Annotated in this window: 50 protein-coding genes (2 of these 50 running past the window's edge); 13 read left to right on the forward strand and 37 right to left on the reverse strand. The window is 72.3% G+C overall.

Annotated elements, in window-relative coordinates; all coding sequences use genetic code 11:
• Positions 1-1,450: the 5' portion of an MDR family MFS transporter gene (locus ACQPZA_RS21480; RefSeq protein WP_433273124.1), read on the reverse strand. It extends 119 nt beyond the left edge of the window; 1,450 of the gene's 1,569 nt are visible here — the first part of the coding sequence; its start codon is at positions 1,448-1,450; its stop codon lies off the left edge, out of view.
• Between the two features lie 356 nt (positions 1,451-1,806).
• On the opposite strand from ACQPZA_RS21480, the gene ACQPZA_RS21485 reads away from it, so the two are divergent.
• Positions 1,807-2,598 (forward strand): transporter substrate-binding domain-containing protein, encoded by a 792-nt coding sequence (locus ACQPZA_RS21485; protein WP_433273126.1) that lies wholly within the window; start codon positions 1,807-1,809, stop codon positions 2,596-2,598.
• On the opposite strand, the gene ACQPZA_RS21490 is transcribed toward ACQPZA_RS21485, so the two are convergent.
• From ACQPZA_RS21490 to ACQPZA_RS21525, 8 genes are all read right to left on the reverse strand, one after another.
• Positions 2,585-3,598: an alpha-ketoacid dehydrogenase subunit beta gene (locus tag ACQPZA_RS21490; protein ID WP_433273128.1), complete on the reverse strand. Its 1,014-nt coding sequence runs from the start codon at positions 3,596-3,598 to the stop codon at positions 2,585-2,587. The genes ACQPZA_RS21485 and ACQPZA_RS21490 overlap by 14 nt on opposite strands.
• Positions 3,595-4,587, reverse strand: a complete 993-nt coding sequence (locus ACQPZA_RS21495; protein ID WP_433273131.1) for a thiamine pyrophosphate-dependent dehydrogenase E1 component subunit alpha — start codon at positions 4,585-4,587, stop codon at positions 3,595-3,597. The genes ACQPZA_RS21490 and ACQPZA_RS21495 overlap by 4 nt, the downstream gene beginning before the upstream one ends.
• Position 4,588: 1 nt before the next feature.
• Positions 4,589-5,578, reverse strand: coding sequence for an alpha-ketoacid dehydrogenase subunit beta (locus ACQPZA_RS21500; RefSeq protein WP_169397248.1), 990 nt, complete (start codon positions 5,576-5,578; stop codon positions 4,589-4,591).
• An 11-nt stretch (positions 5,579-5,589) separates the two neighbouring features.
• Positions 5,590-6,621 carry a thiamine pyrophosphate-dependent dehydrogenase E1 component subunit alpha gene (locus tag ACQPZA_RS21505; protein ID WP_433273133.1) on the reverse strand — a complete coding sequence of 344 codons (1,032 nt, stop codon included), beginning with the start codon at positions 6,619-6,621 and terminating at the stop codon, positions 5,590-5,592.
• Positions 6,618-7,487 carry a sugar phosphate isomerase/epimerase family protein gene (locus ACQPZA_RS21510; protein ID WP_433273135.1) on the reverse strand — a complete coding sequence of 290 codons (870 nt, stop codon included), beginning with the start codon at positions 7,485-7,487 and terminating at the stop codon, positions 6,618-6,620. Before ACQPZA_RS21510 ends, ACQPZA_RS21505 begins: the two co-directional genes overlap by 4 nt.
• A complete protein-coding gene (locus tag ACQPZA_RS21515; protein WP_433273137.1) occupies positions 7,484-8,788 on the reverse strand; it encodes a dihydrolipoamide acetyltransferase family protein in 1,305 nt (434 codons plus the stop codon). Before ACQPZA_RS21515 ends, ACQPZA_RS21510 begins: the two co-directional genes overlap by 4 nt.
• A 47-nt stretch (positions 8,789-8,835) precedes the next feature.
• Positions 8,836-10,458 carry an ABC transporter substrate-binding protein gene (locus ACQPZA_RS21520; RefSeq protein WP_433273139.1) on the reverse strand — a complete coding sequence of 541 codons (1,623 nt, stop codon included), beginning with the start codon at positions 10,456-10,458 and terminating at the stop codon, positions 8,836-8,838.
• A gap of 102 nt (positions 10,459-10,560) precedes the next feature.
• A complete protein-coding gene (locus tag ACQPZA_RS21525; protein WP_433273141.1) occupies positions 10,561-11,604 on the reverse strand; it encodes a helix-turn-helix domain-containing protein in 1,044 nt (347 codons plus the stop codon).
• Positions 11,605-11,746: 142 nt separating this feature from the next.
• On the opposite strand from ACQPZA_RS21525, the gene ACQPZA_RS21530 reads away from it, so the two are divergent.
• From ACQPZA_RS21530 to ACQPZA_RS21550, 5 genes are all read left to right on the forward strand, one after another.
• Entirely contained in the window at positions 11,747-12,109 is a 363-nt protein-coding gene (locus ACQPZA_RS21530) for a VOC family protein (protein ID WP_433273143.1), read from the forward strand.
• Positions 12,110-12,164: 55 nt separating this feature from the next.
• Entirely contained in the window at positions 12,165-12,539 is a 375-nt protein-coding gene (locus ACQPZA_RS21535) for a nuclear transport factor 2 family protein (protein ID WP_433273145.1), read from the forward strand.
• Between the two features lie 133 nt (positions 12,540-12,672).
• Entirely contained in the window at positions 12,673-13,698 is a 1,026-nt protein-coding gene (locus tag ACQPZA_RS21540; RefSeq protein ID WP_433273147.1) for a zinc-dependent alcohol dehydrogenase, read from the forward strand.
• Positions 13,699-13,851: 153 nt separating this feature from the next.
• A complete protein-coding gene (locus ACQPZA_RS21545; protein WP_433282918.1) occupies positions 13,852-14,151 on the forward strand; it encodes an SDR family oxidoreductase in 300 nt (99 codons plus the stop codon).
• Positions 14,090-14,338 carry a hypothetical protein gene (locus ACQPZA_RS21550; protein WP_433283166.1) on the forward strand — a complete coding sequence of 83 codons (249 nt, stop codon included), beginning with the start codon at positions 14,090-14,092 and terminating at the stop codon, positions 14,336-14,338. Before ACQPZA_RS21545 ends, ACQPZA_RS21550 begins: the two co-directional genes overlap by 62 nt.
• Positions 14,339-14,397: 59 nt before the next feature.
• On the opposite strand, the gene ACQPZA_RS21555 is transcribed toward ACQPZA_RS21550, so the two are convergent.
• Entirely contained in the window at positions 14,398-15,747 is a 1,350-nt protein-coding gene (locus tag ACQPZA_RS21555; RefSeq protein WP_433273149.1) for a carotenoid oxygenase family protein, read from the reverse strand.
• Between the two features lie 98 nt (positions 15,748-15,845).
• Here ACQPZA_RS21555 and ACQPZA_RS21560 point away from each other — a divergent pair, with 98 nt between their 5' ends.
• On the forward strand, positions 15,846-16,379 hold the full coding sequence (locus ACQPZA_RS21560; protein WP_433273151.1) for a PadR family transcriptional regulator: 534 nt from the start codon (positions 15,846-15,848) through the stop codon (positions 16,377-16,379).
• A gap of 16 nt (positions 16,380-16,395) precedes the next feature.
• Here the strand turns inward: ACQPZA_RS21560 and ACQPZA_RS21565 are convergent, their stop codons facing one another.
• From ACQPZA_RS21565 to ACQPZA_RS21590, 6 genes are all read right to left on the reverse strand, one after another.
• Positions 16,396-16,809, reverse strand: coding sequence for a hypothetical protein (locus ACQPZA_RS21565; RefSeq protein ID WP_211174496.1), 414 nt, complete (start codon positions 16,807-16,809; stop codon positions 16,396-16,398).
• Between the two features lie 75 nt (positions 16,810-16,884).
• On the reverse strand, positions 16,885-17,262 hold the full coding sequence (locus ACQPZA_RS21570; protein ID WP_433273153.1) for a hypothetical protein: 378 nt from the start codon (positions 17,260-17,262) through the stop codon (positions 16,885-16,887).
• A gap of 67 nt (positions 17,263-17,329) precedes the next feature.
• Positions 17,330-20,587 (reverse strand): sensor histidine kinase, encoded by a 3,258-nt coding sequence (locus ACQPZA_RS21575; protein WP_433273155.1) that lies wholly within the window; start codon positions 20,585-20,587, stop codon positions 17,330-17,332.
• Positions 20,584-21,936 carry a hypothetical protein gene (locus ACQPZA_RS21580; protein ID WP_433273157.1) on the reverse strand — a complete coding sequence of 451 codons (1,353 nt, stop codon included), beginning with the start codon at positions 21,934-21,936 and terminating at the stop codon, positions 20,584-20,586. Before ACQPZA_RS21580 ends, ACQPZA_RS21575 begins: the two co-directional genes overlap by 4 nt.
• Before the next feature lie 79 nt (positions 21,937-22,015).
• Entirely contained in the window at positions 22,016-22,681 is a 666-nt protein-coding gene (locus ACQPZA_RS21585) for a response regulator transcription factor (RefSeq protein WP_169397236.1), read from the reverse strand.
• Complete coding sequence (locus ACQPZA_RS21590) at positions 22,672-23,418, reverse strand: sensor histidine kinase (RefSeq protein WP_433273159.1); 747 nt, start codon at positions 23,416-23,418, stop codon at positions 22,672-22,674. The genes ACQPZA_RS21585 and ACQPZA_RS21590 overlap by 10 nt, the downstream gene beginning before the upstream one ends.
• A gap of 214 nt (positions 23,419-23,632) precedes the next feature.
• Between ACQPZA_RS21590 and ACQPZA_RS21595 the strand changes: the two genes are divergently transcribed.
• From ACQPZA_RS21595 to ACQPZA_RS21615, 5 genes are all read left to right on the forward strand, one after another.
• A complete protein-coding gene (locus ACQPZA_RS21595) occupies positions 23,633-26,134 on the forward strand; it encodes an Hsp70 family protein (RefSeq protein ID WP_433273161.1) in 2,502 nt (833 codons plus the stop codon).
• A gap of 217 nt (positions 26,135-26,351) precedes the next feature.
• Positions 26,352-26,585, forward strand: a complete 234-nt coding sequence (locus ACQPZA_RS21600; protein ID WP_433273163.1) for a hypothetical protein — start codon at positions 26,352-26,354, stop codon at positions 26,583-26,585.
• 4 nt (positions 26,586-26,589) lie between these two features.
• Positions 26,590-26,763 carry a DUF7455 domain-containing protein gene (locus ACQPZA_RS21605; protein ID WP_169400639.1) on the forward strand — a complete coding sequence of 58 codons (174 nt, stop codon included), beginning with the start codon at positions 26,590-26,592 and terminating at the stop codon, positions 26,761-26,763.
• Positions 26,764-26,995: 232 nt separating this feature from the next.
• Positions 26,996-27,139: a hypothetical protein gene (locus ACQPZA_RS21610; RefSeq protein ID WP_433273166.1), complete on the forward strand. Its 144-nt coding sequence runs from the start codon at positions 26,996-26,998 to the stop codon at positions 27,137-27,139.
• A 33-nt stretch (positions 27,140-27,172) separates the two neighbouring features.
• Positions 27,173-28,681 (forward strand): hypothetical protein, encoded by a 1,509-nt coding sequence (locus tag ACQPZA_RS21615; protein ID WP_433273168.1) that lies wholly within the window; start codon positions 27,173-27,175, stop codon positions 28,679-28,681.
• 6 nt (positions 28,682-28,687) lie between these two features.
• Here ACQPZA_RS21615 and ACQPZA_RS21620 read toward each other — a convergent pair whose 3' ends face one another.
• The 10 genes from ACQPZA_RS21620 to ACQPZA_RS21665 all read right to left on the reverse strand — a co-directional run bounded on the left by ACQPZA_RS21620 (position 28,688) and on the right by ACQPZA_RS21665 (position 45,918).
• Positions 28,688-29,860 carry a macrolide family glycosyltransferase gene (locus ACQPZA_RS21620; protein ID WP_433273170.1) on the reverse strand — a complete coding sequence of 391 codons (1,173 nt, stop codon included), beginning with the start codon at positions 29,858-29,860 and terminating at the stop codon, positions 28,688-28,690.
• A 284-nt stretch (positions 29,861-30,144) separates the two neighbouring features.
• Entirely contained in the window at positions 30,145-35,871 is a 5,727-nt protein-coding gene (locus ACQPZA_RS21625; protein WP_433273172.1) for a Pls/PosA family non-ribosomal peptide synthetase, read from the reverse strand.
• 146 nt (positions 35,872-36,017) lie between these two features.
• A complete protein-coding gene (locus ACQPZA_RS21630; RefSeq protein WP_433273174.1) occupies positions 36,018-38,813 on the reverse strand; it encodes a helix-turn-helix transcriptional regulator in 2,796 nt (931 codons plus the stop codon).
• 461 nt (positions 38,814-39,274) lie between these two features.
• Complete coding sequence (locus tag ACQPZA_RS21635) at positions 39,275-40,555, reverse strand: aspartate kinase (RefSeq protein WP_433273176.1); 1,281 nt, start codon at positions 40,553-40,555, stop codon at positions 39,275-39,277.
• Between the two features lie 157 nt (positions 40,556-40,712).
• Positions 40,713-40,889, reverse strand: coding sequence for a hypothetical protein (locus ACQPZA_RS21640; RefSeq protein ID WP_433273178.1), 177 nt, complete (start codon positions 40,887-40,889; stop codon positions 40,713-40,715).
• Between the two features lie 179 nt (positions 40,890-41,068).
• On the reverse strand, positions 41,069-42,136 hold the full coding sequence (locus tag ACQPZA_RS21645; protein ID WP_433273179.1) for a PRC-barrel domain-containing protein: 1,068 nt from the start codon (positions 42,134-42,136) through the stop codon (positions 41,069-41,071).
• A gap of 126 nt (positions 42,137-42,262) precedes the next feature.
• Complete coding sequence (locus ACQPZA_RS21650) at positions 42,263-42,919, reverse strand: YoaK family protein (protein WP_433273181.1); 657 nt, start codon at positions 42,917-42,919, stop codon at positions 42,263-42,265.
• Positions 42,920-42,935: 16 nt separating this feature from the next.
• Complete coding sequence (locus ACQPZA_RS21655) at positions 42,936-43,712, reverse strand: DUF427 domain-containing protein (RefSeq protein WP_433273183.1); 777 nt, start codon at positions 43,710-43,712, stop codon at positions 42,936-42,938.
• 2 nt (positions 43,713-43,714) lie between these two features.
• The gene (locus ACQPZA_RS21660) at positions 43,715-45,520 is read right to left on the reverse strand and encodes a potassium channel family protein (protein ID WP_433273185.1); all 1,806 of its coding nucleotides are present in this window, start codon (positions 45,518-45,520) and stop codon (positions 43,715-43,717) included.
• Between the two features lie 11 nt (positions 45,521-45,531).
• Positions 45,532-45,918, reverse strand: a complete 387-nt coding sequence (locus tag ACQPZA_RS21665) for a DUF6394 family protein (RefSeq protein ID WP_433273187.1) — start codon at positions 45,916-45,918, stop codon at positions 45,532-45,534.
• A gap of 125 nt (positions 45,919-46,043) precedes the next feature.
• Here ACQPZA_RS21665 and ACQPZA_RS21670 point away from each other — a divergent pair, with 125 nt between their 5' ends.
• On the forward strand, positions 46,044-46,466 hold the full coding sequence (locus tag ACQPZA_RS21670) for a nitroreductase family deazaflavin-dependent oxidoreductase (RefSeq protein WP_433273189.1): 423 nt from the start codon (positions 46,044-46,046) through the stop codon (positions 46,464-46,466).
• A gap of 3 nt (positions 46,467-46,469) precedes the next feature.
• Here ACQPZA_RS21670 and ACQPZA_RS21675 read toward each other — a convergent pair whose 3' ends face one another.
• The 11 genes from ACQPZA_RS21675 to ACQPZA_RS21725 all read right to left on the reverse strand — a co-directional run.
• Positions 46,470-47,648 (reverse strand): cytochrome P450, encoded by a 1,179-nt coding sequence (locus ACQPZA_RS21675; RefSeq protein ID WP_433273191.1) that lies wholly within the window; start codon positions 47,646-47,648, stop codon positions 46,470-46,472.
• A gap of 134 nt (positions 47,649-47,782) precedes the next feature.
• The gene (locus tag ACQPZA_RS21680) at positions 47,783-49,336 is read right to left on the reverse strand and encodes an ABC transporter substrate-binding protein (protein WP_433273193.1); all 1,554 of its coding nucleotides are present in this window, start codon (positions 49,334-49,336) and stop codon (positions 47,783-47,785) included.
• A 296-nt stretch (positions 49,337-49,632) separates the two neighbouring features.
• On the reverse strand, positions 49,633-50,163 hold the full coding sequence (locus ACQPZA_RS21685) for a 3-isopropylmalate dehydratase small subunit (protein ID WP_169394141.1): 531 nt from the start codon (positions 50,161-50,163) through the stop codon (positions 49,633-49,635).
• The gene (locus ACQPZA_RS21690; protein WP_433273196.1) at positions 50,160-51,413 is read right to left on the reverse strand and encodes a 3-isopropylmalate dehydratase large subunit; all 1,254 of its coding nucleotides are present in this window, start codon (positions 51,411-51,413) and stop codon (positions 50,160-50,162) included. The genes ACQPZA_RS21685 and ACQPZA_RS21690 overlap by 4 nt, the downstream gene beginning before the upstream one ends.
• Positions 51,410-52,672 carry an aconitase/3-isopropylmalate dehydratase large subunit family protein gene (locus ACQPZA_RS21695; RefSeq protein ID WP_169394139.1) on the reverse strand — a complete coding sequence of 421 codons (1,263 nt, stop codon included), beginning with the start codon at positions 52,670-52,672 and terminating at the stop codon, positions 51,410-51,412. Before ACQPZA_RS21695 ends, ACQPZA_RS21690 begins: the two co-directional genes overlap by 4 nt.
• Positions 52,665-53,213, reverse strand: a complete 549-nt coding sequence (locus ACQPZA_RS21700) for a 3-isopropylmalate dehydratase (protein WP_433273198.1) — start codon at positions 53,211-53,213, stop codon at positions 52,665-52,667. The genes ACQPZA_RS21695 and ACQPZA_RS21700 overlap by 8 nt, the downstream gene beginning before the upstream one ends.
• Complete coding sequence (locus tag ACQPZA_RS21705; RefSeq protein ID WP_169394138.1) at positions 53,210-54,289, reverse strand: ornithine cyclodeaminase family protein; 1,080 nt, start codon at positions 54,287-54,289, stop codon at positions 53,210-53,212. Before ACQPZA_RS21705 ends, ACQPZA_RS21700 begins: the two co-directional genes overlap by 4 nt.
• Positions 54,286-55,350, reverse strand: coding sequence for an aminopeptidase P family N-terminal domain-containing protein (locus ACQPZA_RS21710; RefSeq protein WP_433273201.1), 1,065 nt, complete (start codon positions 55,348-55,350; stop codon positions 54,286-54,288). The genes ACQPZA_RS21705 and ACQPZA_RS21710 overlap by 4 nt, the downstream gene beginning before the upstream one ends.
• Positions 55,347-56,486: a M24 family metallopeptidase gene (locus tag ACQPZA_RS21715; RefSeq protein ID WP_433273203.1), complete on the reverse strand. Its 1,140-nt coding sequence runs from the start codon at positions 56,484-56,486 to the stop codon at positions 55,347-55,349. Before ACQPZA_RS21715 ends, ACQPZA_RS21710 begins: the two co-directional genes overlap by 4 nt.
• A 17-nt stretch (positions 56,487-56,503) precedes the next feature.
• Positions 56,504-57,313, reverse strand: a complete 810-nt coding sequence (locus ACQPZA_RS21720) for an ABC transporter ATP-binding protein (protein ID WP_433273205.1) — start codon at positions 57,311-57,313, stop codon at positions 56,504-56,506.
• 13 nt (positions 57,314-57,326) lie between these two features.
• Positions 57,327-57,671, reverse strand: partial view of an ABC transporter permease gene (locus ACQPZA_RS21725; RefSeq protein WP_169394134.1) — the final stretch only. Its footprint extends 519 nt past the window's final position; the window shows 345 of its 864 coding nt (coding positions 520-864); its start codon lies off the right edge, out of view; its stop codon occupies positions 57,327-57,329.

The following is a 57,671-nucleotide window of genomic DNA, read 5'->3' on the forward strand; positions in this document are numbered from 1 at the left end:
ACATCACCAGGAACACGTTGTGCGTGGCGTCGTAGAGGGCGCTGCGGACGAACGCGTCGACCGGCGAGGCCGGGTCGAGGTGGCCGCCCAGCACGAGGCTGGTGGCGTCGGCGCTCGGTGGCAGGTGCCCGGCCACCGCGGCCGGCGGATGCGCGAAGCGGTCCGCGAGCGTGGCGTTCGCGATCGCCCCGAGGACAGCCACGCCGATGGCGCTGCCCATCGAGCGGTTGAACATGTTGGTGCCGGTCACCACTCCGCGCCGGTTCCAGCCGACCGTCGACTGCACGGCGACCAGGGTGGGGACCGACGCGAGGCCCAGACCGACCCCGAGCACGAAGGCCGCACCCGCGGTCTCCCACACCGTCGCGCCGATCGGCAGCAGGGCGATCAGCAGCGCCCCGATGACGACGAAGACGCTTCCGATGAGCGCGGTGTCCCGGAAGCCGAGCCGCATGTAGATGCGCCCGGCCTGGGACGCCGAGAGGGGCCACCCGACGGTCATCGCCCCCAGCGTCAGGCCGGCGACGAGCGCACCGGTTCCCAGTACGCCTTCGGCGAAGGTGGGGAGGTAGGAGCTCATACCGATCAGCAGAGCCCCGATGATGAGCGACGCCAGGTTCCCGCCCACCAGCGTGCGCTTGCTGAACACCCACAGCGGCACCACGGGCTCGACGGCCCGCCGCTCGACGAACACGAAGGCGATCAGCATCGCCGCGCTGATGGCGAAGATCAGGACGCCCTGCACCGAGCCCCAACCCCAGGCCACACCACCTTCGAGCAGTCCGAGGATCAGCAGCGAGCAGCCGAGGGTGAGCAACGCGGCGCCCAGGTAGTCGATGCGGCGCTTGCGCCGCTCGACCGTCTCGGTGAACTTGAGGACCAGCACCACCACGGCGATCGCACCGACGGGGACGTTGACGTAGAAGATCCACCGCCACGACAGGTACTCGGCGAAGACCCCGCCGAGGGTCGGCCCGATCACCGACGCCATGGCCCACACGGTGGCGAGGTAGCCCTGGACCTTGCCGCGTTCCTCCACCGTGTACTGGTCGCCGACGATCGTCATGCTGATCGGCTGGACGGCTCCCGCCCCGATCCCCTGGATGGCCCGGGAGATGATCAGGACGGGCATGCTCCACGCCGCGCCACAGAGCACCGAGCCGAGCAGGAACACCGCGATGCCCCAGAGCATCACCGGCTTGCGGCCCAGGACGTCCGCGAACTTGCCGTAGAGCGGGACGGTCACCGCCTGGGTGAGGAGGTAGATCGAGAACAGCCAGGGGAACTGTTCGAAGCCCCCGAGGTCGGTCACGATGGACGGGACGGCCGTGGCGATGATCGTGCTGTCCAGCGCCACGAGACCGGTGCCGAGCATCACCGCGAGGAGGACCGGCCCGCGCTCCGAGCGGAAGCCGATCCCCTTCGTGCCGGAGGGGACCACACTGGTCACTGCTGGAACTCCTTGGAGGACGTCGGAGAGCAGGAAGCTGAGAACGCCCGCTTCTAGTTCGCAATGCTAGTTATTTTACGGTCCGGTCGCGTTCCCTCCGGTCCGGAGTGGCGCGACACACCCCGACGGCGCTCCACGGCACATCCAGGGCGTTCCGGTCCGCAGCACGGCACCGAGCACCTCGTTGGGCCACTGAGTGGAACAGTGAGCGGCGTCATAGCCGGGCCGATCCCGCAGTTGAGGGCGTCGATGCCGCCGGGCGGCCCGAATTGCGCAGTTGTTTGTTCCAGCCACCGGCGCACGGACTGCTAGGTATCGATCTCATGAAAAGTCCGTGGCGTAGGTGCGCCTTTGCCGTGACGGCCGCAGTCGTTACGACGCTGGCCGCTGCGTGTGGTTCGACGGCGTCGGCCGTGGGGCCCGCACAGGCACCGAACCTCAATGACATCGTCAAGCAGGGCACCGTCCGGGTCTGCAGCACCGGGGACTACCGCCCGTTCACCTATCGCGATCCGCAAGGGCAGTGGAGCGGAATCGACATCGAGATGGCCCAGAACATGGCCCAGCGCCTGGGCGTCAAGCTGGAGCTCGTCCAGACGACGTGGGGCACCATGCTGAGCGACCTCGGCACGAAGTGCGACATGGCGATGGGGGGCATCAGCGTCACCCTCGATCGCGCGCAGCACGCGCTCTACAGCGCCCCCTACCTGCGCGACGGCAAGGCGGCCATCGTCCGCTGCGCCGACCGCTCGAAGTATCCGACATTGGCCAGGATCGATCAGCCCGGAGTGCGCGTCGTCGTGAACCCGGATGGCACCAACGCCGATTTCGACAAGGCGAACATCCATCACGCCACGGTCGTGAACTTCCCGGACAACAACACCATCTTCGGCCAGCTCCTCGACAACAAGGCAGACGTGATGATCACGGACGCCAGTGAGGTGCGGTGGCAGACGAAGGCGAACCCACAGCTCTGCGGGGAGAGCCTTGACCATCCCTTCACGTTCGAGCAGAAGGCCTATCTGATCCCGCAGAGCGATCCGGTCATGCAGCAATGGGTCGACGAGTGGCTGAACATCGCGCAGAACGACGGCACGTACGCGGCGATCAGCAAGAAATGGACGGGTCAGGTGATCAGCGCGACGTGAGGTCCACACCGGGGTCACTACGGCCGAGCGTCGCGAGCACGGCGGCTCGCACCTCGGCCGCACCCGGCAGGTACGCGTCCTCCAGGGGCGGGCTGACCGGGATCGGCTGGAACGGCGCCCCGACGCGCTCGATCGGCGCGTCGAGGTCGTCGAAGCCCGCATGCTGGACGGCCGCGGCGATCTCGGCACCGAAGCCCCCGTGCTGCACCGCCTCGTGCGCCACGACCAGCCGGTTGGTGCGCCGGACCGACTCCAGGATCGTCTCCAGGTCGAGCGGGACGAGCGTGCGCGGGTCGATCACCTCCACCTCGATGCCCTCGGCGGCGAGGGCCTCGGCCGCCGCGAGTGCCTCGTGCACCAGCCGCGACAGCGCGACGACGGTGACGTCGCGGCCGGGACGCAGGACCGCCGCCTTGCCGATCGGGACCGGTTCGATGCGGACGGGCACGGTCTCCTTGCGGAAGTACAGCGTCTTGTTCTCGACCACCACGACGGGCCCGGGGTCGGCGATCGCGCTGGCCAGGAGCCCGGCCGCGTCGACGGCCCGGCTGGGCATCACGACCGTCAGGCCCGGCACGTGGGTCAGCCAGCTCTCCATGCTCTGCGAGTGCTGCGCCCCCGACCGGTGCCCCGCGCCGCCCTGCGTGCGCAGCACCATCGGGACGGTCAGCTGGCCGCCCGACATGAAGTGCGCCTTCGCCGCCTGGTTGACCAGTTGGTCCAGCGCGAGGGTGATGAAGTCGATGTACATGATCTCCAGCACCGGCCGCAGGCCCGACTGCGCCGCCCCGACGGCGATCCCGCAGATCGCGGCCTCGCTGATGGGGGTGTCGAGCACGCGCTCGGTGCCGAACTCGTCGACGAGCCCGGCCGTCGTCGTGAACGGCCCGCCCGCCGTGACGTCCTCCCCGATCACGAACACGGTGGGGTCGACGCGCATGGCGTCGCCGATCGCGCCGGCGACGGCCGCCGCGTAGGTCGTCTCGTGCGTCTCACTCATGACTTTCCTCCGGCCCGCACCAGCGACGCCGCCAGCACCTCGTCGGGGAACGGGCTGCGCCGCGCCGCCTCCACGGCCTCGTCCACCTCGGCCCGCGCCGCCGCTTCGAACTCCGCAGGGTCGCCATCGGCCAGCCAGCCGTCCGCGGCGCCCTGGCGCTGCAGCCGCAGGATCGGGTCCTTCTCCTGCCACTCCGCCTTCGAGACGGCCTCGCGGTAGCGGTCGGGGTCGCCCTCGTAGTGCCCGCGCAGCCGGTGGGTGAGGCACTCCAGCAGCGCCGGCCCCTCCCCCGCCCGGACGCCGGCGAGCATCCGCCCGAACACCGACCGGACGGCGGCGAACTCGTTGCCGTCCACGGTCTCGCGCGGCAGGTCGTACGGGGCGACGACGTCGCTCACCCGCTCGACGTTCGTGTGTGCCGAGCGCGGGCTGAACTCGGCGAATCCGTTGTTCTCGCACACGAACACCACCGGCAGCTTCCACAGCGTCGCGATGTTGATCGACTCGTTGAACTGGCCTGCCTGCACCGCACCGTCGCCGAAGAACACCACGGCGACGGCGTCGCCGCCCCGCATCCGGGCGGCGAGCGCGCTGCCCAGCGCCATCGGGATGTTGCCCCCGACCACGCCGGTGGCCCCGAGCATCCCGTGCTCGACGTCCACGAGGTGCATCGAGCCGCCGAGCCCCTTGCACAGTCCGCCGACCCGTCCCATCAGCTCCGCGAGCAGGGCCGGCAGCGGGGCACCCTTGGCGAGGGTGTGCCCGTGGGCGCGGTGCCCGCTGTAGACGGCGTCGTCGTCGCGCAGCTGCCCACAGACGGCGGCGGCCACGCCCTCCTGCCCGACGGACAGGTGGATCAGGCCGTGCACCTCCCCGGCCCGCTTGAGCTGCCCGACGCGTTCCTCCATGGCCCGGATCCGCCACATGAGGCGCAGGGCGTCCCTGAGCTGATCCGGGCTGGGCTGATCGGGACCGGTCGTTCCACTCACGTCAGGCCACGACTCCCGCGCCGAGCACCTGCCGGACGGCGGCGACGATCTTGCCGGTGTCCGGCAGGATGAAGTCCTCCATCGGCTTCGAGTACGGGATCGACGCGTCCAGTGCCGTGACCTGCACGATCGGCGCCCGCAGCGACGAGAACCCGTGCTCGGCCACCTCGGCGGCGATCACTGCCGACACCGACGAGTGCCGGGTGGCCTGGTCGACGAGCACGAGCCGGCCGGTCTTCGCCACCGACGTCAGCACCGTGGCGGTGTCCAGCGGAGCGATCGTGCGAGGGTCGATGACCTCGGCGCTCACCCCCTCGGCGGCAAGCTGCTCGGCCGCACCCAGGGCGTGGCCGACGGTCCACCCGGTGGCCACGAGCGTGACGTCGGCGCCCTCGCGACGGACGACCGCCTGCCCGAACGGCACCAGGTGCTCGCCCTCTGGCACCGGGCCCTTCTCCAGGGTCAGCAGGTAGTGGTGCAGGAACAGCACGGGGTTGTCGTCGCGGATCGCCGTGGCCATCAGCCCCTTGGCGTCGGCAGGCGTGGACGGCAGGGCCACCTTGAGACCGGGGATGCCCATGAACATCCCGTAGATGGAGCCGGTGTGCTGCCCGGCCCACCCGGCGGTGAAGCCGTAGCCCGCCTTCAGCACCAGCGGCGCCTTCACCTGACCCCCGGACATGTAGTGGAACCGGTTCGCCTCGTTGACGACCTGGTCCATGGCCACGAGCAGGAACTCGGCCATCGTGCAGTCGACGACCGGCCGCTTGCCGGCGAGCGCGGCGCCCGCCGCCATGCCGATCTCGGCGGTCTCGGAGATCGGGGTGACGCGCACGCGGCCGTCCCCGAAGGCCTTCACGAACGGGTCCTCGGGGTTGTTGCCGACGCTCTGGCCGAAGAACACGACGTCCTCGTCGCGGGCCATCTCCTGGTGGATCGCCTCGTTGATCGCGGCGATGTAGGGAATCTCGCGGGTCGTCTCGTTCGTCATGTCGGGCTCCCTCAGGCGTAGACGTAGGTGAGCGCCTCGTGGGGCTCGGGGAACGGGCTCTCCAGCCCGAAGTCGACGGCGTGCTGCATCTCCGCCTGAGCCGCCTGGGCGATCTCGGCCGCCCGCTCGGCGGTGATCGCACCGGTCTCGACGAGGTGCGCCCGGAACCGCGGGATCGGGTCGCCGCGCTTGGCGGCCTCGTACTCCTCCACCGCGCCGTACTTGGAGATGGCCTCGTGCTCCGGGTAGTGCAGCGGCACCCCGGGCGGAGCGATCGAGTTGCCGTGCGCGGACAGGCGGTAGACGAGCGACTCGATCAGCGTGGGGCCCTCCCCGGCGCGGGCCCGGTCCACCGCGGTCGCGACGGCCTCGTGCACAGCCAGCGGGTCGGAGCCGTCCACCGTCACGCCGGGGATGCTGTAGGCCTTCGCCTTCATCGACAGCGGTTCGCCCGCCGCGGCGTTGGCGTCCTCCTGCTCGGTGCGCACCGTCGCGGAGAAGCTGTTGTTCTCCATGATGAAGACCACCGGCAGCTTCCACACCGCGGCGATGTTCAGCGACTCGTGGAACGCCCCCTGCTTGGACGCCCCGTCGCCGAAGAACGTGAGCACCACCTCGCCGCGGCCGCGCAGCTGGGCCGCGTAGGCGGCGCCGGTGCCCTGGGGGATGTTCTGGCCGACGATCCCGGACGTGCCCAGGAAGCCGCGCGCGGGGTCGGCGAGGTGCATCGACCCCCCGTAGCCCTTGCAGATGCCACCCGCGCGCCCGTAGATCTCGGCCATCATCGCGGCGGTGTCGCTGCCCAGGGCGATCGGGTAGCCGTGGCAGCGGTAGGTGGCGAACACCTGGTCACCGTCGCGGATCGCGCCCACGGAACCCACGATGGACGCCTCGGCGCCGTCGGCGAGGTGCGTGTGCCCGCGGATCACCCCGGGGTGCTCGGCGAACGTCCGCTTCACCCGCTCCTCGAACTCCCGAATGCGCACCATCTGCGAGTACAGCTCGACGAGCCGTTCCGCCGGGATGCCGTTCGCACCGCTCATGCCTTCAGTCCCTTCTCGATCTGGGCAGTGGAGGTCTCGACCGTCCGCCGGAACATCTCCGGCAGCGGCAGGGCGCGCAGTGCGTCGGACAGCACCTCGACACCCCATGGGCCGGCGTAGCCGAGGTCGGCCAGCGCCCGGACGTAGCCGGGGATGTCGAACTCGCCCTCGCCGGGCAGCCGGCGGAAACGCGTGGTCTCGTGCGTGTGGTCGGGCATGTTCTCCTGCATGCCGTCGCTGAGCTCCACGTAGGTGAGCAGGTGGCGCGGGATCGCCCGCAGGTCGTCCGGGGAGATCGCCATCTTGCCCAGGTGCCACGTGTCGATCGCGATGCCGCCGTTGGGCGCCTCGGCCCCACCCACGATCTGCAGCACCGCCTCCAGCGAGGCCGCGTTGACGTCGAAGGGCATCAGCTCGTAGGTCAGCGGAGCGGCGTGGCGGTCCGCCGCGTCGGCGCACAGCTCGCCGAACGCCTCGGTGAGCCGGTCGATCGTCGCCGGCGTCCGCTGCAGGTTGCCGATCTTGATGTGATGGGCGTCGAGCGCGGCGGCGGCGTCGAACAGCAGGTCGCGCTGGCCGTCGGACGCCGCGCGCTTCTCGTCGCCCCGCGGGACGAACCAGTCGTTGAGGAACTCCAGCTCCAGATGCACCAACCCGTTGTCGTCGAAGATCTGCTTGATCTCGGCCAGGGTGTAGCGCTCCAGCAGGTGCTCGAGGTCGGTGTGCCAGAGGCCGAGACCGCTCATGCCGACGCGCTTCGCCTCGGCGCACCGGTCCGGCCAGTCGAACAGGCTCCACTCGCGGCCGGTCCGGATCTCGACCGGTCCTGCCGTGGTCCAGTAGGCGCCCAGGATGTCGACGCTCATGCACGCTCCTCACTCGTCGTCGGGTGGTCGAGCAGCAGGGCGAGCGGCCGTTCCAGCAGCTCGACGAGGCGGCGCAGGAACCGCGCCGACTCCGCCCCGTCGAGCACGCGGTGGTCGCTGGTCAGGGTGAGGGTGAGGACCGGACGGACCTGCACCTCGCCGTCGATCTCGCGGGGCAGCCTGCGCAGCGCCCCGACGGCGAGGATCGCCGCCTGCGGCGGGTTGATCACGGCCTCGAAGACGGTGACCCCGAACATGCCGAGGTTGGACACCGTGAACGTGGCGCCCTCCAGGTCGGCGGGGCCGATCCGGCCGCTGCGAGCCAGCTCGGCCAGCTCGCGCGTGCGGACCGCGATCGAGGTGAGCGACCGGCGGTCGGCGTCGGTGACCGTGGGCACCAGCAGCGCCTCGGGCGTGTCCACGGCGACGCCGATGTTCACGCGCTCGAACATCGCGACAGTGCCCTCGCGGTAGGACGCGTTGACCCGCGGGTGCTCCCACAGCGCCCGGCCGCTGGCCGCCACCACGAGGTCGGTGACGGTCGGGACGGCGGTGACGTCCCCGAGGTCGGCGATCCCGGAGCGCAGCTCCAGCGCCCGGGTCATGTCCACCTCTGCGGTGAGCGGGAACGAGGGCACCGTGGCGGCCGACTCGGCCATCCGGTCGGCCGTCAGCCGCCGGGCCCGCGACAGCTCGACGAGCGTGACCCTTCCGCGCAGGTCGGGGACGCTCCCGCCGGCAGGCGCGGAACCGTTGAGTGCGGACGCCGGGGCCGCGGTGGCCGCGGCCGCCGCCTCGATGTCCGCGCGCACGATCCGGCCGCCGGGACCGGTCCCCCGCACCCCGGCGAGGTCGACGCCGAGCTCCTTCGCCCGGCGACGCGCCAGCGGCGAGGTCGGCACCCGGTTCGCCCGGCGCGCCGGGGCGGTGGCCGCAGCGGGCGGGTCCACGGAGACCGGAGACGCGGGGGCCGAAGGCGCGGCCGTCGAGGCCGCGGGAGGCGGATCGGCAACCGGGCCAGCGGCGACCGGGGGCCCGGCATCCGCTGCGGGCGACCCACCGACCCGGGCGATGACCGCACCGACCGGAAGGGTCGCGCCCTCCTCGGCCAGGATCTCGAGCACCCCACCGGCATCGGCCTCGAAGCTCACCGTCGCCTTGTCGGTCTCGATCTCCGCGAGCTCGTCGCCGCGCTCGACCGCCGCACCCGAGGCGTGCAGCCAGCGGACGATCGTGCCCTCGGACATCGACTCCGACAGCCTCGGCATGCGCACGTCGAGCACGCCGTCGGAGTCACCCACGCGTGTTCACCATCCGGTCCTCTCCCCTGCGGGCCCGCGGCCGGGCGTCACCGGTCCAGCCACAGCGACCCGTAGAACAGGTCGCGCGACAGGTACCGGTCGATGCCCTTGACGTCGGGTTTCGTGATCGTCGAGAGGTAGCTGCGGCTGAGCCACGCCACCGCGATGTCCTGGTTGGAGAGCAGCTCCACCTGCTGGTAGTCCTTCGCCCGCTGCGCGGCGTCGGTGGTGGCGCCAGCTTCGTCGAGCAAGCGGTCGACCTCGGGGTTCGCGTACTTCCCGTAGTTGACGTTGCCGTCCGAGCGGAGCAGGCGGGCGGCACCGGGGTACGGGTAGTCGAACGTGTTGACCCAGCTGATCAGGTTGAAGTCACCGCTCTGGATCACCCGCGAGGTGAACTCGGCCAGGTCGTAGAACTTCAGGTCCACGGTGATGCCGACCGCGGCCATCTGGGCCTGTACGAACTCGCCGAGCGAGACCTCGCTGCGGCTGGTGCTGAAGGAGAAGGACGCCGTGCCGCCGGAGGCGACGTACTCCTGCACGAGCTGCTTGGCCTTCTCCGGGTCGTACTTCGGCCAGGCGGCCGAGGACTCCGGGTTGTGGTACGGGCTGTCGTCCTGGAAGAGCCCGTCGGCGCCGATCAGCTGGCCCATGTACTGGCTCGCGCCGAGCGCGTTCAGGTCGATCGCCCGGACCACGGCCTCCCGCATGCGGCGGTCGTCGAACGGCTTCTGCTGGAAGTTGAAGTAGAAGAAGAACCCGCCGTTGCCGGGGCCGTAGTAGACCTTCAGGTTCGGGTTGCCGAACGCGCGCACCAGCTCGTTGTTGTACCCGCCGTAGATCATGTCGACGTCGCCGTTCTGCATCGTCGAGTAGCGGGTCTCGGTGTCGGGCAGCGGCCGGAACTCGATCGAGTCCAGGTAGGGCTGCCCGGCCTTCCAGTAGTTCGGGTTCTTCTTCAGGATCATCTTGTTGTCGCGGACCCAGCTGTCCATCACGAACGGTCCGGCGCCGACCGGGTGGTTCGCGATGTCGTCGCCGTACTGCGCCAGCGCGGCAGGCGAGACGATCATGCCGAGTGAGCCCGCGTTGAACGCCTGCGCGAAGAACACGGGGAAGTCGCCGAGCGGCTGCTTGAGCGTGAACTCGACGGTCAGCGGGTCGACGGCCCGCATCGAGGCGATCGTGTCGGCGTACGCGTGGGCCGGCGACGTCGGCTTGTCGATGTGCCGCTGGGTGTTGACGATCACCGCGTTCGCATCGAGCGGCGTCCCGTCGGAGAACGTGACGCCGTCGCGGAGGCCGAGCCGCCAGGTCAGGCCGTTGTCGGCGCTGTTGATCGACGACGCCATCCACGGCTGCACCGTGCCGTCCGGACCGATCCGGAACAGCAGGTCGTAGATCGCCTGGGCGACGACGTTGCCGTTCTGCCGGGCCGGGTCGAAGCTGACGATCTCCCGGTCGTTGCCGATGATCAGGTTTCCGCCGGTCTTGGGTGTGCCCTCCGCCGCCAGGTCACCGCCGTAGGGGTCCAGCACGCGGACGCTCGTGGCCGCGTCGGTCGCTCCCCGCGTGTTCGCCCCCACCGCCCCACACGCCGCCAGCAGTACCGCGCAGAGAACGGCGCACACCGCTGTGCCGCCCCGGGACGGCCGTGATCGCCAACGCATCGCGCACACTCCTCGTCGAGTTCCGGCGGTTCCCGACTCCGCGGTTACGAGGAGGAAGCCTGGGTCCCGGGCACCGGGTCAGGCCATCGGCTGCGCGCCGGATTACTTGCCGATGCGCGCAGGGGGGCGGGTCGCGCCGGTCGCCGCCCGCCGGACGTCACGCGGCGCCATCCCGTACTCGCGCTTGAACGCGTGCGAGAAGTGGGTGGCGTCGGAAAAGCCCCAGCGGAACGCGATCTCGGTGACGGAGCCCGCGGACGGTTCGGCGAGGTCCTCGCGGCAGCGGGCCAGGCGGGCGCGCCGCACCAGCGCCGCCACCGACTCCTCGGTGTCCTCGAACACGGCGTGCAGGGTGCGCAGCGACACCGACAGGGCCCTGGCGATCGTCTCGGGGCCGAGCGCGGGGTCGGTGAGGTGCGCCCGCACGTACCGGCGGGCCCGGGCGCGCAGCGCCTCGCGGCGGGCCGCGCGGGCCTGCGGGAGCTCCGGCTCCACCACCGCGCGCAGCAGTTCCAGCACCACGTCCCCGGCCGCGGCGGCGGTACGCTCGTCGAGCTCGGGCAGCTCGTCGGCCAGCGCGTTGACGTAGCGCACGAGCAGCCGGGTGCCCGGCCGGTCGGCGAGCCACGGCAGCGCCTCGACGTCGGCGAAGCGCGGGCTGACCGCGTGCACCAACTCCCGTGGGAAGATCAGCGTGCGCTTCGTGAGCGGTTCGACGACCTCCACCCCCACGGCGCGCGCCCCATCCCACATGCCGACGGCGCCGGCGGCCAGCACGTGCTGCTGCGTCCGCGACCTCGTCACCCGCTCCGCGCCGCGCAGCACCAGCTGCAGCCCGATCCATCCCTCGGCCGGGTCACCCATCACCGCTGTGCTGCGCCGCCCGGCGAAGGGCGTGCACACGCAGTCGACCAGGTGCAGCTGCCCCAGCCGGTGCCGCTCGACGCTGCCGGCGAACCCCGCGCCGTCCCTGTCGTCGGGGAACCGCACGTCGAACGCGACGTGCGTGGCCGCGAGGACGTCCTCCCACTCGGCCTGCCACTGCGCGCTGCTCCGGTGTCCGCCACCCACCCGCCAGCGCTCGGTCCCGAGCGGCCCGGCCGGCCCGGACCCGTCCGGCATCGACTCGTCCGACAAGGCAGCCATAACCCGGCCCCTCTCCTCGCATCGTTGCGTGGGCCGGCGATGCGCCCGATCACCGGCTCCCGCCAGACTGACCCACCACAGGGGCGTGTTCAACACCCCCAGGGCAACGATGATGTCCGCCATGCCCGGTACACCGCCACGGATGACCCTGACCGCCACCGTGCTCGACGCCCCCGACGCCCGGGCGCTCGCCGCGTTCTACCAGCGACTACTCGGGTGGGAGGTGGGGACCGACGAGCAGCACTGGGTGACGCTGCACGCACCCGGCGCAGGCGCGGGCCTCTCGTTCCAGACCGAGTCCGCCTACGTGCGGCCGGTGTGGCCGGCCCGCCCGGGCGAGCAGCTGATGCTGGCGCACCTCGACATCGCGGTCGACGACCTGGACGCGGCGTGTGCCCACGCCGTGGCGGCAGGGGCCGTGGTCGCCGAGCACCAGCCCCAGGACGACGTGCGGGTGTGCCTCGATCCCGCCGGGCACCCGTTCTGCCTGTACGTCCCCTCGTGAGGGCAGCCCTCGGAGGGTGATCGTCACGGCGGAGCGCGCGCGCTTAGGGTTCGGTGTGACCACACCGCCCGTCACCGCACTCGACCGCTACATCGGACTCGCCGACAAGGCGGTCGCCGACCCCCGCGAGCTGGACGAGCTCGCCCGCATCTTCGCGCCTGACGCCGTGGTGCAGATCGACGGGACCCCGGTTCGGGGTGGCGACGCGATCCTGGAGTTCTACCGCGGGTTCGTCGCGACCTTCGTCGAGTCCCGGCACTTCTGGAACACCACGGTGCTCCCCGACGGCACGCAGCGCGCGACCTGGGTGGTCGCGGCGCGGATGGCCGACGGTGCCGTCATCACGGCAGCGGGGGTGGAGCACGCCCAGGTCGACGAGAACGGGTTGATCGTCGACCTGCGCAACGAGTTCACCCGCCGCCCCGGCTGATCCCGAACACGCCTCTCCCCTGGCTCTGCGTGCACCGCTTCCTGCCGATTCGCGCACGGGGCGCCCGGCGTCCGGCCCGCGGCCTAGCATCCCGGGCGGAAGCGACCACAAGGGGGCCGACATGCTCGCCGGGGTGTTCAGGGGTGCTGGGCGGATGCCGGTCGAGGAGGTGCCCGACCCGGTCGCCGGCCCCCGTGACGTCGTGCTCGACGTGCGCGCGTGCGGGGTCTGCGGGTCGGACCTGCACAGCTTCCGGTCCGGCGCGCACGCCCGCGACGGGCAGATCATGGGCCACGAGTTCGCCGGAGCCGTGCTCGATGTCGGGCGTGAGGTCGACGGCATCGCGGTGGGCGACCGGCTCACCAGCCTGCCCATCCAGCCGTGCCGACGCTGCCGGCGCTGCCTCGGCGGCGCCCCGCACCTGTGCGAGGTGTGGACCACCCGCAGCATCGCCTTCGGCCTGCCCGGCGCGTTCGCGGAGCGGCTGCGCATCCCCGACGCCGTGCTCGGCGGGAACGTGCACCGGCTCCCGGACGACGCCGAGTTCACCGACGGCGCGCTGATCGAGCCGACTGCGGTGGCGGCGCACGCGGTCCGCCAGGCTCAGGCCCGGCCCGGCGAGCCCGCGGTGGTGCTGGGGCTCGGCACGATCGGGCTCCAGGTCGCGCAGATCCTGCTGGCGGCAGGAGCCGCCCCCGTCATCGGGGTGGACCTCTCCCCGCTGCGCCGCGAGATCGGCGCCCGGCTCGGCATCACCACGGTGGACGGGGCCGGCGGCACCGATGCGCTCCGCGCCGCACTGCACCACCACCTCGGTGAGCGCGAGGTGCCGCTCGTGGTGGAGGCGAGCGGGGCGGCACCGCTGGTGGCCACCGCGGTGGAGCTCGTCCGGCCCCGCGGCACCATCGTGCTCGTGGCGCTGTACCACCGCCTCACCGAGTTCGACGCGATGGCGGCGGTGCAGCGGGAGATCACGTTGCGGGGCAGCGCGAACGTCACCTCGGAGGACTTCCGCGACGCGATCTCGCTGCTCGCTCAGGGCCGGGTGCGGATGCAGCCGCTGATCACCCACCGGCTGCCGCTCGAAGAGGTCGAGCAGGCGTTCCGCACCCAGGCCGACGCCGAGGTCTCGGTCAAGGTCATGGTGACCCAGGACTGAGACTCAGGTCCGCGACCTCGGTCCGTGATCCACGAGCCGTGGAAACCCGCTGGCACCCCGCGCGCAGGGTGACGGCCGAGATCGGTGAGGCGGTACTCGACGCGCGGGGGGATGCTCGGGCAGACGGTGCGGCTGCTCCCGAAGGAGAACTTCATGATCTTGGTAACCGGGGCGACCGGCAGGATCGGGTCGGAAGCCGTCCGACTGCTCGCCGAGCAGAGCAGTCGCACGAGGGCGCTGGTGCGTGACCCCTCCCGCGCACCGCACGGCCCGGCTCGGACCGGCGTCGACATTGCCGGCGGCGACTTCGACCAGCCGGAAACGCTCGCCTCGGCCATGCGCGGGGGCCACCTCTCTCCTGACCGGACCCGCGCTGATCACCTACACCGATGTGGCGAAGGATCTGACCGACGCGCTGGGACACGCGATCGAGTACCGAAAGGTCACCCCTGACGAGCACCGGAGGACCATGATCGGAGCAGGGGTCCCCGAGCCCGTCGCGACCTCCAACGCCCAGGTGTTCGACCTGATCGCCCACGGCGACGCGGCCTGGCTGTCCGACGACGCGGCCTCGATCACCGGTCACCCGCCGCGTAGCCTGCGCACCTTCATCGCCGACCACGTCGCCGCCTTCACCTGAGCCCGGACGGGCACGGTCACCTGCGGAAGTACGGTGGCTTGTTCTCCATCACCACGTGGTCAGTCGGCGATCCACGACCCGTGGAAGCCTGCGGGCACCCCGCGCGGCAGGGTGACGGCCGCGACGGGCTCGCCCGCCACGTCCGTCGCGTCGAGGACGAGCAGCTGTGAGGCACCCCCGTCGCGGCGGGTGGTGATCGAGAGCAGCCAGCCGTCGTCCTCCGCGCGGTCCAGGCCGGCGGCGGGCACGAACACGGCCTCGCCCGCGACCATGTCCGGTCCGAGCTCGTGCGCCGCCGTCGCGCCCAGCTGCCCGTCGAACCGCACGATGGCGCTGCTCCGCCCGGTGTCGGCCACGGCGTAGAGGTAGCGGGAGCTGCGCCCGACGCGGTCGTCGTCGACCGTGGGGAACTCGATGCCCCGGTCGTCGAGCTCCACCGCGCTCGCCGTGCCGGTGGCGGGGTCCAGGGTGAACCGGTGCATCCGCGCGAGGCCGGTGACGGCGGCCGCGGCACCCGGTCCCGCGGGGTGGGCCGGACTGCCGATGCTCTCCCAGATGGTGTGGATCCCGTCCCGGCTGTAGCGGGCCAGGTCCAGGACGATCCGGCCGGCCGCGTCCTCGTGGGCGTTGCCGACGTGGAAGACGTAGCAGGGGTCGATCTCGAACCAGCGCACCTCGCCGGGCCGGTCGAGCGGCATGACACCCAGCCGGGCGCCGTACTCGTCGCTCCAGGCGTAGGGCATCCGCGGACGCAGCTGGAACGTCATGGGCAGGTCGAGGAACACCGCGTGGTGCTCGGTGATCGCGAAGTCGTGCATCATCGTCGGCCCGGGCACGTCGATCGGCGCGCTCGCCACGAGCTGCCCGTCGGCCGAGAGCCGGTGGTAGGTGACATACGGCGGCGTGAAGCCGTAGCCGAAGAAGTGCAGCTCGCCGGTGGCCGGGTCGGCCTTCGGGTGCGCGGTCATCGCGGTGGTGAGCTTTCCGTCGAAGTCGACGGGGCCCACGGTCTCGAGCTCCCCCGTGACCTCGTGCGGGAACCCGCTCTCGACCAGGGCCAGAAGCCGGCCCGCGTGCTCGATGACGTGCGTGTTGGCGACGACGGCCGCGCGGTCGATGGTGCCGTCCTCGGCGATGAAGGGCTTGCCGGCCAGCGCGCTCGTGCGGACCCAGCGGTTGCGGTACCACTCGGCGCGCCCCTCGCGCAGCCGCACGCCGTGCAGCATCCCGTGGCCGGCGAACCAGTGCCCCGGGTCCTGCCCCGGTAGCGGGTTGGGGCCGTTGCGCAGGTAGCGGCCGGTGAGCTCCGGCGGCAGGGCGCCCGTCATCGGCAGCTCGTAGGACTCGATCTCGTCGGGGACCGGGGCCATGTGCCCGGTCAGGTACAGCGGTGCGGTTCCGGTGGTCATCGTGGTTTCCCCTCACGTCGTGGACGGTTCCGACTCTGCACCCAGCGCTCCGACATGTCAAGAACGACATGTCAGTAGCGGAAGGTAGGGTGAGCCGCATGTCCCTGTCCCACGCGCTCCTCGGACTGCTCGCCGTCGAGCCGGCCAGCGGCTACGCGCTCACGAAGTCGTTCGAGGCGTCCCTCGGCCGGTGGGCCTGGCACGCGGGCCACACGAGCATCTACCCGGAGCTGAACCGCCTGGCCGAGCGCGGCCTGGTGGAGGTGACCGCCGAGGGCGCCCGTGGCAGCCGCACCTACGCGGTCACGGCCGCCGGGCGCGAGGAGCTGCGCTCCTGGCTGCTCCGTCCGCCGCAGCAGAGCGGAAAGGTGCGCAACGAGGAGGTGCTCCGGATGTTCCTCCTCTCGGCGCTCGAACCCGGCGACGCCCGCGTCGTGCTCGCGCACATCGCGGAGAACACCGCCGCGGGCGCCGCCGAGCTGCGCGAGGTCCGGGCCGCGCACGCGGGAGGCTCCTTCGCCGGTCCCGAGGGTTTCGGGCAGCTGGCCGCCGAGTTCGGGCTGCGCCAGTACCAGGCCGTGCACGAGTGGGCCCTGTGGGCGATCGAGCAGCTGGACGCCGACCCGGCCTGAGGATCACCGCACACCGTCACCGCGCCCGCATGCGCAGCCGCACGACGAGCGCGGCGAGGGCGAGCAGCGCGACGGCCCCGATGAACCAGGGGTCGGTCCCGCGGCCGCCCATGTCGAGGTCGAGCGCGTGGTTGAGCGCGTGGAGCGCGTTGGTGAACACCGCCCCCACCAGCACGACGGCGATCACGTCCCGCCACCACAGCGCCCCCACCAGCATCACCCCGATCCCCATCTGGAACACCCCGGCGTCGTGCAGGAAGTGCTCGTGGTTGGGCCAGTTGGTGAACGCGGCGAACGACGCCGGGTCCACCCAGCACCAGACCCCCGCCCCGAACATCCCCACCGCCACGAACAGGACCACGCCGGCCACGAAGCGCCGCGCCCCCGCTCCGGCCTCCGGCCCGGCGGGCTGTTGCCGTGTCTCGGTCATCCCTCCCCCTCCCCCCGCCGCGTGGCGGCTCGTCATCGGACGAGGTGGGGAGCCCGAACGTGACAGGCGGCGGGCTCACCCGAGCGGCGACGGCGCCAGCAGCTGCAGGACCAGCGCCACGGCCAGCACGCCGGACAGCCCGACGTCCACGAGCGCCGTGGTCCGCACCTTCCGCCCGGCCGCTCCCCTGGCGAGGCCGACGAACGCGAGCATGCTCACCAGCCCGGCGATCATGGCGGGCACCCGCAGCGCCGGCACGAACACCGCGGCCACGAGTGCGGCCCCCAGCAGCCCGAGCAGCACAGCACGGTGCCGCATCAGCACCAGCAGGTCGGGGTCCGCGATCGGCACGCCGTACAGCCGGCGCAGCCACCCGGCCCCGGCGACACCCACGACCGGGAGCCCGTTGACCAGGCCGGTGCCGAGCAGGATGACGACGATGGCGATCTCCACACCGGGAGACACTTACGGCCCGAGCCTGGCCGATCAATGACGTCGGAGGTAGGGACGGCACAGCTGGTCAGTGCGGTGCCCCGGCCCGGCCGCCGTGGAGCCCGGCCCGGGCGAGCAGCTGCTCACAGGTCTGCACGAGCACGGCCGCCACGTCCCGGAGGTCCTTGCCCGACATCGGGTGCGCGGCCACTCCCTGCCAGCGGACGAGCTGCGCCCCCGCCGCCCGGGCGACCTCCCGCGGCCCGGCGGCCGAGGCGATCGCGAGCCGGGCGCGGGGGTCGGCGCCCTGCGCGCCGAGCAGTCGCTCGGCCATCTCACGCTCCCCGTCGGGCAGGTCGAGCTCGCCGGAGCGCAGAGCGTCGACCAGATCGATCTCGGTGAGCTCGTGCGCCCCGGACCGGATGCGGTCGAGCCGGTAGACGAGAGCCCGGCCGTCGACGGGCCGCGGGTCGGCACGCACCATGCTCTCCAGCGCGAGCAGCGCGGCGCGGGCCTTGAGGGACTCGGCACGGAGGGCGAACCTCGCGGCGATCAACCCGAGCAGGTGCGGCACGTCGGGGCACGGAGCCACCGGTGTCACCACGTGGCAGGGCGTGCCGGTGTCGGGCCGGTGCGCCAGGCCGGCCGCCGCGTCCACCGGTACCCCGATCGCGAGCGCGGGACGGAGCGGGGCCGGCAGGCCGGCCACGGGTTCCGGGTTCCCGGGCGGCCCCAGCAGCAGGACGAACGCCTCGGCGACCGGGACGAGCGCATCGTCGGGCCCGGAGTGCGGGACCGACATGTCGACGAGCGTCACGTCGAGCGCCGGGGCGCCGGCGCGGCCCGCCGCCGACCGCAGGGCCTCGACCAGCGCCGGCACGTCGGCGCCCGCCGGTCCCGCCACTCCCACCCGCAGCGGCTCGTCGAGCCGCTGCGCGAGGGCGCGCAACGGGTCGGCCCAGCAGGTGCCGTGGTAGAGCTCCCGCGCGGTGCGCAGCGCGTCGCGCACCTGGTCGATCAGCGAGAGGCCGGGCGCCGCGGCAGCGACGGCGGGGCCGGGCCGGCCCGGCGCCGCCCCGTCGGCCTCCGGTTCCTCCGCCGGGCGCGGCAGCGGGGCCGAGCCCGCCACGACCGTCCCCTCGCCCGGCTCCGAGCGGACCTCGATCCGGCCGCCCACCGCGGCGATGCGGGCCGTCAGGTTGCGCATGCCGCGGCCGGGTGAGCCCGCACCGGCGGACAGGTCCCAGCCGGGGCCCTCGTCGTGCACGGCGAACCGCACCCGGCCGTCCTCCGTGGCGAGCCACACCCCGATCGCGGCGCCGCCCGCGTGCTTGCGCGCGTTGTTCACCGCCTCCAGGCAGCAGAAGAAGACGGCCGCCTGGACGTCGGCCGGGATGGCGGCATCGGCGGCTACGCCGTCGCAGTCGAGGGTGACCGGCGGGTGCCCGCCGCGCAGCTCCGTGCGCAGGGCCCCGACCAGTCCCTGCTCCGCCAGCAGCGGTGACGACACCCCGGTCGCCGTCTCTGCCAGGATCGACTCGGCCGTGTCGATCTGCTCCGCGACCTGCTCCAGCCGGCCCCGCGCCTGGTCGAACTGCCCCGTGGACACCTGGTGCTCCACCAGGCCGAGGGTCAGCCGCAACGAGACCAGGTGGTGCTGAGCGCCGTCGTGCAGGTCGCGCTCGATCCGCCTGCGCTCCCCGTCCATCTCGGCGACGACGGCCCGCCGGGACGCGGCGATCTCCCCGGCGTGCGCCAGCGCGGCCCGCAGCTGCCGTTCGAGCTCGATCCCCGAGCGGCTCGCCTGGAAGACCGCACCGAGGCTGTCGGCGATGTCCTCCAGCAGGTGCCGGCGTTGCCCCTGCAGACCGGCGACCGCCGCATGGTCGACCGCGATCGTGCCGATGCGTTCGCTCCCGTGCCGGACCGCGACCTCGGCGAGCGCGTCCGACGCCTGCGCCCCGGGCTCGACCCAGGTGTAGGCGCGGTCGTGCAGCTCCGGCCGTACCACCGTCAGCCGGCACGTGGTGGCTCCGAGCCCACGCCCGACGGCCTCCGCGACCCGCGCCAGGTCCGGCGCGTCACCGGTGGTGGCGCGGGACAGGGCGGCGATCCCGGCGAGCACGCTGTACGGCGTGGGCCGGGCGCCGTACAGCAGCCGGTCGACGAACCGCTCGACACGCACGTAGACCGGCAGGAAGGCCAGTGCCGCAGGAACGACCGCGAGGGTGGCCGCGCTGAACGCCCCGGCCGGGTCCCCGTCGTCGACCAGCTGCTCGAGGACCGTGCGCACCACGATGTACCCGCCACCGACCAGGGCGGCGACGAGCGCCGCGACGAGACCCCTGCTGAACAGCCCTTCGGCGGTCCACCCCCGGGCGCCCCCGGGCGCGAGGAAGACCGCGGCGGCGATCGCGATGCTCGCCAGCCGGGCGAACCAGAACAGCAGGGCCGTCGGCTCGTCCGCCTCCGGCGGTCCCGCGTGCGCCGTCGGATCGACGATGCCGAGCCCGGCGAACCCGATCGACCACAGCACCACGGTGATGATCGCCAGCACGACCGCCACGGCCATGGCCGCCGCGAGCACGCTGAACAGCATGCGGGCCTGGGCACGGGCCGCGGCGGTGGTGCCGTGGCGGATCCGGCGGGGCAGCGTCACCAGCCCGGCGAGCGGCACGAGGAAGCCGAAGAACAGCACGCAGCTCGTGGTGTGCGGGAGCAGCGCGGTGCCGAACCCGACGAGCACCAGCGTGCCCACCCCCGCAGCGACCAGCACCGCGCGGGCGAGCCCGCCCGGTCCGGCCGCGCGCTGGTCCGGGGGGAACATCAGCAGGGCGAGAATGTAGGCCGCGCAGGCGATGCCGTGCAGCACCACCTGGTGCAGCCCGCCGACGGCCAGCCCGCTCGCCACCTGGACCGCGGTGTCCGCGGCGTGGGCCTGCAGGTTGAACGCCCCCGCCGAGCCCACCAGGGCGAGCACCAGCAGCCGGGCGGGCCGGCTGCCGCGGCGGCGGACCAGCAGGCCGACCGCGACCCCGATGCTGAGCAGGCTGAAGGCGTAGTCGAGGACGGCCTGGCCGAACGGCTCGCTGCGCGGGATCGCCTCCAGCACCCCCCGCGCCCACCGGCTGCCGCCGGCAGCGGCGGCGCCCAGCCCGGCGGCGACGGACGGGAGGTGGGCCGCCGCACCGACCACCGCACCCACCACGAGCCACCCGAGCGACAGCACCGTGACCACCACGAGCAGCACGGCGTACCCCGCGACCACGAACAGACCGCCGCGCCGCGCCCCGGCGGCCGTGTCGTCGCGGACGGCGGCCTGGTCGAGCACGGCGGGGCTGCTCACAACGTCCTTCGCTCCGCGCCTGCTCCGGCGTCGACGGCCGGCTCGATCCGGTCGGGCAGCCACGCGCGCAGGCCGAGCAGGCCCGCGGCACCGTCGTCCGGGCCCACCAGGTCCAGTTCGCCGCCCAGCGCGACGAGCCGCTCGACGTCGTCCGCGAGGGCGGTGCGGACGTCCTGCGCGGTGACCGCGGGCGCCGGGTCGTCGATGTGCACCGTCGCGCGTCCGTCGGCCCGGCCCAGGCCGACCACGAGCTCCCGCTCCGCCGGGCCGGCGGCCAGCGCCTGCATGGCCGAGGCAGCCACGTAGTACAGCCCGGACTCGATCTCCCAGTCCAGGCGCCCACCGAGGCTCCCGGTGAGCCGCACGGGTCGCGGCAGGTCGGCGGCGACCTCCTCGAGCGCAGCGGCGGGGCCCTGGTCACGCAGCACCGCCGGGTAGACCCCGCGGGCGATCACCCGGAAGCGGTCCAGCAGCTCGTCGAGCCCCACCCTGGCCCGCGCCAGCGCCTCCTTGGCCGACCGGGCGTCCTCCGGCCAGACCTCGACGAGACCGGCTCTGGCGGCGGCGACCTCGGCGCGCAGCGCAGCCACCCGGTCTCCCGTGACGTGCGCGAGCTCCAGCACCAGCCGCCTGCGCTCGACCTCGCGGGCCCGGGCGAGCCGCTGCCGTGAGGCCTGCAGCTGCGCGGCGAGATCGTCGGCGCGGCGGACCCGCTCGGCCAGCTCGGCGTTCTGCGCGACGCCGCGCAGCAGCAGCGCCGCACCGTTCGCCACGTCCTGCACGAGCAGCTGGTCGGCCGGGGTGATCGGCGCCCCGGGCTTCCCGATCGCCAGCGCCGCCCGCAGCGTGGTCCCGTCGAGCACCGGGACGACGTGGTCGGTGTCCGGCCGGGCGAGCAGGACCGCCAGGTTCGGCACCGTCCGGGCCGTCTCCGCCGGTGCGCCGGCGGGGTGCTCCGCCGCGACGACGAGGCGGTCACCGACCGCGAGCCACACCACGGCCCGGGCCGCGCCGGTGCCGTCGGCCAGCACCTGGGCCAGCCCCGGCAGCGCCTCCTCGAGCGAGCCTGCCCGGATGCGGGCGGCAGCCGCCGCGAGCGCCGAGTACGGCGTCACCTCGCGGTGGTGGGTGAGCCGTCCCACGGCGGTGTCGACGACGGGCAGCACGACCCCGAGGCAGACGGCGCAGCCGGCCACGGCCAGGAACGGCAGCAGCACCGCGGGGCCCGAACCGACGCCGCCCAACCCGAGCACCGGCGCGACGACGTCGACCAGAACCAGGAGCAGGACTGCGACGCCGCAGGCCACCAGCAGTGCCCGCAACGCTCTCGCCACGATCGTCCGGTTCATCGCGCACCATCGGTCCCACCCGGATCGGATCCGGGTACTCGCAGGTCACGCTATGCGGCTGGGGGACAGCGGCCAACCCTCATTCCCCGTCGCGCTGCGATCGGAGGTACGTCAGGACGGCGAGCACCCGGCGGTGGTGCTCGGCCGTGTCGGCGTGCAGGTTGAGCTTCCCGAAGATGTTCGCGATGTGCTTCTCCACGGCCTTGGGCGTGACGAACAGCTGCGCGGCGATGCCGTTGTTGGACCGGCCCTCGGCCATCAGCCGCAGCACGTCGAGCTCACGCTCCGACAGGGTGGCGATGACCCCCTTCTTGTCGCCACGAGGCCGTTCGACCAGCCGCTTCGCCAGCACCGGCTCGATGACGATCTCACCGGCCTCGATCCGGGTGAGCGTGTCGCTCAGGACGTCGACGCTGCCGACCTTCTCCTTCAGCCGGTAGCCGATGGAGTCGGTGCCGATCTGCAGGATGCGCATCAGGTAGTGCGACTCGGCGTAGTGCGACAGGAACAGCAGCCCCATGTCCGGGTGCAGGGCACGCAACCGCTCGGCCGTCACCAGCCCGCCGTCGGGCTCGGGTGGCATCCGGATGTCCAGGATCGCGACGTCGGCCGGCTGCGACGACAGCAGTTCCACCAGCGAGTCACCGTCGGCCGTGGACCCGACCACCTCGTGCCCCGCCGCCTGGAGCAGCATCAGCAGACCCTCGCGGAACAGGGCACCGTCCTCGGCCAGCGCTACTCGCATGGAATCCTCGCTGTAATCGTGCCGGGGCCCGGGCCGCCGGCGACATCGATGGTCCCGCCGAGGCGGCGCACCTGGTCGAGCATCGACTCGGCGTGCCGGACGTCCGCCCCGGTCAGGTGCACGGTCAGCACGGCCCCATCGGGCTCGTCGGCCGAGCGCCGCACCAGCACCGCGACGGGAGGCGCTGCGGCGCCGGTTTCGGCGGCGGCAGCGTCGACGGCGGCGAGGCAGTCGACCACGGCGAAGTACGCGGCACCCTCCGCGGCCGGGCCGAACCGGTCCGCGGGTGCGTCGACCCGCACCGGGGTCTCCATCCGATCGGCCACCTCGCGCAGGGCCGGGCCGAGCCCGGCCTCGTCGAGCAGCGGCGGGTAGATCTTGGCGGCCACGTCGCGCAGCTCCTGCAGCACGGCGTGCAGCTCGTCCTGGAGGCTCTCGATGGAGGCGTGCAGGTCGGGTTCGGCGTCGGGCACCTTGTGCCGGAACAGGCCGAGCTGCAGCGTTAGCGCGGAGATCCGCAGCGCGGCACCGTCGTGCAGCTGACGTTCCAGGCGGCGGCGCCGCATCCACTGCTCACGCTCCGCGCGGCGGCGGGCATCGCGGGCGGGAGCCGGGAGCCGGGTGGCGTGCGGAGGCTCGGCGGGCGGCGGCGGGGTGGGAGACGGCTTCTCGGGCGTGCCCCGCTCGGGGGCGGTGCGGGGAGCGTTGCCTGCGCACTGCGCCGGCTCGAGCATCATCGTCGTATCGTGCGGCGCCCGCGGGTCGCCGGGAATGGGGTGCGCCCCACCCCGGGTAGGGTTCTCCCCCGCTCTGCGGTTCCGGCACCACGCGCCAGTTGCGGCAAACGGGTAACACCCCGCGAGCGAATGCCGACCCAGTCCTCGTCCGATCGTGAGTCGCCGTACCACACAGGCCCTGCCGCGGGTACGGTTCCGACTCCCAGGAGGCGACGTGGGTTACAACCTCGGAGTGGACCTCGGCACGACGTTCGTCGCTGCCGCGATCGCCAACGAGTCCCGAGTCGAGATGTTCACGCTGGGGGACCGCACCGTGGTCACCCCGGCGGTGGTGTACCTGCGTGAGGACGGCACCCTCGTCTCCGGCGACGCCGCGGGCCGCCGCGCCGTCAGCAGCCCCGACCGGATCGGCCGCGAGTTCAAGCGCCGCCTCGGCGACCCCACCCCCGTGGTCCTCGGCGGCACCCCGTACCCGGTCACCACCCTGCTCGGGACCCTGCTGCACGACGTCGTCACCCGGGTCACCGAGACCGAGGGCACCAAGCCCGACAGCGTCGTGCTCACCCACCCGGCGAACTGGGGCCCGTTCCGCCGGGAGCTGTTCGACGAGGTGCCGCAGGTCGCGGGGCTGACCGCACCGCGCACGGTCACCGAGCCCGAGGCCGCCGCCGCGCACTACGCCGCCTCGCGGCACCTCACCGACGGCGAGATCATCGCGGTGTACGACCTGGGCGGCGGCACGTTCGACGCCACGGTGCTGCGCAAACATCCCAGCGGCATCGAGATCCTGGGCATCCCGGAGGGCATCGAGCGCCTCGGGGGCGTCGACTTTGACGAGGCGATCCTGTCCTACGTCAACTACGCCTCCAACGGCGCGCTGTCCGAGCTCGACATGAGCGACTCCCAGACCGCCATCGCGCTCGCCCGGCTCCGTCAGGACTGCGTGCTGGCCAAGGAGGCCCTCTCGGTCGACACCGAGACGACCATCCCGGTCTTCCTGCCCCACCGCCACTTCGACGTCCGCCTCAGCCGCGACGACTTCGAGGACATGATCCGCGCTCCGATCGAGTCGACCATCGGCACGCTGATCCGCACGCTGCGCTCGGCCCAGATCGACCAGAACGGGCTGTCGGCGGTACTGCTCGTCGGCGGCTCCTCCCGGATCCCGCTGGTCTCGCGGATGATCTCCGAGGAGCTGGGCCGCCCCACCGTGGTCGACGCCCACCCGAAGTACGCCGTGGCGCTCGGTGCCGCCACCCTCGCCAGAGCGGGCGCGGTCACCGCCGCGGGCGGCGCGCCGCCCGCCGGACCGGCCACCGTTCCCGGCCCCCGAGGCGGACGCGGCGGCGAGCCCGCCGGGGGTGGATCCGTCGCCGTCGACGCCGGGCCGACGGGCGCCCGCAGCTCCACCGGCCCACCACCGCCGGTCGGCGTGCCGGCGCAGCGCAGCGCACCGCCGCCTCTCGTCCCGGAACAGCCGCCGCAGCCCGTGGCCCACGGGGGACCGGGCGGTCCCGCCGGTCCGCCGGCCACCGGAGGTCCCGGCGACCGTCCCGGCGGCGAACCGCCCGGCCCGCCCCCCGCGCCACCGTCGAGCCCCACCGGGCGCAGCCCCCGCGGCGCCGCGCTCGTGGCAGCCGTCGCCGTCGTCGCGCTCGGCCTGCTCGGCACCCTCGTCTACCTCGTCACGAACCAGTTCGGGGCCGCCCCGGCCTCGACCGCCACCCCGCCCGTGGCGTCGGCACCTCCCGCCGCGGGAGCCCCCGCCCCGGCGGCCCCGGCCGGCCCGCCGTCCGTCGCGGCCGCCGTGCCGATCCCGTCCATCGGACCCACGATCCCCGCCGGCGCCACCCCGGGCTTCGTCGTCGTCGCCCCCAGCGGACGGCAGGCCTACATCGCCAACCGCGCCGCCGGCGTCGTCACCGTCGTCGACACGGCGGTCGACGCGGTGACGGCCACCATCCCCGTCGCGGCCGGCCCCCCGCAGTACCTGGCCTTCTCCCCCGACGGGCGCACCGTCTACGTCAGCATCTGGAACGAGGCCAGGACCATCGCCGCGGTGGGCGTCCTCGACACCACCACGAACACGATCACCGCCACGATCCCGGTGCGCACCCGGCCCTTCCTCGCCGCCGTCACCCCCGACGGGAGCGAGCTCTACGTGCCCAACCACGACTCCGGCACCGTCTCGGTGATCGACACGGGCACCAACACCGTCACCAGCGAGATCAAGGTTGCGCCCAACCCGCACTGGGTCGAGTTCTCGCCCGACGGCACGAAGGCCTACACGGCCAACCACGAGTCGAACCTCGTCTCGGCCATCGACACGTCGAACCACGCGATCCTCGCCGAGATACCCGTCCAGACGAGCCCCCACAGCGTGGCGGTTCACCCGACCCGGCCGCTGGTCGCCAACGTGAACTACGACGCCGCGTCCGTCACGATGATCGACACCGGCACGGACAAGGTCGTCACGGCGATCGCGGTGGGCCGCAACCCGCAGGACATCACGTGGTCCGCCGACGGCCGCTTCGCCTACGTCGTGAACGTCACCGACAACACCGTCTCCGTGATCAACCCCGACACGATGAGGGTGACCGCGACCATCCCGACCGGCTCGTCACCGACCTCGGTCGCCGTCCTGCCGGACGGCACCACCGCCTACGTCTCGAACCTCAAGGACGGCACGCTCACCACCCTGAACGTCGCCGGCTGACCCCGGCCCCACCCCCGCGAGTCGCCCGAATCCCGTGCGCGAGTCGCCCGGAACGTGGCCGCCCGGTGTGCCCCGGGCGGCCCGACGGGGGGCAGTCCCTACCTGAACCGGCGGGTGCGCCCAGCCGTCCCTAGGGAGAACGAGATGTATCGCGGAGCAGGTGCGGCGCACTCTTTCCTCAGTCGCAATAGTTCCCGAAGCCGGAAGGAGACCGACGATGAACACCACCACCGCCGCCCTCACCCACCGCGACCGCGCCGTTCTCCGGGCCGTCGCCGCGGGCCGCTGCGAGATCTCCAGGACGGGCGGCGTGCTCGTCGTCGACGGCCTCTGCTTCAGTGACCAGTTCGCCGGTCCCCGGCTCACCGCCGCCGGCCTGATCGCCACGGCTGCGCAGACGGGGCCCGCCCGGCTCACCCCGTCCGGCCACGCCGTGCTCGCGGCAGCGTGACGACATGACCGCCACCGCAACCCTCACCCGGCTCGACCGCTGCGACCGCTGCAGCGCGGCTGCCCAGCTCAGGGCTCTCCTGCCCAGCGGCGGTGAGCTGCTGTTCTGCGGTCATCACGCGCGCAGGCACACGGCCCGGCTGCGCCAGATCGGTGCCGCCCTCAGCTCCGGCCCCTGACCACCCCACCCCTCCTCGTCCCGAGCCCGGTCGCGTCCCCGCGACCGGGCTCGCTGGCATGTCCAGACCTGTGTCGCGAGCAGGAAGGGTCCACCCCCGCCGGAGACGGGGGACGACTCCGGCGACAGTGGGGTCTCCTCGATGTCGGCACCGGCGCTTTCCGGCAATTCTTTACCCGGGTCCGGAACAGCGGGAAAACACCCCGCGGCCCGATTACCGAAAGGTGCCGAGAATGTCGGACTACTGCGAGGACTACGACAGCGACTACGACGAGGTCGACTGGGAGGACGAGGACTTCGACGAGTGGGAGGACGAGTACGAGGAGTCGGACTGGGAGGACGAGGACGAGGACTCCGACGAGTACGAGCACGCCTGACCAGTTCCGCCGCAATGATCCGAGGAGGACCCGATGAGCGCCCCGCCGGTGCCGGACAGCGCGGCCACGAGGCCGCAGGACGTCCTGGACACGGCGATCGGCACGGCGCGGGCGGGAGGCCGGCTCGACCTCGTCGACCGGCTCTCCGCAGCACGGAGCCTGCTGCGCGCTCCCTCGGTCACGGTGCAGGTGGCCGGCGGCGCGCCGCAGGGCAGGACCGACATGGTCACCGCCCTGCTGCGCGCCGTTCCCGGCTCGCCGGGCATCACCCTCACCCAGGCCGGTGTCGCCGGTCCCGATGAGGCGGCGGACATCGTGATGTTCGTCGCCGACTCCGCGCAGATCCTCACCACCGCAGAGCTGGACCAGCTGCGCGCACTGCACCACCGCTGCCCCGCTGTCGTGTTCGTCCTGACCGGGATCGACCGGCACCCGCACTGGCGCGACGTGTTCGAAGCCGATCTCGACCTGCTGGGCTCGGCCGGGGTGCCCGCCGCCCCGTTCGCGGTGTCGGTCGCGCTGCACACCGAGGCCGTCGCCACCGCCCGGCCCGCCCTCGCCACCGCGTCCGGGATCCCCGCACTCGCCGAACGGCTCCGCGACCTCGCCGGGCAGACCGAGCTGAGCGCCGCCCGCGCCGTCGCCCAGGAGGTACTCGGCGCCGTCGGTGAGCTGGAGGACCCGGGAACAGCACCGCCCGGGCCGGTCGCCCGGCGTCCGCGCGCCACCGAGCCCGCTCCCGCCGCTCCCGACCGGGGCCGCTGGCAGCAGGTGCTCTCCGACGGCTTCGCCGCCGTCTCCTCCGACGTGGACTTCGATCTGCGCACCCGCGTGCGCCTCACGGTGGCCGAGGCCGAGCGCGTCGTCGACGAGAACGACCCGGCGACCAGCTGGGACGCGGTGGAGGCCTGGCTGCGCGAACGGCTCGACTACGAGGGCCGCCGGACCCGGGCGCTGCTGACCGCGCGCACCGCCGAGGTCGCCTCCGCACTCGCCGCCGACCTGGGCGGCGCCCCGCTGCGCCCCGTCCATCCACCCGAGGTTCCCGACCTCTTCGACCACCTCCCGCCCCGTGAACCCCCGACAGGCAGGCGCAGGCCGCTGGCAGCGCGCGGCCGCAGCCTGGTGATGTCCGGGTACGGCGGGCTGATGATGGCGCTGGTCCTGCCCCGCTTCGCCGGCATCGACCTCCCGGTCTGGATCGTCGTGGGCGGCGCGCTGCTCGCGGCGGTCCTGATGGGCGGAGCGGCCCTCAGCGGTGAGCGCAAGCGACAGCTCGACGCCCGCCGCGCCAGGGCGAAGGCGCTCGTGCGGCACTGCGCCGACGGCTTCCTGCTCGGGGCGGGCAAGTACACGCGCGACACGATCCGCGCGGCTCAGCAGCAACTGCGTGACGAGTGCGCGGCTCGCACCGCCGAGAGGCAGCGCGCCCTCCCCCCGGCCCGGTCCGGCCGGCCCACCCGGCCCCCCACCACCGCGCAGGCCGAGCTCGCCGCACTGCGCCGCCGTGCACTGACCCTCCTGACCCGCCCCGCCCTCTGATACGCGCTACGGCAGGTACTCCTCGATCGCGTCGGCGCCGCCTGCGGCACCACCTCCGCGACGAGCCTCCGCACGCATCTCCGCGAGGCCGGCTGCGACGTCCGGGCTCCGCACGACCTCGTCGACGGCGCGGCGCAGGGTGTCAGCGGTCAGATCCTCGGGATCGAGCCGTCGCCCGAGTCCGAGCTCGACGATACGGGCGGCGTTGACGACCTGCTCCGGCATCCGCGGGAAGGCGACCATCGGGACGCCGTAGTAGATCGCCTCCATCGTCGAGTTCATCCCGGCATGGGTCACGAACCCCGCGGCGTCCCGCAGTACCGCCGGCTGCGGGAACCAGGGCCGCACCTGCATCGTCGCGGGCAAGGGGCCGAGGTCGGCGGGGTCGAGACCGCCGATGGTCATCGCGACCTGGTATCGGCCGTCGTCGAAGGCGTCCCGGCAGGCCCGGTAGAACGCGGGATGGTCGGTGAAGATCGATCCGAGCGAGATGAACAGCACCGGCAGGTCCGGGTGAGGCGGCGACCACGGTTCGGCGTTCTCCCGGTCGCCCAGCACGGGCCCCAGGAACCGGAAGCGCGCGTCGAACGTCTCCCCGGCCGGCTGGAACGCACGCGGGACGAACACCAGGTTGAGTGCCTCGGTGACGTCCATCATCGCGGCGACGTCGAGGGCGACGCCGTGCTCGGCGGCGAAGGCGGCCACATCCTCGGCGAGCGCGGCCATCTCCGGCTGACTCGCGGTGCCGGAGGTGAGGGCGTCGCCGACGCCGGTCCAGCTCTCGTTCTCGGCGAGGTTGGGCACGGTCCGCACCGCCGGGATGCCCAGCCGGCGGGCCACCAGCCGGACCGGCCAGTTGGTGGCGTCGTACACCACGCCGTCCGGGCGGTGCTCGCGGCAGTGCTCGAGGAGAACGGGATAGGTCGCGGCCAGTGCGGCGAAGAAGTGGCGGAACCACAGCGCCACGATCTGCGGTCCGACCTGCGCAGGCGGGGAGAACGGGGGCAGGCCGGGCAACCGCACCCACTCGGCCCCCGCAGCCGTGACGGCCTCGCGGAACTCGGGTCCGCAGGCGTAGTGCACCCGATGCCCTCGCCGTACGAGCTTGGCCACCAACGGCAGTGTGGGAGTGACGTGCCCGTGGCCCGCCAGGCCGACGAACAACACGCGCCGAGTCACCGCGCGACCGTAGGAGAACACCACCTCCGTCGACCACGGGTTATCACCCTCCGAGCTGCCCGGCCCCGGCGAGATCGACCTGATGGGGGTGAGACGCGAACGCCGCCCCGCTCACGTCGACCTCGCCCGTACGGCAGAGCGGCGCACGTCCGGACCCGGCGACTCGCACATCAGAACCGGGCGACTCGCGGGTCCGACTCGGGCGACTCGCGGGGTGGGGTGGGCGCGTGCCGACGCCGGCGCCGCGGGTGCGGCGCCGGCGTTCGACTGGGGCTGGGTGGGTCTCAGGCGGCCCGGGTGGCGTCGACGTAGGCGCCCTCGATGGCGTGCAGCAGGATCGAGAGGGCGATGTCGACGACCTCGGCGGTGACGTTGAGCGGCGGCAGCATCCGGACCACGCAGTGGTCACGGCCCCCCAGCTCCACGATCAGGCCGCTGCGCAGGGCCCGGGCCTGGACGTCCTCGGCCAGCTCGGCGACGGTTCGGCCGTCGCCGGGCGCGGTGAGCTCGATGCCCCACATCAGGCCCTTGCCGCGCACCTCCAGCACACCCGGGTGCGAGGCGAGCCCGGACAGCCGGGCGGCGATCTGCTCGCCGCGGGCCTGCACGTTCCCGAGGATGTCGTCGCGCCGGACGATCTCGACGGTCCGGGTCCCCGCGGCGAAGGCCAGCTGGTTGCCGCGGAACGTGCCGCTGTGCGCGCCCGGTGCCCAGGTGTCGAGCTCCTCGGCGTACAGCACGATCGCGACCGGCAGGCCCATCCCGGAGAGCGCCTTGGACGCGACGATCACGTCGGGCTCGATGTCGTACTGCTCGAACGCGAACCAGGTGCCGGTGCGGCCGCAGCCGGTCTGCACCTCGTCGACGATCAGCGGGATGCCGAGCTCGCGGGTGAGCTGACGGACGCGCTGGACGAACTCCTTGCGGGCCGGGATCACGCCACCCTCACCCTGCACCATCTCCATGATCACCGCGGCGGGCAGCTCGAGGCCGCCGTTGGGGTCACGCAGCGCGCGCTCGAGGAAGCTGACGCAGTTGGTCTGGCAGGTCTCCGGGTCGAGCGCCAGCGGGCAGCGGCTGCACGAGGAGAACGGGAAGAAGCTCACGCCCGGCATGCCGTTGGTGATGGGGCGCTTCTGGGACACGTTGCCGGTCATCGCCATCGCGGCGTGGCTGCTGCCGTGGAAGCCGCCCTGGAAGGAGACGACCCCGCCGCGGCCGGTTGCGGTCTTGCAGAGCTTCAGCGCGGCGTCGACGGCGTTGGCGCCGGTCGGCCCGCAGAACTGGATCTTCATCCGGACCCGCATGCCTGCGGGGAGCATCGACAGCTGCGCCTCGGTGAACGCGTCCTTCGCCGGCGAGGGCATGTCGAGGCCGTGGGTGAAGATGCCCATCTGCTCGGTGGCCGCGGCGACCAGCTCGGGGTGGTTGTGCCCCAGCGAGAGCACACCGGCGCCGGAGAGGAAGTCGATGAAGACGTTGCCGTCGAGGTCGCGGATGTGGCTGCCGGCCGCCTCGGCGACAGCGAACGGGAAGTGCCGCGGGTAGACGCGGGCGTTCGACTCACGCTGCTCCTGGCGGGCCAGCAGCTCGGACGAGCGTGGGCCCGGCAGGGCGGTCGTCACGCGCGGCCGGGCCGCGAAGCCGCCGGCCGCCTGCTCGGCGGGTGCGACGACGGACAGCCGGGAGGTGGGAGTGGCGGGCATGGCGTTCTCCTGTGCGGTGAGCGGCGCCCGGACAGGCGCGGGAAGGGGGCGCGCGGTGGGCGCCGGCGGGCTGGGCAGTGAGTAGAGGCGGGTGACGACGGGCCCGGCGGCCCTGGCGGGGGCGGCCACCGCAATCGGCGTGGCCGGAACCGACGCAACAGCCGGCACGGGCTCGGCGACCGGAACGGGCGCCGAAGCAGGAGCCGAAGCCGAAGCAGGAGCAGGAGCAGGAGCAGGAGCCGAGTTCACAGCACGCCCCTCGGTGGCCGGGTTGCCCTGCCAGTGGGAGTGGGGGGCCGTCTCGGTGCCCTTCATCAGGAAGGCGTCGGCGTCGAGCACGGAGCCCGGCCCCATCGTGACTCCGTAGTGGACGAACGCACCGACCCCGACGGTGGCGCCTGCGCCGATCACGGTGTGGTCGGACTTGAACGTGCCGTCCTCGAGCGAGTGGCACTGGATGACGCTCCCGGCGTTGAGGGTGACGCCGTCGCCGACGGTGACGAGTGACTTCTCGGGCATGGCGCAGCCGTCGTCGAAGACGCCGCGGCCGATGCGGACCCCCATCAGCTTCCACATCACGGGCTTGAACGGGGTGCCGTTGAAGATCGCCACGAGAGAGCCCATGAGCTTCCAGACCCGCTCGTGCCACCAGAAGTACGGCTCGTAGATCGAGCAGAACCGCGGCTGCAGCTTGCGGAAGCCCGTGGCGGCGTGCTCGACCAGTGCCGTGTAGACGAGGCTGAAGAGCAGGGTGGCGACCAGGGACCCGACGATCACGAGCTCGCCGAAGCGGGGGAAGAGGTCGACCGCGGCCCGCCCGATGAGGGTCGTCGCGAAGAACTGGAACCAGCCGACCACCAGGAAGATCGCGATGGTGGCGAGGTTGTGCCGGTTCTTCGCGGCCAGGCGGCGCCGGAACTCGTCGCCGCTCTTCAGGTGGTCGAAGCGGCTGTCCCGGTCCACGGAGCGCGGGATCTCGAAGCTCGGCGAGCCGAGCAGTCCGACGTCGGAGCGGATCGGGCCGTCGATCGGGACCATGGCCTTCGTCCCGATGAGGACGTTGTCGCCGATCCGGGCGCCCGCCGGGTAGGCGATGGCGTTGCCGAGGAAGCTGCGCGAGCCCAGCGATGCCTCGGACAGCCGGAACGACGTGCTGGATACGTCGGCGTTGATGATCGAGATGCCGTCGGAGACGAGGGTGCCGGAGCCGATGGTCACGAGGTAGGGCGTGTCGTGCTTCTGGGCCACGCCGAAGTTCGAGCCGGTCTGCTGGACGTCGCGCATCCGGTAGCCGAGCGCGCGCAGGAACCCGATGATGTAGGAGCTGTCACCGAAGAGGTTCATGAAGTACGCGGCGTTGGTGGTGCGCGTGATCGTGCGGAGGATCCCGTAGCGCAACCCGTAGAGCGGGTAGACGGTGTCGGCGCGCAGCGCCAGGCTCAGCACCCGCGGCACGGTGGTCACGAACAGCAGCCCGCCGAGGATGAGCCCGAAGAAGGCTGCTGCCGACAAGGCCGCGTGGGTGAGCCAGAACGATCCGGTGCCCGTCGGTACGGCGTCCCACTCCATCATCTTCTGCACCGCGACGCTGCCGATGGTGAACCCGAGCGGGACGAGCAGCAGCAGGTTGACCAGCTGCCACGCCGAGTAGACGAACCGGCGGACGGCGGCGCAGCGGGCCGGCGGGACGGAGGCGTGGGCGGTGCCGGCCGGCTCGGCGGGGGAACCGTGCCAGCGCTCGCCCGCGGGGACGTGCTGGCCGGTCTGCAGTGACGAGGCGTGGCCGAGCCGGCCACCGTCGCCGATCGAGGTGCCGATGTCGAGGACGGTCTGCTCACCGACGAGCACGCCGGCGCCCAGGGTGACCGGTCCGGTCTCGATGCGGCCGGCGACCGCCCGGTAGCCGCTCCACGTCGAGTCCTTGCGGATGACGGTGCCGTCGCCGATGGTCAGCAGGTCGGTGCAGACGGGGACGCTGCGGGAGAACACCACCACACCGCGGCCGATCTTCGCGCCGAGCGCACGCAGGTAGAGCAGGTAGAGCGGGGACCCCGCGAACAGCACCATCGGGTTGGCCCGGATCAGCGTCCTGACGAACCAGAAGCGCAGGTGGCGCAGGCTCCACACAGGGAACTCCTGGGCCGTCCACCGCCCGATGAGCAGCCACTTCGCCACGATCGGCAGCAGGCTGAACCCGAGGAAGGTCGCGCCGCCGAAGACGACTGCGCGCGTGTAGGTCTCGAGCCACCCGGCGCCGGCGGTGACCCACGAGAAGCCCTGCTCGACCACCACGGCGGTGAGGTAGGCGGACGCGAGGAACAGCAGCAGCTGGGCCGCCCCGACCGCCACGAGGCGGGGCCGGCCGAACCGTGGGACGTCGACGGGCTCCACCGGCGCGGCGGGCTGCAACGGGGCGGACCCGCCGAACGCCGCGGCCAGCTGCCGGACCGTAGGGCACTGGTAGATCTCGCGCATCGACAGTGACGGCAGCGCGGTCTGCTTCCGGACCCGAGCGGAGAACTGGGCCATCAGCAGGGAGTTGGCGCCGAGATCGTCGAAGAAGTGGCTGTCGACGGACACCTGCTCGACCCCGAGGGTCGCGGCGAGGGCGTCGACGAGGACCTGCTCGGTGTCGGTGGCCGCGGCGACGTGCTCGCCCGCCGAGGCGCCGGCCCGGCCGGCGGTGGGGGCGGGCAGGGCGCGGCGGTCGACCTTGTCCTGCGGCGTCATCGGGATGACGGGCAGGTGCTCGAGGTAGGCGGGCACCATGTAGGACGGCAGCCGCTCGCGCAGGTGCGCGGTGATCGTCTCGGCGTCGAGGGCGGTGACGCCGGTGCGCAGGCTGTAGTAACCCACCAGCTCGACGGTGCCGGGCGCCGGCTCGAACGTGTCGACGACGGCGGCGGCGATGCCCGGCACCTGCAGCAGCACCGACTCGATCTCGGTGAGCTCGATGCGGTAACCGCGGATCTTGACCTGCAGGTCGATCCGGCCCATGTACTCGATCTCGCGCTCGGCGTTGACCCGGCCCAGGTCACCGGTGCGGTAGATGCGCCCCGAAGGGTTGCCGGCGATGTCGAGGAAGTCGGGGATGAACGCCTTCGCCGTCAGGTCGTCGCGGTTGAGGTAGCCGGTGGCCAGGCCGATGCCCGCGATGCCGATCTCGCCGGTCTCGCCGTGGGGCAGGGCGCGGTGCGGGTTGTCGGGGTCGAGGATGACGGTGGTGTAGGTGGGCAGGGGCTGCCCGATCGTGACCGGCCGGTCGGGGTGCAGGGTCGTCCAGGTCGCGGTCACGGTCGCCTCGGTCGGGCCGTAGACGTTCAGGAACCGCCGCCCCGGCTTGTGCCAGCGCGCGATCAGGTCCTGCGGGCACGCCTCCCCCGACACCAGCAGGAACCGCAGCAGCGGCAGGTCCTCCTCCAGCGTCGCCAGCAGCGTCGGCACCACACACATCGCCGTGACCCGCCGCTCGGTCAGGAACTCGTGCAGATCCAGCCCCAGCAGGCTCGAACCCGCCGGCTTGGGCACCAACGTCGCGCCCGCCACCCACGGCACCCAGATCTCCTCCACCGAGAAGTCGAACGCGATCGTCATCCCCTGGTACACGCGGTCCTGCGCGGTGATGCCGTAGACCTCCGCGGCCACCCGCACGAAGTTGCAGATGCTCGCGTGCTCGATCGCCACCCCCTTGGGCCGCCCCGTGGTACCCGAGGTGTAGATCAGGTAGGCCAGATCCTCCACGGCGTCGCCGCGCTCGGCGTCGGACAGCCGGGCCGGGTGCAGGCGGGCGATGTCGCCGGCCGCCTCGTCGAGGTAGACCAGGCCGGGCGCGAAGTCCTCGAGATTCTCGACCCGGTCGCGAACGTGCGACAACGACAGCACCATCCGCACACCGGCATCGGAAAGGATGTAGGCGATGCGGTCGGGCGGGAACGCCACATCCAGAGGCACGTACGCAGCATTGATCTTCAACACCGCCAGCATCCCGATATAGGAATGCACCGCCTGGTCGAACAACAACCCGATCCGGTCACCCGGCCGCGCCCCGTTCGCCAGCAGGTACCGGGCGAGGCGGTTGGCCCGCTCGTCGAGCTCGGTGAAGGTCAGGGTGGTCTCACCGGCGTCGACGGCCAGGTGGCCGGCGCGGCCGTAGGTGCGCATCCAGTCGCACCGCTCCTCGAACACGTGGTCCAGTCGCTCGCCGCGGCGGGCTCGCGAGCCCTGGGCGTGGTCGGAGGCCACGAGCACGGCCGGACCGTCCTGGTGCGACGGGGGAAGGTGTGCGGGCTCCTGCAGCGTGGTCACGGTGACTCCTCGGATCCAGCTGATGTACGTGCTGGTCAGGAGCCTGTCAGCGCTCGTGGTGGTGATCGATGGTGTGCGCCCCCGAGGCACTCGTGGGCTCCCCCGGACCGAGGTCGGGTTCACCCCAGGTGAGTGGCGCGGAGGGGCTAGCGCGCGTCCGGGCCGGACGACGAGCCCACCGAGGCGAGCGCATCCCGCAGCGCCGCGCGGGAGGTGATGCCGAGCTTCGGAAAGACCCGGTAGAGGTGCGCTCCCACGGTGCGGTGCGAGAGGTACAGGCGCTGCCCGATCTCCTTGTTGGTCAGGCCGGAGGCGGCCAGCACCGCGATCTCGCGTTCCTGCGGCGTGAGCATGCCGAAGTCGGGGGTGGGGGTCCGGTTGTGGCCCGTGGCCCGCAGTTCGTGGGCCGCTCGGACGGCCCACGGCCGGGCCCCCAGGCGCTCGAACGCCTCCCGGGCCGCGGAGAGCTGGACCCGCGACGCCGCCGCGGCCCGGGACCGCCGGAGGTGCTCGCCGTAGGCGAGCCGGACCCGGGCCAGCTCGAACGGCCACCGCTCAGCCTCGGGGAGGGCGAGCGCCTGCTCGAACAGCTCGGCGGCGCGGTCGTCGTCGGCGGCGACGGCCGCCGATCCGGCCGTCACCAGTGCCAGTCGCGGTGAGAGCGCCCCGATGCGGGCTTCCCGCATCGCCGTGACGTGCGCAGTCGCCTCGGCCCGTCGATCGGTGCGCGCCGCGGCTTCGACGAGGTCCAGCATGACCCACAGAGCGTTCGGCGCGTGCGAGGCGAACGTTCCCGGCGCGCTGATCGCGGCCGCCTGCTGGTAGGCCTCCTCGAAGTCGTTGCGCGCGACCGCGGCCAGCGCGCGGGCGTGGTGGGCGAACGCCAGGGCACCCGCGGCCCCCCGCGGCGTCGCCCAGCCGACGATCTCGTCGGACGCGGCCCGGCTGGCGTCCTGGTCGCCGCGGACGGCAGCGGCCAGCGCGATGAAGTACTGCAGCTGCCAGCGGAAGTAGCGGAACCGATGGGCGTCACACAGCTCGAGGGCCTCGTCGGCCAGCTCCGCCATCTCCCTCCAGCGGCCCGCGCCGAAGTCGTCGTGGCACAGCTGCACGATGGCGAGGATCGCCTGGGTGACCGCTCCGCCGTCCCGGCCGTCGCCGAGCACCCGCCACGCGCTCTCCCGGCAGACCGCCAGCCCGTCCACGTAGAGGGCGGAGAGCCCCGTGCGGACGATCTTGACGGGGTCGACCTCGCCGCCCAGGTCACCGCAGACGGCGACGATCTCGTCGAGCACGGGCAGTGCCGTGCGCACCGGGTCCGGGACGGTCTTCTCGTACAGGGCGAGGACCGTGGGGGCGCGCGGCCGGAGCCGGGCCACGGCGTCGTGGACGGGTTGCCACTTCTCCGGGCTCCCGCTCAGCCACGACAGGAACGACAGCGACCAGATCGCTTCGATGAGCTCCTCGTCGGTGGCGTCGGTCCGCTCGGGGTGGCAGGCGATGGCCGCTTCCAGCAGGCCGTGGGCGGTGTCGATGTCGCTGCCCCGGTCCATCAGCAGGTACCCGGCTGCGGTGGCCACGGCGTACAGCGACGCGCTGTGCTCCGGGAGTGCGTTGGTGAGCAGCTCCGACGCGCCGTCCACTCCCCCGACGGTCAGCGCGCTGAGGTAGGCGGCCTCGGCCAGCCGCCTGCTCCGTTCGGAGCGCAGCGGGCTGAGGTCGGCGGCACGGGTCAGCCTGGCGACGGCGCCGCCCGGATCCCCTCGCCCGAAGAGCCGGTGCGCGGCCTCCTCCAGCAGACCGGCCACCTCCTCGTCGGGCTCGACGGTCGCCTCGCCCAGATGCCACGCGCGCCGTTCGGGCTGGCCCGCCAGCACCTGGGCGAGCGCCAGGTGAGCCCGGCGCCGCTCGTCGGTGGTGGAGAGCTCCATGACCGCGGAGCGGGTGAGCGGATGGCGGAAGGTGAGAGCGGCGCCGCTCCCGCCCACCTGCACCAGGCCCACCCGTTCCGCCGGTGCGAGATCCCCGGGCACTCCGCGCGCGGAGGTGGCCGCCGCCTGCACGACACGCAGGTCGCCGGTGCCGTCCAACGTCGCGAGCAGCAGCAGCTGCCGGGTCGGCTCGGGGAGCTCGGAGATCCGCGACGCGTACAGCGACTGGAGGCGCCGGCTCAGCGGCAGCACCTCGGGCAGCGCGCGCAGGGCCGAGCGTTGCGGGTGGCTCAGTGCCGCGGGCAGCTCCAGGAGCGCGAGCGGGTTGCCCTGCGACTCCGCCAGCAGGCGCCCCCGGACGCCCCGGTCCAGCGCCGGGAACCGTTCGCTGACCAGCCCGAGCGCCGCGTCGTCGTCCAGCGGCTGCAGCTCGAGCTCGGGGAGGCCCGAGCGTTCGAAGAAGCTGTCGGTGCCCGGACGGGACGCCGCCAGGAACCCGATGCGGTGTCCGGCCAGCCGCCGTGCCACGAAGCCGAGCACCGCGGAGCTGGTCCGGTCGAGCCAGTGCACGTCGTCGATCACGATGAGGACCGGGCGGTCAGCAGCGACCCGGCACAGGAGCGCGAGCGTCGCGGCCGACACCACCAACCGGTCCGGGGCCGGTCCGCTCCCGAGGCCCAACGCCACCGACAGCGCCTCGCGATGCGGCGCGCTCAGCCGGTCGGTCTCGCCCAGGAGCGGGAGCACCGTCTGGTTCAGGCCGGAGAACCCGAGGTCGGCCTCGAACTCCACACCGGCGGAACGGAGCACCAGGCTGCCCGCCGCCGACGCCTCGTCTTCCGCGACGTCGAGCAGCATCGTCTTGCCCACGCCCGGCTCGCCGACGATCAGCAGCGCGGCGCCCTCGACGGCCGCCGACGCGAGGACGGACCGGATGAGCCGGAGCTCCTGGCCGCGCCCGGCAAGCCCGCCCGCCACACCCCGCGGGTGCGAGAAGCGATCACGTGACATGTCGCCCCCACTGCGCAGAACAGGAGCCATGGGAAGATTGGCAGATATGCCTGATACTACTCACAGTCCGACGCCCGACCACTCTGGATTCGCGGCGAATCCCATACCGCGCATTGACGGGAACCGGTACCGCCCTCCGCACGAATTCCCCTGGGCCACTCAGCAGAGGCCACCGATCAGGCAGCATGAACACGCTCGGCGTGGTGGGACCGGTCATGGCTCGCGCACTATTGACACTCAGTGACGGGTTCGACACATTTCCGTATTCGTCGGCCGCGATATTCCCGGGCTCGGCGCCGGCGCCGTTCTCCCCGTGCGGGGAGTCCGATAAATCGCACGGTCGGCGGGCCTACCGGTGGCTGCTTCTCCCGCGTACTTCCGGCGGGCTCATCGCCGGACCGGGCGCAGGGCGTGCGCCCGGTCGCGGGAGGCGGTGGCGACCGACGCCGGGGGCACCGCCGTCAGGCTGCGTCGGCCGGCGAGTGCAGGTCGGAGACGGTGGCGCTGCCGGCGGCGGGGATGAAGGTCTGGTGCAGCAGCCGCACCGCGTCGTCGACCCGCGACGACGACACAGCAACCGTGATCCGGCCGGGGGTCGTGGTGACCAGCCGTGGGGTGATGCCTCCCGCCTCGAGGGCGGCAAGTGCGCGAACGGGGATGTCGGGCTTGCGGGCCATGCCGAGGCTCACCACCGAGACCGAACCGAGATCCTCGTCGACCTTCGCAGCCAGATCGACGGCGTCGAGCGCGGCGGTGACCTCGACGGGGTCGGCACCCGGAGCGGTGAACTGGACCCCGGAGGTGGTCGGCACGATGGCGCCCACCGTGATGGCCCGCTCGGCGAGAGCCGCCGCGACCACCCCGGCACCTGCCCCGTCGACGGCGAAGAGGCTCTCCTCCCGCCGGTGCGCGATCCCGGCGACCTCGGCCGTTCCCTCGAAACCGGCCGCCTCGCGCCGGATCCAGGTGCCTTCCTCGGTGCTGAAGCTCGACCGCAGGTGGATGTCCACGCCGTGGGCCAGCGCCAGCTCCACCGACCGCGGCTGGAGCACCGCGGCGCCTGCCTCGGCCATCTCGAGCATCTCCTCGTGCCGGATCGACGACAGCCTGCGGGCGTCGGGGACCACCCGGGGGTCGGCGGTGAACACGGCCGGGACGTCGGTGAAGATCTCGCACTCGCCGGCGCCGAGCGCCGCCGCGACGGCGACCGCCGATGCGTCCGAGCCCCCTCGGCCCAGCGTCGTCACGTCTCCGTCGGGCGCGATCCCCTGAAAGCCCGTGACCAGCACGATCGCCCCGTCGGCGAGTGCTTCGCGGATGCGGTGCGGCTCGATGCCGACCAGCCGGGCGTTGCCGTGGCGGGCGTCGGTGCTGATCCCGGCCTGCGGTCCCGTCAGCGACACCGCGTGGGAGCCGAGCTCGGCCACCGCCATCGACGCCAGCGCGCAGGAGATCGACTCGCCGACCGACAGCAGGGCGTCGAGCTCCCGCAGAGGCGGCCTCGACGACATCGCGTACGCCTGGTCGACGAGCTGGTCGGTGGACTTCCCCATCGCCGATAGGACCGCCACGACCCCGCGGCCGGAGCGCTGTGCGGCGACCATGCGTTCGGCCACCGCGCGCAGGCGGTCGTGGTCTGCGACGGAGGTCCCACCGAACTTCCACACGAGCGGTGCCGCCGGCGCGGCGGTTGCCCGCCGGCCCCCCTCGATGGCCACCTCAATCGCGTTGCGCGTGCTCATCCGAACGTCCTCCCCTGGTCATGCCGTGTCCCCACCCCGTGCGGGAACGTGGCCGTGCTGTGTCCGAGGAGGAGCCTGCTGGTGCGAGACCAGCAGATCGATGGTGTGCTCCCCCGGCCGCCGGGTGTCGTCCCCCGTCCGGCGGTCGGGTGCGTTCTCAGAGCACATGAGGATCCTGCCCTGATGCCGGCCCACACTCGTCGAGCCGCAGAAGCTCGCTCCGGTAGGGCAGCAGCTCGGCCCGCGATCCGTCGTCGTAGACGTTCTCCCAGGTACGGCGCCGGTCGTGGCCGTCCAGCTCGGAAAGCCGGGTCCCTGCACGTTCACCGAACATCGTTCACCTCGTCTCCGCACGGCGGGCCAGCTGCCCGCGTGGTCGCACCGACGAGAGTCCATCGGAGCGGCGCATCGTCACCATGGGGCCTCCCCGCGTGGTGCGGGGTGGAACTCCCCCTCGTTGGTTAGTACGCGCCTACTGTCGTTACGGTTCGGTACTACTGCATGAGCGCTCAATCACTCTCGAACGGGGAACACGCGGGCGAGCTTCGCGAGGATCCCGAACGCCACCTGCTTCGGGCGCTGCTGCTCGCCGTGCACGGCGTTGAGCACGACGAGGGCGCCGGTCAACGCGGGGACGACCCACTGGCACACCGCCAGCTGCTGCTGGGTCCTCGCGATGTCGGGCGGGGTGTCGGTGGCGGGGTCCGTGCCGCCCTCGATCGGCGTGCCCTCCGCCCGCTCGAGCTTCCTGCCCAGCAGCCGGCTGTAGGCGGTCACCGCGAGCGCGGCACCGGTCACGGCGGACTTGGCGGTCGTGGAGGCGCCGACGCCCTGCTGCGCGGCCACCCGGCCCTTGTTGCCCAGGAGGAGCCCGGTCGCTCCCACGAGATGGAGGATGATCGCGACGAGGTTGACCGGGGTCCAGCGCGCCCATCCGGCGTTGGCCACCCGGAGGCGCTGCTTCTCGTCGGGGACGTCGGCGGCAGCCCCGTTGATGGCGACCGCACCGGCCAGTGAGCCACCGAACCAGGCGGCCAGCCCGAGGTCGTGCAGGCTTCGGACCACGGTGTTGCGCTGTGACATGTCAGGGTGCCCCTTCCACTGCCGACGCCGCGCGTCGGCGTCGCAGGCGAGGGCATACCCGGGAAGTGGCTGATCACGCAGGCTCTCCCCGACCGTGTCACAGCCGAGTGCGGTGTCGGCCTCGTCGGCGTCCATGCCGTCGGGGTCGGGATCGGCTGTCGGGCCCGCCGCCGAGGCCACGCGTTCGTACTCGATGCCGTAGTGGCGGTAGAGCAGCTCCTCCTCCTGCGGAGACAGGTGGCTGTCCTCGCAGATGTAGGGCGCGTCCTTCACCGTCGCCTTGTCGTAGGCCACGGTGATCCGCTCGTCGCCGAACTCGGCGTCCTCCACCGGGACGAAGCTCTCGCAGGTCCCGAAGAGCCCGGTCTGGACGGTGACCCAGGTGGGCCGGCCGGTGTCGTCGTCGACGTAGACCTGACCGACCGTCCCGATCCTCTCCCCTGCCCGGTCGTACGCCGTCGATCCGACCAGGTCACGCAGCTCGTTCCCGGACGTCATCGGCTGAGCTCCCCGTTCGGCTGTGGCGAGTGCTGCCGACGGTCTACCCACCTACGCCGGAAAACATGGTGCGTGGGGGACGAATGCCCACCATCGGTGCGGACGAACGGCGGACGGCTGGCGCGATCAGGTCTCCCGGGCCGCCCGGTGACCCGCGATCGCGACGCCCCCGGTGATCACCGACGACAGCATCAGCGCGGGTGCGACGTTCCACTGCAGCAGGCCGGCACCGGCGGCGGCCCCCAGCAGGATCAGCGCAACCACGACGAGGTGGGGACGCCAGAGCGCCTTCCTGCCGGGCAGGAAGTCCGCGGCCAGTGCGGTGATCGTCGAGACCACCACGACCGAGGTGACGTCCTCGACCGCCACGCACCCGGCGGTGGCTCCTTGCATGCCCATGGCCATGGCCAGTACCGAGGTGACGACCGACCCGACGGGGTCGGCGGGGTGCGCCCCGAGCCGGGGCAGCACCAGCGCCAGCACCAGCACGACGCCTGCGACGGTCCCGAGGAGCGCGGACGTGCGCGTCGACCAGCCCCCACGTGCCGCGCGCAGCACCCACGCGGCCAACGCGGCACCCACGAGGTATCCGGCGGGCGCCAGCGCGAGCCGGGCGACCGGCAGGTCCTCGCTGCCCAGCAGGGCCATCCCGAGCATCACGACGTTCCCCGTCATGTTGGCGGTGAACACGCGGTCGAGGTCCAGGTAACCGACGGCGTCGACGACACCGGTCGAGAAGGTGAGCGCCAGTATCAGGACCAGGTGGGCGCGCCGGTGGTCCAAGGGGACGTCGGTGCCGTCAGCGGAAGAAGTGCGTCGTCGGCCGGGGCTGCGGCTCACCGTCCAGTACGACGTCGACCTTCTCGTTGTAGAACGCCACCAGGCCCGCGATGGGCAGCAGCGCCGCGGTCGGGAAGTCGTAGGCCCACGCCAGGTCCGGGTGCAGCTGGTCGCCGACGCGCACCGACCAGTACTCGCTGGTCCGGCCCTTGTACGGGCACGGGGTGACCGTGTCGCTCGGCTCCAGGTGCTCGAAGTGCACGGCGGTGCGGTCGAGGTAGTAGCGGGTGGGCAGGCCGGTCTCGAACACCATCACCGGCGCCGCCGACTCGGCCAGCACCACACCGTCGAGCTCCACCCGCACGGTGCGGGCGGAGCGCAGCGCGTCCACCCTGGTGTAGGGGTTGCGGGGGTGGACGAAGACCTGCTCGTCCTCCTCGAACCAGGAGTCCATCGCGGCCCAGTCGAACCGCACCGTCCCGGCGAGCCCCTCCACGGCCTCATCGGTGTACACCCGGGCCGAGCCCGGCCGCTCGGTGTCGCCGACCCGGAGCCCGTGCAGCCGCGTGACGCCGCGGCTCACGCGCTGGACGTGCTGCTCGTCGACGAGCACGTCCGGGTCCACGTCGGACAGCGGGATGTAGTACTGGGGGTAGAACGGCCACTCCCAGACGTAGAGAGCGTGCACCGTGTCGAGCACGACCCGGCCGGCGAGCACGGCGCGCACCCTCCGAGGCACGGGCTCGACGCCCTCGGGCGGGGTCATCGACTGCGGGTAGTCGCGCATGCTGTCCATGCTTACCCCTGTTCGCGGGAGAGGCGGCGCCAGATCCAGCTGGCCGGAACATGCCGGCCGGTCACGACGTACTGCAGCGCCCCGTCGACGACCAGGGTCGTGTCGAGCGCGCGGCGCGCCGCGGGCCGCCCGGCCAGCAGCAGCTCGTCGCGCGTGGCGAGCACCGTGTCGTCGTCCGGCGTCACCAGGCACTCGTCGTCCCGGAGGATCATCAGGACCACCACGTCCAGCCGCACCTCGCGGACGTCGGGATCGCGCAGGAGATCACCCAGCCGCGCATCGCCACCCGCCAGCCACGCGGTGAGGGCGGGCGCCTCGTCGTGGGTGAGCCGGATCTTCCACAGCGACTCCAGGTGCCGGCTGCACAGCTCGGTCATCCGGTCGACGAGCTCGGCCGCCCAGGGGTCGCCCCGATGCGGCACCTCCTTCAGGAAGCGCCACAGCAACGGCGTGCTGAGCTGCGCGAACACCTCGTGGGCCACCACCTCGGTCGGCACGAGGAGCGAGTCGACATCCATCACGGCGAACAACGGCCCGCTGGACGGGCGGTTCTGCCGCGCCGCCACGAACAGGGCCGGGTTGACCCGCCGGGCGGCGGCGATGAGCGACAGGTTGCTCGTGTCGTTGTCCGTGCCCGCGACGAAACCGACCGCCTCCGCCACGCCTGCCCCTTCCAGCACCGCGGGCTCGAACCCGTGGCCGGAGACGAGGGTGGCCTCCTCCTCCGCGGCCGCCGGCCGGTCGGCGACGGGATCGATGATGGTCACGTCCAGGCCCTCCGCCTGCAGGTCCTCGACGATCTCGCGGCCCAGCCTGCCGTACCCGCACACCACCCAGCGGCCCTCTGCCGGCGGCCTGGCCCGGGGCGGCAGCTCGGCCCCCGGCCCGCTCTCCAGCCACGTGATCAGCTGGTAGGTGGCGGGCGCGCGCAGCGCGATCCGCAGGTGGTCGCCGAACCGGTCGAAGGGGTTGACGACCGTCGGCGTGCCGAAGGCATGCATCCGCTCGGCGATCACGGTGGAGACCGTGCGCGCGATGACCGGCAGGTCCGGCCGCAGCAGGGCCGCGGTCATGGTGACGGCCAGGTTCGCCTCGTCGTCGTTGGTGAGGGCCAGCACCGCCTCGCAGTGCGGGTTGCCGAGCCCCGCCACGCCGAGATGACCCGGATCGCGGGCGTCGGCCACGAGACCCGGCACGTCGGCGTGGTACGGGTCGAGGTCGAGACCGTCGATGCGTTCGTTCTCGGAGTCGATCACGACGAACCGCCTGCCGAGCGCGTCGAACGAGCGTCCGAGCAGCTCACCGGTGCGCCCGTACCCCACGATCAGCAGGAACGGCTCGCGCAGCCGCGCCACCTTCCGCGTGAAGTGCTGCAGGGCCAGCGCCTGGCGGAACGCGCGGTCCTGCACGAGCGCGAGCAGCGAGCCGATCGCGTACGCCCATCCGATGACGGTCAGGTAGATCGTGGCGGTCACCCACAGCCGCTGGGCATCGGTGAACGTGTAGGGCAGCTCGCCGAAACCGATCGTCGATGCGGTGTAGCTCATGAAGTAGAAGGCGTCGAAGAACGACATCCGGTACGCCAGTCCCTCGGCCGTGCGGCCGGGCACGAGGGTCAGGCCGAGCACGCTCACCGCGAAGATCGTGATCAGGATGATGAGCGGCACGCGCATCCGGCGCAGGATCAGGAAGATCGTGGCCGAGGCCTGAACCGCCGACGCCATCGGGATGCGCCTGCGCAACCGGCCCGTCCGCTGCTCGTCCTGGCCGAAGAGGCGCCACCAGAACGAGAGCAGGGGGTTGCCCACCGGAGCACCCCCTACCGGCGGTGGTACGAGACGGTCTCGACGACGAGCAGCACCACCGACACGACGTTCGCGAACAGCGCGCCGCCCGACAGCGACACGACGCTGGCCATGGCGGAGGGGGTGAGCCCGTCGGTCGAGATGTGGGCCGCGTAGGTCCAGGCCAGCGCCGCGGCGATGAGCTGCAGGTCGGCCACCAGGCTCGTGGCCAGGTGCACGGCGCCGATCTGTGTGCGGTCACCGAACTTCAGGACCGTGGCGATCAGGCTGACGACGACCGCCGCGAACAGCTCGTAGATGTTGTGCAGCGCGGGGTTGGCGATGTCGCCGATGAAGAAACCGAAGTTCAGGGTGGCGGCCAGCAGCACGAAGAAGCCGAAGACCACCTTCTCGAGGTTCATCAGCAGCACCCCCGGTCAGCACGGGCGCGGCCGCGCCGCGGGTCACGCTAACGCGACGCGTCCTCGCATGTCGGATGAACAGGCCATCATGTCCCTGATCGGGCGGATCGTGACATGGAGGACGGATGAGCAGACCGGACATCAGCGACATGGCGGAGATCAACCGCCGGACGATCGAGCAGTTCCGGGCGGGTGGCGAGATCCCCGGCATGCAGCGGGAGCGCCTCGTCCTGGTCACCACCACGGGACGGCGCACCGGGCAGCGGCGCACCACGCCGATGATGTTCCATCCCGACGGCGACCGGCTGCTCCTCATCGCGTCCAACATGGGGGCACCGCGCCATCCCGAGTGGTACCTCAACCTCGAGGCCGATCCCCACGTCACCGTGGAGGTCGGCGCCGAGACCTACGAGGCCACGGCCGTCCCCGCCACGGGTGACGAGCGCGAACGCCTCTGGTCCACGCTGAAGGAGGCCTATCCCTTCTTCGCCGACCACGAGGCCGCCACCGACCGGGTCATCCCGGTCGTCGTGGTGACGAGGGCGTGAGCCTCACCAGGTGACGGGCAGCGACCTCACCCCGTAGACGACGTTGTAGGAGCGGAACTCGACCTCGGCGGTGGGATCGGCGAGGGCGAGCGCCGGGAAGCGCTGCAGGAGCGCGGGGAGGGCGATCCGCAGCTCGGCGCGGGCCAGCGGCGCCCCCAGGCAGTGGTGGACCCCGTGCCCGAACGCCACGTGGCGGGTGACGGCGCGGGTGACGTCGAGGCGGTCCAGGTCCTGGCCGAGCGCGGGGTCGCGGTTGGCGACCGGCAGCGACAGCACCAGCAGGTCGCCCGCCGCGATCCGCTCACCGGCGAGCTCGACGTCCTCGTTCGCGAACCGCGGCACGCCGCTGTGCACCACCGAGAGGAAGCGCAGCAGCTCCTCCACCGCCGCCTCGACGCCCTCGGGCCGGTCGCGCACCAGCCGGAGCTGCTCGGGGTCGCGCAGGAGGGCGAGGACACCGAGGCCGATGGTGTTGGCGGTGGTCTCGTGGCCGGCGATGAGGAGCAGGCTCGCGATGCCGGTGAGCTCGCCGGGGGTGAGCGCGTCACCGTGCTCGCGCACGAGCATGCCGAGCAGGTCGTCCCCCGGCTCGACGCGCGCCCGCGCCACCAGCTCGGCCATGAACGCCCGCGACTCCACCCGGGCCTGCGCGCGCACCTCCAGGTCGAGCGACACGTCGAGCTGCCGGCGCGCCCGCCCCTGGAACTCCGCACGGTCGGCGTAGGGGACGCCGAGCAGCTCACAGATCACCAGCGACGGCACGGGCAGCGCGAACGACTCCACCAGGTCGGCGGGAGGCCCGGCCGCCTCCATCGCCGCCAGATGGTCCTCGACGATCTCGGTGATCCTCGGCTCCAGCCGCCGGATCCGCCGCACGGTGAACTCCGGGCTCAGGAGCTTCCGCAGCCGGGTGTGCTCGGGCGGGTCGCTGAGCAGCAGCGATCCCTCGGTGTCGGCCCCGGCGAGCCCGGGGAACCCGGGCGGGCGCCTGCCGTTGCTGAAGCGCACCGCGTCGGCCAGCACCTCGCGGACGTCGGCGTAGCGGGTGACGACCCACGCCGAGAACCCGAACAACGTCTCGACCCGGGTGAGACCCGCGGTGGCCTGCACCTGCGCGAGCTCCGCCGGCGGGTCGAAACCGTCACGCCGCATGTGGATCGGCATCGGACGCGCCTGCGTCATGGCGGGGTCCCTTCGATCGGCGCGGCGCCGGGCGGCGTCGGCTCGTGCCCTCTCGGTACCCGACCCGACCCACCCGGCGCCACCGTCGGTCGCCGACCGACCTCAGACTTCTCTCAGCGCCGTGACACCCCGCCTCACGGTGCCGTCCGGTCCAGCCAGGTCGTCGCCCACCACATGTCCCGCAGGATGAACCGGTCGATGCCCTTCACGTCCTTCTTCGTGATCGTGGACAGGTAGCTGCGGGTGAAGAAGGCGAGCGGCAGGTCCTTGCCGACCTGGAGCTCGACCTGCTGGTAGTCCTTCGTCCGCTGGGCCGGGTCGCTGGTCTCGGCCGCGTCGGTCAGCCACTGGTCGACCTGCGGGTTGGAGTACTTGCCGTAGTTGCCGGTGCCGCTGGTGGACAGGATCCGCGCCACGGCGGGGTCCGGGTAGTCGAAGGGGCCGACCCAGCTCGTGAGCTGGAAGTCGTTGCCCTGCAGCACCGACGAGGAGAACTGCGCGAGGTCGTAGGTCTTGACGTCGACCTTGATCCCGATCGCCGCCATCTGGGCCTGGATGAACTCGGCGAAGGCCTGCCGCGCGGTGGTCGTCTTGAACGTGAAGTCCGGGTTCCCGCCGGAGGCGCGGTAGGCGTCGACGAGCTGCTTGGCCTTGGCCTGGTCGAACGTCGGCCACTCGTCGGAGGCGGCTTGGGTGTGGAAGGGGCTGTCCTCGATGAACAGGCTCTTCGCCGGGATCATCTGGTTGTTGTACTGGCTGGCGGACAGCGCCCGGAGATCGATCGCCCGGATGATCGCCTCGCGCATGTTCCGGTCGTTGAAGGGCGCCTTGGTCAGGTTGAAGTACATGTACTCGCCCGCGCTGCCCGGCCCGTAGTAGACGTTGAGGTTCGGGTTGGCCAGGCCACGCACGAGCTCCTGGTTGTACCCGCCGAAGATCATGTCGACGTCCCCGTTCTGGATCGAGGAGTAGCGCGTCTCCGTGTCGGGGAGCGGGCGGAACTCGATGCCGTCCAGGTAGGGCAGGCCGGGCTGCCAGTAGCCCGGGTTGCGGGCCAGCACCAGCTTGGAGTCACGCGTCCAGCTGACGAAGGTGAACGGACCGGCGCCGACCGGGTGGCTCGCGATCTGGTCGCCGTACTTCTGCAGCGCCGCCGGGGAGATGATCATCCCGAGCGTGCCGCCGAAGAACGCTCCCCCGAAGTTGAGGGCGAAGTCGCCCATCGGCTGCTTCAGCGTGAAGACCACGGTCAGCGGGTCCGGCGCGGTCATCGAGGCGATCAGTGCCGCCGCCGGGTGCGCGGGCGAGCTGGCCTTGTCGATGTGCCGCTGGACGTTGATGATCACGGCCTGGGCGTCGAAAGGCGTGCCGTCGGAGAACTTCACGCCCGAGCGCAGGCCCATCGTCCAGGTCCGGCCGTTGTCGGAGGTGTCCATCGACTTGGCCAGGAACGGCTCGACCGTGCCGTCGGGCTTGGCCTTCAGCAGCGAGTCGTAGATCGCCGAGGCAGCCGGGTTCTGGTTCTGGACCGTGGGATCGAAGCCGATGATCTCGCGGTCCTCGCCGACCAGCAGCGTGCCGCCCTTCTTGGGCGTGCCCTCCGTGGCGAAGTTCCCGCCGTAGGCGTTGACCGCCTGGATCGTGGTGCCGGGAGCACCCTGCTTGACCTCACCGCATGCTGCCGCCACCAGGGCGACGGAAAGTGCTACGGCTATCGCCGCGAATGTCCGGGAAGAACGGGATCGCAACCGCATGGCTCGTCAACTCCTCATCGAGTTTCCGCCACCGATCGACGGGACGTCGCACTGCGACCTCACGCTCCACGGGAGGGGGGCGCGGCTCTGCAGGCCGGTCACCGGGGGCGTCTGGAGCATAGGCACCACGATGATCCATTGGCAACCAGATTGTTAACGATCCTGGTGACAAAACGGGCGAGACCCGGCTGCCGGCCCTGAACGGGACGAACAGCCGGATCTCGCGGCGATCAGGTGGCGGGGTCGAAGAGGTCGGTGCGCTTCTTGGCCAGCGGGATGAGGCCACCCGCCCGCAGCATCTCCAGCAGGAACGCGTCCGGTGGCGCGACGGTGCGCTCCTGGCCGGTCGCCTCGTTGCGGAACGTGCCCGCGGCCACGTCGACCGCGAGGACGTCGCCGTCGGAGACCAGTTCCGAGACGCCGGGCAGCTCGAGCACCGGCAGCCCGACCTCGAACGCGTTGCGGTAGAAGGTGCGCGCGAACGTGTCGGCGACGACGCAGCCGATGCCGGTGGCCTTGAGCGCCTTCACCGCGATCGCCCGCCCGGACGACTGCCCGAAGTGCTTGCCGGCCACCACGATGTCGCCCGGCTGAACCTCCAGCGGGAAGCGGGGGTTCAGGTCCTCGAGCACGTGCGCCACGATCACCGACATCGGCTCGACGACGTACTTCGTCTTCACCAGCCGGTCGGTCGGGATGTTGTCCCCGAACGTCCAGCACCGGCCGCGGGCCTGCAGCACGGGCCCCTCGACGGTGGTCATGCGAGCTCCCCTGCGTCGGTGATCGTGCCGGTGACGGCCGATGCCGCCACGGTCCGGGCCGCTGCCAGGTACATGTTCGCCTCGGCGCTGCCGTTGCGGCCGGGGAAGTTGCGGGCGTGGGTCGAGATCATCGACTCGCCCGCGGCCATCGCCCCCATGTTGTAGGCCTGGTTGGAGCCCGTGCTCGGCGGGAACCACGTGGCCCCCGCCTCGTGCAGCGCGAGCACCAGCCCTTCCCGGACGGCCTCGGTGAAGACCTCCCGGCTCGACGGCACCACGTTGAACCGGACGTCCGGGTGCACCCGGCGACCCTGGAGCACCGCCGCGGCGGCCCGGAAGTCCTCCAGGCGCCCGCCCGCGTGCCCGCCCAGCTCGGCGTACTGCACCGGCGTGCCGGCCAGCGCCGAGACGTCGGCGAGGTTGCCGACCGTGGGCGGGCACGCCACCTGGGGTGCCACCCCGCCGACGTCGAACCGCAGCACGCGGGCGGCCTCGCCGCCGTCGCTGTGCGCCGGCCGGTCGGCGGCCCCGGGTGGGAGGGAGCGGACGAACTCCTCGGTCACCTCGTCGGGCTCCACGAAGCTGCACTTGGCGCCGAGGTCGACACACAGCAGCGGGAAGAGCCACCGGTCCCAGAACGGCAGCTCCTTGACGTACGGGCCGGCGAACTCGACGGCCGCGTAGATCAGCCCGCCCTCGCCGATCTGCCCGACGAGCCACAGCGCGACGTCCCGCGCGGTGGTGCCCGGCGGCGGGGTGCCGACGAGCTCCACCCGCACCGTCTCGGGCACCCGGAACCAGGCCTTGCCGTAGGGCAGCACGGTGCCGGCGTGGGAGTCGTTGCCCAGCGCCGCGGCGAACGCGCCGAGGGCGCCGTGCACCGGCGTGTGGCTGTCCGACCCGACGACGATCGCGCCCGGCCGGACCAGCCCGCGGCGCACCACGGTGTGGTGGATGTTGCCGTTGCCGCAGTCGAACAGCTGGATGCCGTTGCGCCGCGCCCACTCGCGGTTCGCCTTGAGCATGTCCGCGGCGTCCTCGGTGGGCGGGGAGTAGTGGTGGTCGAACACCATCGCCACCCGCTCGGGATGGCGCACGGGGCCGCCCACCTGCTTGTCGAACACGCGGCTGGTGAGCCAGCCGCTCAGGTCGTGCATGATCAGCAGGTCGACCTCGGCCACCACCACGTCGCCCGGCTCGACCGACTGCCGTCCGCTCGCCCGGGCGAGGATCTTCTCCACCATGTTCATGCCAGCAGCTCCTGCGGGTTGCTGATGACCCCACGGATCGCCGACGCCGCCGCGGTGGCCGGGCTGCCCAGGTAGATGCTGCTCTGGTAGCTGCCCATCCGGCCCTGGAAGTTGCGGTTCGCCGTGGAGAAGGTGACCTCCCCGTCGGCCATCGCGCCGCCACTGCCGGCGCACGCCCCGCAGCCGGGGTTCGTGATGAGCGCACCGGCCTGGAGCAACGTCGAGACGATCCCGTCGGACGCGGCCTTCGCCATGATCATGCTCGACGCCGGCGTGACGATCAGCCGCACGCCGGGCGCCACCGTGTTGCCGGCGAGCACCTCCGCCGCGATCGCGAGGTCGTCGTACTTGGCGTTGGCGCACGAGCCGATGAACACCTGGTCCACCTTCGTGCCCGCGACCTCGTCCACCCCCACCACATTGTCCACGGTGTGCGGCACCGCCACCTGCGGCACGAGCGACCGGCCGTCCACCCGCTCGACCTGCCGGTACTGCGCATCGGGGTCGGGCAGCAGCACCTCGTACGAGCCGCGGTCGGCTCCTGCCTCGTCGAGGTAGGCGAGCGCGGTGTCGTCCGGGGGGACGAAGGCGTTCTTCGCCCCCATCTCCATCGCGAGGTTGCACAGCGTCATCCGCTCCGACACCGACATCTGCTCGACGTAGCTGCCGTGGAACTCCACCGAGCAGTACGTGGCGCCGTCGGCCCCGACATCACCGATCAGGCGCAGCATCACGTCCTTGGGGTACGTGCCGCGTGCGAGCGGCCCGTCGACCTCCACCTTGATCGACTCCGGCACCTTCATCCAGAGCTTGCCGGTGACCCAGGTGGCGGTGATCTCGCTGAAGCCCACGCCGGTGCCGAGCGCGCCCAGCGCACCGTAGATCGTGGAGTGCGAGTCGGTGCCGATGATCAGCTCACCCGGCTTGATCAGCCCGCGCTCCATCAGCACGACGTGCGCGATGCCCGCGTTGACGTCGAAGAACTTGCGCACGCCCATCCGGTCGGCGAACTCCCGGCACAGCGCGTGGTAGCCCGCCGTCTTCGCGTTGTCCGCCGGGGAGATGTGGTCCATCACCATGGCGATCCGGTCGACGTCGTACAGCTCGTCGACGCCCATCCGCTCCAGCGTGCGGATGCAGCGCCAGCTGGCCGTGTGGCTCATGTACAGGTCGGGGAAGGCGTCGACGATCTGGCCGGGAACCAGGTCCTTCTCCCCCGACGCCCGTTCCAGGGCCTTCTGTGCGAACGACTTACCCACGTTGTCCTGCTTTCGCCTGCTGCATGAGGTGCGGGATGAGCCCGCCCGCCTCGAGGATCACGCGCAGGCCCGGCGGGTACGGGGCGAAGCCGAAGCTCTGCCCGCCCACCGTGACCGTGCCCGCGCCGTAGTCGACCAGCACCTCGGCACCGTCCTCGACGGCGTCCACGGCGTCGGGGCACTCCACGGCCACCAGCCCGGTGTTGATCGCGTTGCGGAAGAACACCCGCGAGAACGACCGCGCGACGACCGCGCTGATCCCGGCCCCGATGAGGCACGTCGAGGCCTGCTCGCGGGCGCTGCCGCAGCCGAAGTTGCGCCCGGCCACCACCACGTCGCTCGCCCGCAGCCGCTGCTGCAGCTCCGGCCCGAGCGGCTCGAAGGCGTGCTCGGCGAGCTCCGCCGGGTCGATGCTGACCAGGTAGCGGCCCGGGATGATCACGTCGGTGTTGACGTCGTCGCCGAAGACGATCGCCGTCCCGCCGACGACTCCCTTGGCATGCTCACTCCGTGCTGATGGTTCGTTCGCGAGCTCACTCACGGCGACGTCTCCTCGAGGAACCAGTCGGTGGGCACCTCGTGGCCGAGGCCGCGCTCCTCGGCCAGCGCGAGCGCCCTGGCGCAGACCGCGGCGAACTGCAGGCCCATGCCGGTGTTGTTGGCGAAGATCGTGGTCTCGTCGGGCCGGGTGCGACCCGGTGCGGTGCCGGCCAGCAGGTCGCCCAGCTCGTGGATGTCGTCCCAGCTCATCCGGCCGCGGTCGACCGGGCCGAGGATGTCGTACTGCTTGTCGTGGTGCACCTGCTCGCGGGAGAGCACGACGATGCGGTCGGCGCGGTCGAACGTGGCGTCGTCCAGCTCGCGGCGGGTGGCGGTGCCGTCCGGCGAGGTGATCGCCGTGACGTGGCTGCCCGGCTCCAGCCAGGCCCCCTCGAAGCAGGGGTCCATGGCCGCGGTCGCGCACGTGACGATCCGGCAGCCCTCGACGGCGCCACGCGGCTCGTCCACCGCCACGATCCGCCGCCCGGTGCGCTCGCTCCAGGTGGCCGCGAACTTCTCCCGGTTGCCGGGGGTGGGGCTGTAGACCCGCACCTCCTCGATCTCCGGGCGCACCATCAGCAGGCACTCCAGGTGCGACTCGGCCTGCCAGCCGGACCCGAACATCCCCGCGACGGTGACGTCCTCGCTCGCCAGCTCGCGGATGCCGAGCGCCGAGGTGGCCCCCACCCGCATCTTCTGCACCACGCTGTCGTGCAGGATCGCCAGCGGCTCCAGCGTGGTCATGCTGTAGAGCGTCACGAGCCCGACGTAGCGCCCGCCCGGCGCGGCCGGGATCAGGCGGCGGCGCTGCACCCCGTTGGCGAGCGTCTCGACGCCCGCGATGTCGGAGGTGATCCGCAGGGCCCACACGCCGCTGCCGACCGTGCCGCCCTCCTGCGACTTGAACCGGAACCGGAACCCGGGATGGCGCGGGTCCTCCACCGGGAAGTAGGTGTGGTTGCGCGGGCGGTTCGCGCCCTTGCCCTGCGCCAGCTCGACGTAGGCGGACTCCAGCGCGGAGAGGCACTCCCCGGGCGTGAGCACCTGCTCGATGTCGGCGTTCGACAGAATCCTCATGCGTGCTGCTCCTCGGCATCGAGGTCTTCCGCGCCGGTCACACCCACGCGGACGGTGTCGGCGACGGCCACGCGGCCGCCGTCGGGGAAGAGGACCTCCACCCCGGCCACCACCACGGCACCCGGCGCCAGCTCCTCCTCGGGGCTCGCGTAGTCGCCGCCGGTGGACAGGTCGGCCTGGTGCACGACCGTGGCGTGCAGGACGGCGCCGGAGGGGAGGCCGGTGGTGAACGCGTTCTCTGCGGCTGCGGCGGGCGCGGCGGCCCGCACCCCGGGCGCGACGGCACCGCGGGCGGCGGCCAGCGCGTTCTGCACCGCGGCCGCCCACGACGGCAGCGCCAGTCCCGCATGCGGGGCGACGAGGCGCGCGACGCGCAGCCAGCCGAACCGGTACTGCCCGGTCACCTCCACGGCCGACACCCCGTCCGGGCCGTGCACCACCTCGACCATCAGGTCGGTGTAGCCGGCGCCGCGCAGGGCCTGCTCGAGGATCGCGATGCGCTCGCCGTCCGGCAGGTCGGGCGCGGTCCCCGCGTCCAGGGCGGTCCGCAGCGCGGCGGCGGCGCGGCCGAGCAGGTCGAGCTCCGCCGTCGACGGGACGAGCCGCTGCTCACGCACGAGCCCGCCCAGCGGGCGCACCTCCCAACCGGGAGCGGCGGCCCGCACCTCTTCGACGGCGGTGGCCGGCCACAGCGCGGCGTCGACGAGCCCGATCACGCCCTGTTCCCGGTTCTCCACCAGGCCCTGCACGAGTGCGGTGAACCCCTTGCCGCTGCGCAGGTCGGTCAGCGTCGACGAGCGCCGCATCCACCCGTGCACCCGCGGCGACAGCTTCATCAGGAACGCGGGCTCGCCGTCGGCGGGCACCGCGAGAATGCCCTCGTTCCAGTAGATGCACAGGTTGGTGAGGTAGCCGAGATCGTCGGAGCGGTGGACGTCGGCGTAGACGAGCCCGAGCGTCACCCCCTCGTCGGTCAGCCGTTGCTGGAGCCGCGCCACGCGCCCGGGACGCTCCTGCTCCGGCACCTCCGCCGAATCCAGTACGACGAGTCCACGTTTCATGCCGCCACCCCCTGCGGGGTCTCGAAGAGCACCCGCTCCGTCTCGATCAGCACCTCGTAGCCGGTGGCGGTGACCACCACCGGGTCGCCCAGCACGTGGTAGCCGGCAATCGGTGTGTAGGTGTTCGGGTGGACGATGAACACGGCGCGCTCCGGCAGCACCGTGTGGTTGCCCTCGATGATCGGCGTCTCGTCCAGGTGCAGCCCGTGCCCGTGGCCCCGCACGCGCGTGTACCTGGCCGTGCAGTACTCGCCGTAGCCGTACTTGCGGAAGACGTCGTTCTCCGCCACCGCCACCTCGTGCGCGGTGATCCCCGGCCGCACGACCGACAGCCCGGCCTCGACGGCCTCGTTGAACAGGTCGAACGAGCGGCGCTGGGCGTCGCTCGCCCGGCCGACCACCGCCGAGCGGCAGATCTGCAGCCAGTAGCCGTTCATCTGCGGGGTGAGCTCGGTGCGCACCATGTCGCCCTCTTCGAGCAGGCGCGGGCCCGGCGGCGTCATCCCCATCACCTCGTCGCCACCCGAGGCGATCAGCATGAAGTTGTCCTCGGCCCCGAGGCGCTTCAGCTCCGCCTCGACCTCCGCGACGATGCGGTACTCGGGCAGGCCCGGCTCCAGCACGTCGACGAACTTCTGCCAGCCCGCCGCGCAGACGGCGGCCGAGCGGCGCATCTGCGCGAGCTCCCAGTCGCTCTTGACCATCCGCGCGTCGTCGAGCAGGCCGGTGGCCGACACGACCTCCGCGCCGGGGGCTCCCGCGGCGATCGCGTCGGCGATCGCCTGCGGCAACAGCTCCAGGTGGGCCACCCCGATCCGGGAGGGGGCGAGGTCGCGCAGGCGCTCGACCAGCACCGTGGACGCGGGGAAGTCCAGGCGCACCACGTCGGTGACCCAGCCGCGCTGCGCGATCACGCCCAGGTCGGCCGGGCGCACGGAGAACGCCGACGGCTCCCCCGTCGCCGGCACCAGCACCAGTGCGGCGCTGCCGGTGACCCGGGCGTCGGTCAGGTAGCGGATGTTCTCCCGGCGCCACCCCGGGCCGTACGCGAGCAGCAGGTCAAGGCCGTTCTCGGCCATCGCCGCGCGCACTCTCGAATAGCGCAGCTCCTGCTCTGCGTCGTCTGCTCCGTTCACGTCGTTTCCTTTCAGCATCATCCGGCCGCCGCTTCCTCCATCTGGATGAAGTCCTTGGTGACCTGCTTCTCGATCTCGAAGAGGCGGTCGTCCTCCGGCACCCGCGGGTACGGGACGTCGATCGCGATGTCCATGTGCGTGGTGCACGGACGCGCGGTGACGACCAGCATCCGCGTGGACAGGAAAACCGCCTCCCGGATGTTGTGGGTGACGAACAGGACCGTGCGCCCGGTGGCGCGCCAGATCTCGGTGAACTCCCGGCGCAGCTTGCGGGCGGTGATCTCGTCGAGCGCGGAGAACGGCTCGTCGGCCAGCAGCAGGTCGGGTTCGATCGCCAGGCCCCGCGCGAGCGCCACCCGCTGCTGCATGCCACCGGACAGGCGCAGCGGGAAGTAGTCGCCGAACTCGCCGAGGCCGACGAGATCGAGGTAGCGCTGCACCCGCTCGTCGGCCTCGTCCCGCGGCACGTTCAGCTCGTCGAGCGGGAGGCGGACGTTGTCGCGGACCGTGCGCCACGGCAGCAGCCGCGGCTCCTGGAACACGACGCCGATGCGGACCGCCGAGCGCGATCGGGCGCTCACCACGTGGTTGTTGATGACGATCCGGCCGGACGTCACGTCGTCGAGGCCGTTGATCATGTTGAGCAGCGTGGACTTCCCACAGCCCGACGGGCCGAGGATGGACAGCAGCGACCCGTGCTCCACCGCCACGTTCAGCCCGTCGATGACGGTGAGGGGCGGCTCCCCGCGGCGCGGGAACTGCTTGCGGACGTTGTCGATCACGAGGTAGGGCTGGTCGCCGTCGCTCTGGGACACCTTCTCGGACACCGTGGCTCCCTGGTCAGTTCTGCATCGACGGGCGCCAGCGCGTGAGCCAGTACTCCGTCGGCTTGAGGATCACGAACTCGATGAGCAGCAGGACGATCGTGAACAAGATCGTCCAGGCGAGGACCTGGGTCATGTTGAACAGGCCGAACCAGTAGCTGAGCTGGTAGCCGACGCCGCTGGACAGGCCGATCAGCTCGACGACGGTGGCGATCTTCCAGGACAGGCCGAGCGCGTAGCGCAGAGCGGCGAGCAGGTAGGGGATCACCTGCGGTACCACCAGCTTGCGCAGGATCGCCGAGCGCGAGAAGTGGAAGGCCTGCCCCATGCGCACCAGTGACAGGTCGATGGCCTTCACGCC

Source organism: Pseudonocardia xinjiangensis (genome assembly GCF_050948425.1).
In the GTDB taxonomy this organism is placed as follows: domain Bacteria; phylum Actinomycetota; class Actinomycetes; order Mycobacteriales; family Pseudonocardiaceae; genus Pseudonocardia; species Pseudonocardia xinjiangensis.

Bases quoted from the DNA above. Each gene is read 5' to 3' on its own strand.
- ACQPZA_RS21490 (WP_433273128.1), bottom strand. From the start codon at position 3,598: ATGAGTGAGACGCACGAGACGACCTACGCGGCGGCCGTCGCCGGCGCG.
- ACQPZA_RS21500 (WP_169397248.1), bottom strand. From the start codon at position 5,578: ATGACGAACGAGACGACCCGCGAGATTCCCTACATCGCCGCGATCAAC.
- ACQPZA_RS21505 (WP_433273133.1), bottom strand. From the start codon at position 6,621: ATGAGCGGTGCGAACGGCATCCCGGCGGAACGGCTCGTCGAGCTGTAC.
- ACQPZA_RS21510 (WP_433273135.1), bottom strand. From the start codon at position 7,487: ATGAGCGTCGACATCCTGGGCGCCTACTGGACCACGGCAGGACCGGTC.
- ACQPZA_RS21520 (WP_433273139.1), bottom strand. From the start codon at position 10,458: ATGCGTTGGCGATCACGGCCGTCCCGGGGCGGCACAGCGGTGTGCGCC.
- ACQPZA_RS21525 (WP_433273141.1), bottom strand. From the start codon at position 11,604: ATGGCTGCCTTGTCGGACGAGTCGATGCCGGACGGGTCCGGGCCGGCC.
- ACQPZA_RS21530 (WP_433273143.1), top strand. From the start codon at position 11,747: ATGACCCTGACCGCCACCGTGCTCGACGCCCCCGACGCCCGGGCGCTC.
- ACQPZA_RS21545 (WP_433282918.1), top strand. From the start codon at position 13,852: ATGATCTTGGTAACCGGGGCGACCGGCAGGATCGGGTCGGAAGCCGTC.
- ACQPZA_RS21555 (WP_433273149.1), bottom strand. From the start codon at position 15,747: ATGACCACCGGAACCGCACCGCTGTACCTGACCGGGCACATGGCCCCG.
- ACQPZA_RS21560 (WP_433273151.1), top strand. From the start codon at position 15,846: ATGTCCCTGTCCCACGCGCTCCTCGGACTGCTCGCCGTCGAGCCGGCC.
- ACQPZA_RS21565 (WP_211174496.1), bottom strand. From the start codon at position 16,809: ATGACCGAGACACGGCAACAGCCCGCCGGGCCGGAGGCCGGAGCGGGG.
- ACQPZA_RS21580 (WP_433273157.1), bottom strand. From the start codon at position 21,936: ATGAACCGGACGATCGTGGCGAGAGCGTTGCGGGCACTGCTGGTGGCC.
- ACQPZA_RS21585 (WP_169397236.1), bottom strand. From the start codon at position 22,681: ATGCGAGTAGCGCTGGCCGAGGACGGTGCCCTGTTCCGCGAGGGTCTG.
- ACQPZA_RS21590 (WP_433273159.1), bottom strand. From the start codon at position 23,418: ATGATGCTCGAGCCGGCGCAGTGCGCAGGCAACGCTCCCCGCACCGCC.
- ACQPZA_RS21600 (WP_433273163.1), top strand. From the start codon at position 26,352: ATGAACACCACCACCGCCGCCCTCACCCACCGCGACCGCGCCGTTCTC.
- ACQPZA_RS21605 (WP_169400639.1), top strand. From the start codon at position 26,590: ATGACCGCCACCGCAACCCTCACCCGGCTCGACCGCTGCGACCGCTGC.
- ACQPZA_RS21610 (WP_433273166.1), top strand. From the start codon at position 26,996: ATGTCGGACTACTGCGAGGACTACGACAGCGACTACGACGAGGTCGAC.
- ACQPZA_RS21615 (WP_433273168.1), top strand. From the start codon at position 27,173: ATGAGCGCCCCGCCGGTGCCGGACAGCGCGGCCACGAGGCCGCAGGAC.
- ACQPZA_RS21630 (WP_433273174.1), bottom strand. From the start codon at position 38,813: ATGTCACGTGATCGCTTCTCGCACCCGCGGGGTGTGGCGGGCGGGCTT.
- ACQPZA_RS21635 (WP_433273176.1), bottom strand. From the start codon at position 40,555: ATGAGCACGCGCAACGCGATTGAGGTGGCCATCGAGGGGGGCCGGCGG.
- ACQPZA_RS21640 (WP_433273178.1), bottom strand. From the start codon at position 40,889: ATGTTCGGTGAACGTGCAGGGACCCGGCTTTCCGAGCTGGACGGCCAC.
- ACQPZA_RS21645 (WP_433273179.1), bottom strand. From the start codon at position 42,136: ATGACGTCCGGGAACGAGCTGCGTGACCTGGTCGGATCGACGGCGTAC.
- ACQPZA_RS21655 (WP_433273183.1), bottom strand. From the start codon at position 43,712: ATGGACAGCATGCGCGACTACCCGCAGTCGATGACCCCGCCCGAGGGC.
- ACQPZA_RS21665 (WP_433273187.1), bottom strand. From the start codon at position 45,918: ATGAACCTCGAGAAGGTGGTCTTCGGCTTCTTCGTGCTGCTGGCCGCC.
- ACQPZA_RS21670 (WP_433273189.1), top strand. From the start codon at position 46,044: ATGAGCAGACCGGACATCAGCGACATGGCGGAGATCAACCGCCGGACG.
- ACQPZA_RS21675 (WP_433273191.1), bottom strand. From the start codon at position 47,648: ATGACGCAGGCGCGTCCGATGCCGATCCACATGCGGCGTGACGGTTTC.
- ACQPZA_RS21685 (WP_169394141.1), bottom strand. From the start codon at position 50,163: ATGACCACCGTCGAGGGGCCCGTGCTGCAGGCCCGCGGCCGGTGCTGG.
- ACQPZA_RS21690 (WP_433273196.1), bottom strand. From the start codon at position 51,413: ATGAACATGGTGGAGAAGATCCTCGCCCGGGCGAGCGGACGGCAGTCG.
- ACQPZA_RS21705 (WP_169394138.1), bottom strand. From the start codon at position 54,289: ATGAGGATTCTGTCGAACGCCGACATCGAGCAGGTGCTCACGCCCGGG.
- ACQPZA_RS21710 (WP_433273201.1), bottom strand. From the start codon at position 55,350: ATGAAACGTGGACTCGTCGTACTGGATTCGGCGGAGGTGCCGGAGCAG.